Genomic DNA, 41,515 nt, shown 5'->3' on the forward strand with positions numbered 1-41,515 from the left:
CGCAGCCGCATCAAGGACACCGACTTCGCCAAGGAAACCGCTGAACTGACCCGTACCCAGATCCTGCAGCAGGCCGGTACGGCCATGCTGGCCCAGGCCAACCAGGTACCGCAGGGCGTGCTCAGCCTGCTGCGCTGATCCACGGCAAGAAGGTACCGCTGCCGCCGGTCGAACCGGCGGCAGCGGCAACCCGACAGCCACGGCGCACGCAGGCGCGGGCCATGCCCGGCCCGGGACGCTTCCCGAACCGGCTTGGCATCGCCCGCCCCTGCGGACCTCTGTTTCAGCGCTGTACCTTTGACTGTACGCACCGGGCGGCTTCGTCTCCCCCCGATTGTCAGTAGCCTGATCCCTCCCCTGCTTTGGGGGAGGGTTTTTTGCAGACTCCCGGCAGCCTGCGTCGTCCCGACCGCACCCTGCCCCGTCACTCCTGCAACCTGCATGCCAAACCTGCCGTCCGGCACTGGCACGGCGCATGCATCAACGAAGTCCTCAAGACCCAGCGGCGCAGGCCGCTATTTTCGTTGACGACGGGCGGCCGCAGCGCGGCGCCCGGATTACCAGGAGAAACGACGTGGCAGACTTTGGATACGGTGGCATCGGCTCGGGCCTGGACATCTCCAGCATCGTCAGCCAGCTGGTCGCGGCCGACCGCAAGCCCGCCGACAATGCGCTGAACCTGCAGCAGTCCAAGACCAAGATGCAGCTGTCGTCGATCGGCACCGTCACCGCGGCCTTCGACAAGCTGAAGACCGCACTCACTGCACTGAAGGCCACCACGGCCTTCGACACCCGCACGGTCACCGCCAGCAAGGGCGGCAGCGGCGGTACCGACGAGATCCTGACGGCCAGCGTGGCGCTGTATGACGTCGGCACCACCAAGGCGGCAGCGTCCAATGGCACGCACATCATCGACGTCAAGTCGCTGGCGACCGCACACAAGCTGATCGCCGACACCTCCGTGCCCAAGACCGATACGTTCGCCGCCGGAACCTTGACGTTGACCGTCGGCGTCGGCGACAAGGCCAAGACCATGAACGTGGAGGTCGAGGAAGGCGACACGCTGACCACGATCCGCAACAAGATCGACGCCGCCGGCCGCAAGGAAGGCGTGCAGGCCACCCTGATCAGCTCCGGCGACAACCAGTACCTGTCGATCGCACAGGAAAAGACCGGCGCGGCAAACGCGATCAAGCTCGAATACGCCGGCAGCGACCCGAAGTTGGGAGCGCTGGTCGGCAGCCTGAAGCAGAACACCGCGGCCGCCGATGCCAAACTGACCATCGATGGCGTTGAAGTGGTGAGCGCCAGCAACACCGTGGCCGACGCCGTGCCGGGCCTGACCCTGAACCTGAAGAAGGAAGGACAGAGCACGGTCACGATCAGCACCGACACGGCCGCGGCGACCAAGGTGATGCAGGATTTCGTGACCGCGTACAACGCGGCCATCGCCGCCATCAACACCGAAACCAAGTACGACGCCAAGACCAAGGAAGCGGCAGCCCTCACCGGCGACGCACAGATGCGCGGCGCCGCCAGCCAGCTGCGCTCGGTGATGTCGGGCGTGCTCAAGTCGTTGTCCGGCGATGGCCTGGACGCCAAGGCCATCGGCCTGCAGACCCGTGGCTACCCCAATGCCGATGGCAGCCTGGTGCTTGATACCACCAAGTTCGCTGCCGCGCTTGCCAGCCAGCCGGAGAAGATCCGCCAGGCGATCACCGGCGATGCCGGCGGTGCGGGCCAGCTGTACTCGCTAGTCGACGGCTACGTGAGCACGACGGTCGGCAAGGAGGGTGCGTTCGTTGCCCGCACCAAGGGCCTGAACAACACCCTGGACAGCATCGACAAGCGCCGCAAGGACCTGGATACACGCATGGTCGGCGTGGAGGCACGGTACAAGAAGCAGTTCCTCGCACTGGACAGCCTGATGGGCAAGCTGCAGCAGAGCAGTTCGGCGCTGCAGCAGCAGCTGGCGCAGTTGAACGGTTGACGGACGCGCGCGGCACTCAAGTTTGGTGCCGAACGCACCGATAACGGACGCAACAGCAATCATCGCGGTACTGCCGGCAGTGATCGTCACGATCCTGCTGCAGCACCCAGCGCAAGGAGAATCACGAATGTACGGTTCCAGCCGTCAGTACGCCGAGCAGTACCGCCAGGTGGGTGTGACCAGTGCGGTCACCGATGCCGATCCGCACAAGCTGGTGGCCCTGTTGCTGGCGGGCGCGCTGGAGCGCGTGCGGCGCGCGCTGGCCAGCCTCGAGCGCGGCGACCATGCCGGCAAGGGCAAGGCGATCGGCGAGGTCTGCGCCATCGTCGGCCACCTCAACGGCTCGCTGGACCATGAGGCCGGCGGCGAGATTGCCGGCAATCTTTCGTCCCTCTACGACTACGTGCTGCAGCGCCTGACCGAGGCCAACCTGCACAACGACCGCGCCGCCCTGGACGAATCGCTGCAGCTGCTGGGCGAGATCGACAGCGCCTGGAACGCAATTCCGCACGAGCAGCGCCGTACGGCAGCGGTGGCACCATGAGCCTGCAGGCACTGCATGCGCAGCTGGATGCTTTCGAGAAAGCGCTGGGTGAAGATGCCTTCGACACCGCCGACAGCCTGCTCGAAGGCCATGACAGCAAGCTGCACGCGCTGTTGAGCCAACCGCTGGCGGCCGCCGACCATGCGCCCCTGACCGCGCTGTTCGAACGCCAGCAGAGCCTGCTCACCCTGCTGCGCCATCGCCGCGACGCTGTGGCCGTGCAGCTGCACGATGGACGGCGCTCCCTTCGCGCCGCGCACGCCTACCTGCAGGCAGAATCGCTGGCATGACCCTCCTGCCGACCACGTCGCTGCATCACCCGGCCGAAAGCGAGCTGTTCGACGAGACGCTCAGCTGCGAACTGGCGCTGCCGGTCGAGTTCCAGGCCGGCAACGCGGCGGGACGTACCAGCAGCGCCGAAGGCCTGCTGCGCAGCCTGGCGCTGGTCGAAGACAGCCGTGTCGATGAACACGACGAACGCAGCGAGGCCAGCCTTCCGCTGCAGCGGCTGGAAGCCAAGCTGGATCTGGCCATCGTGCTGCTGGGCCGGCTCGTGCGCCAGCAGGGCCCGGCATTGACCCTGCGCCCGGTGCGCTGGTCCCGGCGCGGCATCCGCCTGCAGCTGGGGCCCCGCAGTGGCGCGGCCCCGGGCCAGGCCGGCGTGGTCCGCGTGCAGCCCAGCGACTGGCTGCCCGACCATATCGATCTGCCGGTGGAAGTGGTTGCCGAGGCCGCCGACGGCAGCGGAGGCCACTATCTCTGGCTGCGTTTCCATCGCCTCGGCGACGGACTGGAAATGGCCATGGAGCGGCATCTGTTCCGCCTGCACAGACGTCAGGTGGCCGAAGCAAGGCGGGCGCGCTGAACCCTGGCACGCCCGCCCGCAACGGACGACGCTTGGCTCGCCCGTTCAGCTAAGTTAAGGTGGACTCCCCTCCCGGACCTCCAGCGTGCCTGTGCGAGTTCTCATCGTCGACGATCACACCCTGGTCCGCGCCGGCCTGGCGCGGCTGCTGCAGGGGTTTGCCGACGTGCAGCTCGTGGCCGAGGCCAGCAACGCCGAGCAGGCGCTGCAACTGGCCCTGCAGCACGCGCCGGACGTGGTGCTGATGGATCTGTCTCTGCCCGGACGCACCGGCCTGGAAGCACTCAGCGACATCCGCATGCGCGCACCCGGCACCCGGGTGGTGATGATGACCATGCACGATGATGCCGCCCACGTGCGCGACGCACTGGACCGCGGTGCCGTCGGCTTCGTGGTCAAGGATGCCGCTCCGCAGGAACTGGAACTGGCGCTGCGCGCTGCACACGCGGGCCAGGTGTTTCTGAGCCCGCAGATCTCGGCGAAGATGCTGGCGCCCATGCTGGGCCGCGAGAAGCCCACCGGTATCGCCGCGCTGTCACCCCGCCAGCGCGAGATCCTGCGCCGCATCGGCAAAGGCGAAAGCAACAAGGAAATCGCCGCCGATCTCGGCATCAGCGTCAAGACCGTGGAAACCCACCGCGCGCGCATGATGGAGTCGCTGGGGTGCCGCCGCGCCAACGACCTGCTGCTGCTCGCCGCCCGCCACCAGCACGAGCTGGAGTGACCGCGCCATCCGGATGACGGGTTCCCGTCACCCCCACAGGCACTGACGGAATCCCGTACACGCCGGCACGACGCCCCGACCGCGTGCGCAACAGGAAATCAAGGGCTTGCGACCGGGAAACGTCAACATCCCGCGCCGATGTCGGGAAAACCCCTACACGCTGTCGGGTAATTCACCAACCATCTCAGGAACCCCCTGATTCCGCACCTGCCGGATCAGAAGCAAGATGCGTTCCACAAGGCGTCGGGGAGCGGCGCCGGGGAACCACGATGAAGGCTGCACTCTCGGCCCAGCTGGGCCAACAACTTCACCTCACCCCGCAGTTGCTGCAGTCGATCCGGCTGCTGCAGCTGGACGGGCTGCATCTGGAACAGGAAATACAGCGCCTGCTCGACTCCAACCCGATGCTGGACATCGAGGATGCCGAAGCGCCTGCGCCCGAACCCGTCGACGCCGGCGCCACCACGCTGGAAACCGCGGCGTTCGACGAGCTGCCCGAATCCTCGATGTGGGACGTTGCCGGCGCCAGCTGGCAGGACGGCGACGATGACCGCATGGCACGCATCGCGGCGGGCGAATCGAGCGATCCGCAGCTGCGCGTGCTGCAGCGGCTGGCACTGGACCTGGACGACTGCGAGCTGGCGGTCGCCGCCTTCTGGCTCGAGCATTGCGATGACGCCGGCTATCTGCAGGCACCGCTGGCACAGCTGCAGCTGCTGGCCAGCGCCCAGTTCGACATCGCCGCGGATGGCGTGGAAGCGGTCCGCCAGCGCCTGCTGCATGGCGAGCCCGCCGGCATGGCCGCGCGGGACCTTCGCGAAAGCCTGCAGGCCCAGCTGCGCAGCCTGGACGGCGTGGTTCCCGCGCGGCACCTGGCCACCCGCATCCTTGCCGGCGCGCTCGAGCCGCTGGCCGCGCACGACTACCCCGCCCTCGCCCGCCTGCATGACGCCGAGATCGGTGACGTGCGCGAAGCAGTGCGACTGATCCTCTCGCTGCAGCCCCGCCCGGGTGACAACCTGCTGCCGGAACGCAATGCCGTGGTGGTACCAGACGTGGTCGCCTGGCACGCCGACGGCCAGTGGAAAGTGGCCCTGAATCCGGCGACCAGCCGCCGCGTATCGATCAACACGCAGTACGAACAGGCGCTGGCCGACAGCAACGAGGCTGCACCGGCGCTGCGCGAGATGCTGCAGGAAGCGCGCTGGTTCAGCCGTGGCCTGTCGATGCGCTATGACACCCTGCTGCGTACCGCGCGGGTGATCGTCGAGCGCCAGGCCGCGTTCCTGGTCCGGGGCGAGGAAGCGATGGCGCCGCTGACGCTTAAGGAAGTGGCCGAGGAGATCGGCATGCACGAGTCCACCGTCTCGCGCATCACCACCGGCAAGTACCTGCAGACCCCGCGTGGCACCTTCGAGCTGAAGCACTTCTTCGCGGTGCGCCTGGAAGGCGCCAGCGTCTCCGGCCAGGCGGTGAAGGCCATGGTGCGCCGCCTGATCGATGCCGAGCCGGCCGGTCGGCCGCTGGCCGACGAGGCCATCGCCGCCCTGCTTTCGCGCCAGGGGGTGAACATTGCCCGCCGAACCGTCGCAAAATACCGAGAACAACTGGATATCGCCCCGGCCCGCGAACGGCGCCGGCTCAGCGCCAGGCAACCGCAGCTGGCCCGGGTGGGCTGAAAAGGATGTTGGACATGAACACGCTCACGGTCCTGCTGGTCGACGACCACGAAGGTTTCATCAACGCAGCGATGCGCCATTTCCGCAAGATCGACTGGCTGCAGATCGTCGGCAGTGCCGGCAACGGCCTGGAAGCGATCGAGCGCTCGGAGACCCTGCGCCCGCAGGTGGTGCTGATGGACCTGGCAATGCCGGAAATGGGCGGCCTGCAGGCGACCCGCCTGATCAAGTCGCAGGATGACGCCCCGTACATCGTCATCGCCAGCCACTTCGATGACGCCGAGCACCGCGAGCATGCACTGCGTGCCGGCGCCGACAATTTCGTCAGCAAGCTGTCCTACATCCAGGAAGTGATGCCGATCCTGGAAGGCCTCAGGGAGGATCGATCGTGAGCGAGTCGCGCATCCTGGTGCTGGACAACGACGCCGTGCGTGCCGAACGCACCGTTGCCCTGCTGGAATTCATGGACTTCAATCCGCGCTGGGTTTCCGACGCGGCAGACTTCGACCTGGGCCGGCAGCGCCAGAGCGACTGGATGGCGGTGATCGTCGGCAGCCTCGACGACAGCGCCGCCAGCACCGCCCTCTACGCATGGCTGGGCGGCAGCAGCCTGCCGCCGCCGGTGCTGCTGGCCGATGGCGAGGCCAGTGCCTTCGCCCACCGCCACGGCCTGCATGAAGCCAACATCTGGCCGCTGGAGACGCCGCTGCGCCATGCGCAGATGGAAGCCCTGCTGCGCCGTGCCAGCCTCAAGCGCCTGGATGCCGAGCACCAGGCGGGCGCGGTGCAGGAGCAGGGACCCACCGGCAATGGTGCCGCTGTGAGCGCGCTGCGCACGATGATCGACCAGGTCGCGGCATTCGACACCACCGTACTGGTGCTGGGCGAGTCGGGCACCGGCAAGGAAGTGGTCTCGCGCGCCATCCACCAGCGCTCGCCGCGCCGCGACGGGCCATTCGTGGCGATCAACTGTGGCGCCATTCCAGCCGACCTGCTCGAGAGCGAACTGTTCGGCCACGAGAAGGGTGCCTTTACCGGCGCGCTGACCGCGCGCAAGGGCCGCTTCGAAATGGCGGAGGGCGGCACCCTGCTGCTGGATGAGATCGGCGACATGAGCCTGCCGATGCAGGTCAAGCTGCTGCGCGTGCTGCAGGAGCGCAGCTTCGAGCGTGTCGGCGGCAACCAGACCATCCGCTGCAACGTGCGGGTGATCGCAGCGACCCACCGCGATCTGGAGAGCCGGATCGCCGACGGCAAGTTCCGCGAAGACCTGTTCTACCGCCTCAATGTGTTCCCGATCGACGTGCCGGCCCTGCGCGAACGGCGCGAGGATCTGCCGGCACTGGTGGAAACCATTGCCGCGCAGCTGGCGCGCACCGGCCGCGGCGAAGTCCGTTTCACTGCCGAAGCCCTGCAGGCGCTGGCGGGCTACGAATGGCCAGGCAACGTACGCGAGCTGACCAATCTGGTCGAACGCCTGGCGGTGCTGCATCCGGGTGGTTCGGTCCGCGTGCAGGACCTTCCCGCGCGCTACCGGGGCGACGCCCTGCTGGCCCCCGTCAGCACCCCGGCGGCGGTACCGGCAGCACCCAGCGAAGAGCGATTGGACCTGCGCAGCTTCTCCTTCCACACCCCCGGCAGCGGCGGCCAGCCGTCGCTGGAGCACGGCATCGCGGTCAACCGCGCTGCGGCTGCCACGGCCCTGCCCGACGACGGCCTGGACCTGCGCAACCACATGGCCAGCATCGAGCTGGGCCTGATCAATGAAGCGCTGGAGCGGACGCAGGGGGTGGTCGCCCACGCCGCGCAGCTGCTGGGCCTGCGCCGAACCACCCTGGTGGAAAAACTGCGCAAGTACGGCATCGAACGCGAGCAGGCCGAACTGGCCAGCTGAGCGTGATCGCCAGCATGAAGGGGGCACGGACGCCTGGGCTTGCCCGGGCGTTCGTGTATCCGGCGGCCGCCGGCAAGGCCAAAAAACCGACGCCGGTTCACTGACACCGGCAGATGACGACATCGTATCGGCACGCCAGCTCGCCCGTCCTCCGCCGAACGCAAACTTCCGTCACGTTTCTGAACCACTCAGGCGTTCCGGCACGGCACTTGCAGTGATCCCTGCAGATTCCCCATCCCTGTTCCTGGAACCGTTGCAGATGTCCCACTCCGTCACTTCGATCCTTTCGCAGATCCGCACCTACCAGTCCCAGATGGGACAGCCGGTGCTCAATCCGCTGGCTGAAGCGCCGCGCAGCAATGCCCTTCCTGGTGCGGTGCTGGATGCGCCGCAGGTGCAGCCGGCCAGCTTCACCGAGACCCTGCGCGGTGCGATTGCCGGCGTCAACAATGCGCAGCAGACGTCCGGCGCGCTGGCCAAGGCGTTCGAGATGGGCGAACCCGGCGCCGATCTGGCCAAGGTGATGGTCGCCTCGCAGCAATCCCAGATCGCCTTCCGCGCCACCGTGGAAGTCCGCAACCGTCTCGTCCAGGCCTACCAGGACGTGATGAACATGCCGCTGTAAGGAACTTGACGCATGGCACTGACGCTTTCCAAGGACAGCCTGAACGCCGAGAAGGCGGGGCAATGGTTCGACCGCCTGCAGAGCCTGCAGATCACCCGTCGGCTGGGGCTGATGGCGATGATCGCAGTGGCGGTGGCGGCGGGCCTGTTCGTGTTCTTCTGGTCGCAGAAGCCCGGCATGGTTCCGCTGTACACCGGCCTGGACCAGAAGGCCACCGCTGAAGCGACCGACCTGCTGCGTGCAGCGCAGATCCCGTTCGCCCTGGACCCGGCAACCGGTGGCATCACCGTGCCGGAGAAAAACCTGCATGACGCCCGCCTGAAGCTGGCCGGCTCCGGCCTGACCGACAGCGGCAAGCTGGGTTTCGAGCTGATGGAGCGCGACCCGGGCTTTGGTGTCAGCCAGTTCGTGGAAAGCGCGCGCTACCAGCACGCGCTGGAAACCGAACTGTCGCGCACCATCAATACGCTGCGACCGGTGCGTGACTCACGCGTACACCTGGCCATCCCCAAGCCCAGCGCCTTCACCCGCCAGCGCGACGTCGCCAGTGCTTCGGTGACCCTGGAACTGCGCGGTGGCCAGCAGCTGGAACGCAGCCAGGTGGATGCGATCGTGCACATGGTCGCCGCCAGCATTCCGGACCTGTCGCCGGAACGGGTGACCGTGGTCGACCAGAGCGGGCGCATGCTCAGCATCAGCGACCCGAACAGCGAAGCGGCGGTCAACGCCGCCCAGTTCGAGCAGGTCCGCCGGCAGGAGACCTCCTTCAACCAGCGCATCCGCGAGTTGCTGGAACCGATGACCGGCCCGGGCCGCGTCAATCCGGAAGTCAGCGTGGACATGGACTTCTCGGTCACCGAGGAAGCGCGTGAGCTGTACAACGGCGAGCCGGCCAAGCTGCGCAGCGAACAGATGAGCGAGAACACCACCAGCACGCCCGGACCGCAGGGCGTGCCTGGCGCCACCAGCAACACGCCGCCGGGCCAGGCTGCGCCGCCGCAGACCGCGCAGACGCCGAGCGAAAGCAGCAAGAACGCGACGCGCAACTACGAGCTGGACCGTACGCTGCAGCACACCCGCCAGCCGGCCGGCCGCATCAAGCGCGTGTCGGTGGCGGTGCTGGTGGACAACGTGCCGCGCCCCGGCGCCAATGGCGCACTTACCCCGCAGCCGCTGTCGGCCGCCGAACTGACCCGCGTCGAGGCGCTGGTCAAGCAGGCCGTCGGCTTCAGCGCCGAGCGGGGCGATACGGTCTCGGTGATGAATGCCCCGTTCGTGCGCGAGACCACACCGGTGGAAGGCCCGGCTTGGTGGGAGCTGCCGTGGGTGCACGATGCCGGCCGCATGCTGCTGGGGGCCATTGTGGTGCTGGCGCTGCTGTTCGGCGTACTGCGTCCGGCGCTGCGTGCCATCACCGGCCAGGCGAAGAAGCACGACCCGCTGGCACTGGAACCGCATACCGCTGACGTACAGCTGGTCGATGACGATGGCAGCCCGCTGCCGGCCCTGGGTGCCGAGCGCGCTGGCCTGGGTGGACCGGAGGCGCTGGCCCTGCCGGTGGACTCCTACGAGGAACGACTGCGGATGGCCCGTGAAGCCGTGAAGACCGACTCCAAGCGCGTGGCCCAGGTGGTCAAGGGTTGGGTGGCCAATGACTGAGGTACCGTTGACCGGAGTGCAGCGCGCCGCCGTGCTGCTGCTGTCGCTGGGTGAACTGGACGCGGCCGAAGTGCTGCGCCACATGGAACCCAAGGAAGTCCAGAAGATCGGCATCGCGATGGCCACCATGTCCGACATCACCCGCGAACAGGTGGAACGGGTGATGGACCAGTTCGGCCAGGAGCTGGGCTCCAAGACCTCGCTGGGCGTGGGGTCGGACGACTACATCCGCAACATGCTGGTGCAGGCACTGGGCAGCGAGAAGGCCGGCAACCTGATCGATCGCATCCTGCTGGGCCGCAACACCACCGGCCTGGATGCGCTGAAGTGGATGGATCCGCGTGCGGTCGCCGACCTGGTCCGCAACGAGCACCCGCAGATCATCGCCATCGTCATGGCCCACCTTGAAACCGACCAGGCCGCCGATGCGCTGAAACTGCTGCCCGACCGCACCCGCGTGGACGTGCTGCTGCGCATCGCCACCCTCGATGGCATTCCGCCGAACGCACTCAATGAACTCAACGAGATCATGGAGCGCCAGTTCGCCGGCAACCAGAACCTGAAGTCATCCAACATCGGCGGCGTGCAGTGCGCGGCCAATATCCTCAACTTCATGGACAGCGGCCAGGACCAGGCGATCCTGGGCGAGATCGCACGCATCGACGCGCCCTTGAGTGGCCGCATCCAGGACCTGATGTTCGTGTTCGACGACCTGGTGGATCTGGACGACCGCGAGATGCAGCTGGTGCTGCGCGAAGTCAGCGGCGAGCGGCTGGGACTGGCCCTGCGCGGCGCCGACATCAAGGTCCGCGACAAGATCACCCGCAACATGTCCCAGCGTGCCGCCGAGATCCTGCTGGAGGACATGGAGGCCCGTGGGCCGGTGCGTCTGTCCGACGTGGAAGGCGCGCAGCGCGAGATCCTGGCCATCGTCAAGCGCATGGCCGATGAAGGCACCATCACCATCGGCGGCAGCGCGGAGGCCATGCTGTGAGCACGGTCGTGCGCTGGCTCGCCCCTGACCTGCTGGCCCAGCCGGAACCCGTGCTGGAACAGGAGGACGCGTCCGGGCACGCCGGGCCGGATCCGGAGCACGAGCCGGAACCGCCGCTGCAGTTGCCGACCCTGGAAGAGATACAGGCCATCCAGGACAGTGCCGAGAAGGAAGGCTTCCAGCACGGCCATGCGGAGGGCTATGGCCAGGGCCAGGCCGAGGTGCGCCGGCTTGCCGCGCAGATCGAGGGCATCCTGGACAACTTCAGCCGCCCGCTGGTCCGCCTGGAGAACGAGGTGGTCGGTGCGCTGGGAGAGCTGGCGGTCCGCATCGCCGGTGCCCTGGTCGGTCGCGCCTACGAGGCCGAACCGGCGCTGCTGGCACAGCTGGTCGGCGAAGCCATCGATGCGGTCGGCGGCAGCACGCGCGAAGTGGAAGTGCGCCTGCACCCGGACGACATCGCTGCCCTCGCCCCCTTGCTCACCCTGCCACCGCAGCAGCGGCTGGTGGCCGACACCAGCCTCAGCCGCGGCGACCTGCGCGTGCATGCCGAGGCCGTGCGCATCGACGGCACTCTCGAAGCCCGCCTGCGTGGCGCGCTGGACGCAGTGATCCGCCAGACCGGAGCGAACGCATGACGGCCGAAACGCCACTGCCGCCGCCTGCGGCCGACTGGGCCCTGGCCCGCAATCTACGGTTGGCCCGTCGCCTGGACGGGCTGCGCGTGGACACCGCGCACGGCCGTGGCCTGATCCGCGAAGGCGTGCTGCGCCGCGCGGTCGGGCTGACTCTGGAAGCGGTCGGCTGCGAAGCACCGCTGGGGGCCAGCTGCAAGGTCGAAGTGGTCGACGGTGGCTGGGTGGATGCCGAAGTGGTCGGCTTCGCCGGTGAGCGCACCTACCTGATGCCCAGCGCCGAACTGCATGGCCTGTTGCCCAACGCGCGGGTCGTGCCGTCGGCACGGCGCGGCGGCGTGGAAGTGGGCGAAGGCCTGCTCGGCCGGGTGATCGACAGCGATGGCGTGCCGCTGGACGGCAAGGGCCCGATCCGTGCCGAAGGCCACGTCGGCATGGCCGGTGTGTCGATCAATCCACTCGCGCGCGAGCCGATCACCCAGCCACTGGATGTGGGCGTGCGCGCCATCAACGCACTGCTGCCGATCGGCCGTGGCCAGCGTGTCGGCCTGTTCGCCGGCTCCGGCGTCGGCAAATCGACACTGCTGGGCATGATGACCCGCTACACCGCTGCCGACGTCATCGTGGTCGGGCTGATCGGCGAACGCGGCCGCGAAGTGCGCGATTTCGTCGAAACCACGCTGGGCGAGGAAGGACTGCGCCGCGCGGTGGTGGTCGCCAGCCCGGCCGACCGGCCACCGCTGGCGCGCCTGCATGGCGCCTACCGTGCAACCGCCATTGCCGAATGGTTCCGCGACCAGGGCCTGAACGTCCTGCTGCTGATGGACTCGCTGACCCGCTTCGCGCAGGCACAACGCGAGATCGGCCTGTCGGTGGGCGAACCGCCGACCACGCGCGGCTACCCGCCGTCGGTGTTCGCCAAGCTGCCCGCGCTGGTCGAACGCGCCGGCAACGGCGCCAAGGGGCGCGGCTCCATCACCGCGTTCTACACCGTGCTGACCGAAGGCGACGATCCGCAGGATCCGATCGCAGACGCCGCACGCGCGATCCTCGACGGCCACATCCTGCTGTCGCGCCGGGTCGCGGACAGCGGCCTGTACCCGGCCATCGACGTGGAATCGTCCGTCAGCCGCGTGGTCACGGAAATCGCCGACGAACCGTGGCGCCTGCGCATCCGCAAGCTCAAGCGGCTGGTGTCGGCCTACTCGGCCAACCGCGACCTGATCGCCATCGGCGCCTACCAGCGCGGCAACGACGCAGCCACCGACGAAGCCCTGGAACGCTGGCCGGAAATCATGGAATTCCTGGGACAGGACGTGGCCAAGGCCGCGGATCTCCCGCACAGCCAGGCGGCGCTGCAGCGCCTGGTGGAAAACGAGGTGTAAGCGATGAACCAGTCCAAGCGTATCGACCCTCTGCTGAGGCGGGCACAGGAACATGAAGATGCGGTCGCCCGCGACCTGGCCGAGCGCCAGCGCCTTCTCGACACTCACCTGTCGCGTCTGGACGAACTGCGACGTTATGCCGAGGAGTACGCCAACGCACAGATGGCCGCGACCAGTCCCGCCCAGCTGTTGAACCGGCGTGCGTTCCTTGACCGCCTCGACAGTGCGGTGGAGCAACAGCAGCGCACCGTCGACGGCAACCGCGAGAAGGTCGAAGCCGAACGCGCGCGCCTGATCCTGGCCAGCCGCGACAAGGCGGTGCTGGAGCAGCTGGCCGCCAGCTATCGCGCACAGGAAAAGGTGGTGACAGACCGCCGTGACCAGCGCGAGATGGATGACATCGGCGCGCGCCGCTCCCGCCTGGCGCAGGCCGAGGACCAGGACGGCACAGACACCGGAGGCCGTTCGTGACGCCCGCCGCGCTTTCGGGCAGCAGCACGACGGCCACTCCGCCCGGCGTGGGCAGCAGCCCGTCGCGCACGGCACGCAGCGAAGGCGGCAAGGACTTCGGTCAGCTGCTGCAGGGCGGTGCGCCCGTCCCGCCCGCGGACAGCCCCGCGCCGACCGGCGTTGCGGCCACCGGCGGCGATGACGCCGCCAGCGTGCGGCCCCCCGCCAGCGAGCAGGCTACGGGCGAGGCCGCTGCGCCACCGGCCGGCAAGGCTGCGACCGACCAGGACGCGACGACGGAAACCGACGAAGCGCCCTGGCCTCCATTTGGACTGGCCGGGCTGGTGCTGGCCACCCCACTGCCCGCCGACCCTGCGGCCAGCGTCCCACCGTCCGCAACGGGCACAGCGCCTCCGGCCCTGGCGGCGACCACCGCCCCCCCATCGCCGGTTGCCGCGTCGCCTGCCGCCGTGGTGCAGTCACCCGCCACGGGCGTCGATGGCGAGGACGGCGCACTGTCCCTGCCTGTGCTGCCGACGGGCGACGCCGCGCTGGAGCGCAGCGGTGACACCGACAGCACGTTGCAGGGTGATCGTGCCCCGCCGGCACCCCTGCAGGCGCCCCTGCCCGCCGCACTGCAGGATCTGAAGGCGGCGCTGTCCAGCAACGCGGTCTTCAACGGTGAACCGACGCCGAAGCCGGTGCTTGGCGACGATGGATTCGACCAGGCCATTGGCGCCCGCCTGGGCTGGCTGGCCGACCAGAAGATCGGCCACGCCCACATCCGACTGAGCCCGGACGATCTGGGGCCGGTGGACGTACGCCTGCAGCTCAACGGTGACAAGGTCCACGCCAGTTTCAGCAGCCCGCACGTGGATGTCCGCCAGGCGCTGGAAAGCAGCCTGCCACGCCTGCGTGAACTGCTGGGCGAACAAGGCTTCCAGCTGGCCCACGCCGATGTCGGCCATCAGCCGGGCGGCGGTGGCGCACCTGCCGGCCAGGCCGGGCAGGAGGCAGGTCGGGGTGACGGAGAACCGACGCGGGGTGATGCCAGCCTGCCGGCCACCCCGTTGATCCGCCAGCGTGGCCTGCTGGACGCCTACGCCTGACGTGCGCGACCGACGCAGGCCCTGCCGACGGATTTCCGTCGCACCCTGTTCCCGGTGCATCGGCACACCCCTTGCATATCCCGGTGAAGCAACCCTCAGGAGCTTCACCTCGTGGCCGCAGCCGCTGACAAAACCAAGAAGAACGTCGAAAAGGACAAGGCCCGCACGCCGCGCAGTCCGATCCTGATCACCGCGCTGGTGGCCGTACTGGCTGCCGCTGCCGCCGGTGGCGGCGTGTGGTTCTTCACCCAGTCCACGCAGGAAGAAAAGACCAGCCAGGCGCCGAAGAAGAAGAACGCCACGCCGGCACCGGCGCAGTACTTCGCGCTGGAGCCCGCGTTCGTGGTCAACCTCAATGGTCCCATCGACGGCCCGCGCTACCTGCAGCTGGAAGTGCAGCTGATGACCCGTGATCCGGCCGCGCTGGAGGCGATCAAGACCCACGCCCCGGCCCTGCGTGCACGACTGCTGATGCTGTTCTCGCAGGTCGATCCGGCACAGATCGCCGATATCGCCGGCAAGAAGAAGCTGCAGGCCGATTCGCTGGCCGAGGTGCAGAAGGTGCTCAAGGCCGAGACCGGCAGCAATGGTGCCGACGATCTGCTGTTCACCAGCTTCGTGACCCAGTAAGGGCCCACCGATGAATGATCTGCTGTCCCAGGACGAGATCGATGCCCTGCTCCACGGCGTGGACAGCGGCGCGGTCGAGACCGACCCGGAGCCGCCCTCCGGCGAAGCGCGTTCATACGACTTCGCCAGCCAGGACCGCATCATCCGCGGCCGTATGCCGACGCTGGAAATGGTCCACGAGCGCTTTGCGCGCCTGTGGCGCATCGGCCTGTTCAACCTGATCCGGCGCTCGGCCGAACTGTCGGTGCGCGGCATCGAGCTGATCAAGTTCAACGACTACATGCATTCGCTGTATGTGCCGACCAACCTGAACCTGATCCGTTTCAAGCCACTGCGCGGCACCGGCCTGATCGTGTTCGAGCCGACCCTGGTGTTCGCCATCGTCGACAACTTCTTCGGCGGCGACGGGCGCTACCCCACCCGGATCGAAGGCCGCGAGTTCACCGCCACCGAGATGCGCGTGATCCATCTGCTGCTGAAGCAGACCTTCGCCGACCTGCGCGAAGCGTGGGCACCGGTGATGGACGTGGAATTCGAGTACATCAACTCGGAGATCAACCCGCACTTCGCCAACATCGTGACCCCGCGCGAATACGTGGTGGTGTGCCGCCTGCATGTCGAGCTCGACGGCGGTGGCGGCGACATCCACGTCACCCTGCCGTACTCGATGCTCGAACCGATCCGGGAGCTGCTCGATGCCGGCATCCAGAGCGATCGCAACGACCGCGACGAAAGCTGGGGCCAGACCCTGCGCGAGCAGCTCAACATCGCCGAAGTGACCCTGTCCAGCGTGCTGGCCAGCAAGCGCATGACCCTGCGTGACCTGACCCGGTTGAAGGTCGGCGACATCCTGCCGATCGAGCTGAGCCCGCAGGTGCCGCTGTGTGTGGAGAACATCCCGGTGTTCACCGGCGAATTCGGCATCGCCAACGGCATGAATGCCGTGAAGATCACTGCTACCCATCCGCCGGGCACCCGCCCGCGCGTACCCGTCATCCAGGAAGACCCGCAATGAACGATACCGACGCCCTCGAACCGACTCCGGCCCAGTTCGGCACCCTGCACGCCGACGAGGCCTCCGGGGTCGATCTGAATCTGGACGTGATCCTCGACGTGCCGGTGACCCTGTCGCTGGAGGTCGGCCGCGCCCGCCTGCCGATCCGCAACCTGCTGCAGCTCAACCAGGGCTCGGTGGTGGAGCTGGAGCGTGGCGCCGGTGAATCGCTCGACGTATTCGTCAACGGCACCCTGATCGCGCATGGCGAGGTCGTGGTGATCAATGACCGCTTCGGCGTGCGCCTGACCGATGTGGTCAGCCCGAGCGAACGCATCCGGAGACTGCGTTGAGCCTGCTGGCGTCCACCCTGCTGGGCGTCGGCAAGGCCGCCGCCCCGGTCGGCCAGCACGCGGCCTCGGCACCGGGCCTGTTCGGCGCGGTGCTGGCGCTGCTGGCCGTGCTGGCCCTGGTGGTCGGCCTGGGCTGGCTGCTCAAGCGCCTGCCCGGCAGCGGCTTCCGCCCGGCCGACGGCATGAAGCTGGTGGCCAGCCTCAGCGTCGGCGCCAAGGAACGCGTCGTGGTGGTGGAGGTCAACGGCCAACAACTGCTGCTGGGCGTCACCGCCGGCAGCATCAACGCCCTGCACACCCTTTCCGAACCGCTGCCGCCGCCCGCGCCGGTGCGCGTGCCGGACCTGAAGAACCTGCCGAATTTCGCCCAGCTGCTGCAGCAGCGGCTGCGCAAGGACCCCTGACATGCGTGTCATCCGTACCCGCCCAGCTACCCTGATCGCGTGGCTGCTGCTGATTGCCCTGTGCCTGCTGCCCGCGCTCGCCTTTGCCGCGCCGGGCGCTGCTCCGACCACGCCACTGCCGGATGTCAACGTGGGCAGGATCGGTGGCCAGCCGGTCAGCCTGCCGCTGCAGACACTGCTACTGATGACGGCGATCACCCTGATCCCGTCGATGCTGCTGGTGCTGACCTCGTTCACCCGCATCATCATCGTGCTGGGCCTGCTGCGGCAGGCGCTGGGCACCGGCCAGACCCCGTCCAACCAGGTGCTGCTGGGCCTGGCCCTGTTCCTCACCGCGATGGTGATGATGCCCACCTGGGACAAGGCGTGGAGCAGCGGAATGGCGCCCTACCTCAACGGCCAGATCGACTTCCAGACCGCGTGGACGCTGACCACCCAGCCGCTGCGCGGCTTCATGCTGGCGCAGATCCGCGAGACCGACCTGATGACCTTCGCCGGCATCGCCGGGCACGGCACCTACGCCAGCCCGGATGCGATCCCGTTCCCGGTCCTGGTCGCCTCGTTCGTGACCAGCGAACTGAAGACCGCCTTCGAGATCGGTTTCCTGATCTTCATCCCGTTCGTGATCATCGATCTGGTCGTGGCCAGCGTGCTGATGTCGATGGGCATGATGATGCTGTCGCCGATGCTGGTCTCGGCACCCTTCAAGATCCTGCTGTTCGTGCTCGTCGACGGCTGGGTGCTGACGGTGGGAACGCTGGCGGCCAGCTTCAATCCGGCGTGACCCGGACCGGCGTGATTGCAGGGGCCGCCAGCCATTGCCGGCGGCCGCATTGACCACCGCCGGGCAGGACCCGGCGCTACCGATGGAAAGACGATGTCTCCCGAACTTGCCCTGACCGAACTGCGTGGCGGCCTGATTGCCGTACTGTGGGTGGCTGGCCCGCTGCTGCTGACCGTACTGGTGGTAGGTGTGGTGGTCGGTGTCGTGCAGGCCGCGACCCAGCTCAATGAGCCCACCATCGCCTTCGTCGCCAAAGCGGCAGCGTTGACCGCCGTGCTGTTCGCCTTGGGCAGCCTGCTGATCGGCCATCTGGTCGAATACACCACGCTGCTGTTCCAGCGCATTCCGCACCTGATCGGCTAGGACGCGCACCGCGATGGATGCCGCCACCCAGATGGCTGCCGACGGCCTGCAGGCCTTCGGCATGATCGGCACCGTGCTGTGGACGATGCTGCGCATCGGCGCGGTAGCCATGGCCATGCCCATGGTCGGCACCCGTGCGGTGCCGGCGCGGATCCGCGTGGTACTGGCCGGTACCCTCGCCATCGCGCTCGCCCCGCTGCTGCCGCCTGTGCCGGAGTGGACCGGCTTCGATGCGGCCACCGTGCTGACCATCGCCCGTGAGCTGGCCATCGGCGTGGCCATCGGCTTCCTGCTGCGGCTGGTGTTCGAAGCTGGCGCGATGGCCGGCGAACTGGTGGCACAGGGCACCGGCCTGGCGTTCGCGCAGATGAGCGACCCCCTGCGCGGCGGCACCTCCGGCGTGATCGGGCAGTGGTTCTACCTGTTGTTCGGCCTGCTGTTCTTCACCGCGAACGGCCACCTCGCGCTGATCTCGCTGGTCGTGGATAGCTACCGGGCACTGCCGATCGGTGCGCCGCTGCCCGATCCGCACGCGTTCTTCAGCATCGCCCCGACGTTCCTGCTGACCGTGCTGCGCGGTGCGTTGACACTGGCCATTCCGTTGACGGTGGCGATGCTGGCGGTGAACCTGGCGTTCGGCGTGCTCGCCCGTGCGGCACCTGCGCTCAATCCGATCCAGCTCGGCCTGCCGGTGTCGCTGCTGCTGGGCCTGTTCCTGCTGGTCCTGCTGGCCGGCGAAATGGGGCCCCCGGTGCAACGACTGTTCGATGCGGCGTTCCAGGCTGCGGACGCGGTCACACACTGACGCTTCCATCACGCTTTGCTGCTTGCCGTCCCCCCGGGGACGCGCGTTAGAGTGAATACGCGGCAACCGGGGGGATGCCGCACCTGGCGGCCGCTTCTGGCTGCCTGCCACATGCATGCCCCACCGTAGTTTCCGTCGACAGGCAGGTCCGGGAGACTGACGAATGCTGGTAGGCACGTACAACGCATGGCTGGTGGCAGTCTCGCTGTTGGTGGCCGTGATGGCTTCCTACACGGCATTGGCGATGGCCGGACGCACGGTCACGGCACCCGGCAGGGGCGCGACCTGGTGGTGGCGGCTCGGTGGCGGCTTCGCGATGGGCCTGGGCATCTGGTCGATGCACTTCATCGGCATGCTGGCCTTCGACCTGCCCATTCCGCTGGGCTACGACCTGCCGATCACCCTGCTGTCGCTCGCCCTGGCCATCGCCTCGTCGGTGTTCGCGCTCTGGCTGGTCTCGCTGCCCACCCTGCCACATCCCCGCCTGGCAGGGGGCGCCTTGCTGATGGGCACCGGCATCGCCGGCATGCATTACGTCGGCATGGCCGCGATGCGCATGCAACCCGGCATCGACTACCACACGGGCTGGCTGCTGCTGTCGCTGCTGGTTGCGGTCGCTGCATCCTGGACCGCCCTCTACGTGGCCTTCCGCCTGCGCGCGCAGCGCACCCGGGTCGGTGACCGGCTGGCCGCCGCCGGCCTGCTCGGTCTGGCCATCGTGGGCATGCACTACACCGGCATGGCCGCCGCACGCTTTCCACAGGGCAGCATCTGCGGCGCTGCGGTGGGCGATGGCCTGCAGAGCACCTGGCTGGCGATGCTGGTGGTGGTGCTGACCGTCGCGATCCTGGCGGTGGTGCTGGTGGTGTCCTGGCTGGACCAGCGGGTGGAAGCGCAGCTGCTGCGCCTTCGCAACGCGATGCTGAGCACCTCGCTGACGGATGCGCAGGAGGAATTGACCCAGGCCGCGCTGCACGACCCCTTGACCCGCCTTCCGAACAGGCTGCTGCTGCAACGGCGCATCGTGCAGTCACTGGCCGAAGCCGAACAGGGCGGCAGCCGCTTCGCGGTGATGTTCATGGACCTGGATGGCTTCAAGCAGGTCAACGATGCCTATGGCCACCAGGCCGGCGATGCCCTGCTGGTGGCCGTCGCCGAGCGCACCCGCCAGCTGCTGCGGCCGAACGACCTGCTGGCGCGGCTCGGCGGCGACGAGTTCGTGCTGGTGGTGCGCATCGACCATGACGAGGACCTGCCGACCCTGGCCCGGCGCATCCTGCAGGCGGTGGGAGGCGGCCCGCTGCTGCCCGACAACGAACTGCAGGTGACTGCCAGCATCGGCATCGCCATCTGCCCCGACCACGCCGCCAGCGAACGCCAGCTGATGGCCTTCGCCGACGCTGCGATGTACCAGGCCAAGGAATCCGGCCGAAACTCCTTTGTCCTGTTTGCGGATTGGATGAACGACAGCGCCGAACAGCAGTTCCGCCTGCTGGCCGACCTGCGCAGGGCGATCGGCAGCGAACAGCTGTTCCTGCACTACCAGCCGAAGATCCGCGTGGCCACCCAGAAGGTCGCCGGCGCCGAGGCGCTGATCCGCTGGCGTCATCCGGAACAGGGCCTGATTCCACCGGATCGCTTCATCCGCCTGGCCGAGCGCAGCGGCGCGATCAACGAGATCGGCCGCTGGGCGCTGGACCAGGCGTGCCTGCAACTGCGGCACTGGCACGACGCCGGCCACGAGGGCTGGTCGATATCGGTCAACCTGTCGCCGGTCCAGTTCAGCTCGCCGCACCTGCTGCGCGATGTGCGCGACGTGATCGAGCGGCATCGCATCACGCCGCGCAACCTGGTGCTGGAGATCACCGAAAGCACCGTGATGCGCGACACCGACACCAGTTTGCGGCTGCTGCAGGCGTTGTCGGTGCTGGGGGTCGGCATCTCCATCGACGATTTCGGCACCGGCTATTCCAGTCTGCTGTACCTCAAGCGCCTGCCGGCCACCGAGATCAAGATCGACCACGCCTTCGTGCGCGATCTCGAACACAGCGCGGAGGACGTGGTGATCGTATCGGCGATCGTGGCGCTGGGCCATGCACTGGACATGGACATTGTTGCCGAGGGCGTGGAAACGGCTGCCCAGCGTGCCTACCTTGAGCGGCTGGGGTGCGATTACCTGCAGGGCTACCTGCTCGGCCGCCCGGTCGATGCGGGCCGTTTCATGCAACTGCACGACCTGCCGCGGCCACGGGTGGAGCTGGCGCAGACCCCGCCCCCACCGGCCCCGCCAGGGTAAGGTCGGACTCTCCGCGGCGGGCGGCCACCCACCGTATGATGGCCACGCGCCCGCCATTGCAAGGAACACCCCGTGACCTTACGCGCTCTTCTTGCTGGCCTGCTGCTGGCGCTCACCTGCACCGGCGTGGCCGCCAGCGATCTGCGGTGGTCGCTGCCCCGCGATGCGCCGCCAGCACAGGTGGATACGGCACTGCAGGCGCTGGGTACGAAGCTGTTGCAGTCGGCAACGCTGACCGATGCACAGCGCTGCCATGCGCTGCTGGCCACGGGTCGCTACGCCGAGGCACGCGCCATGATCGAGAAGCTGCGCGCGACGCTGGCCGCTGCCGGCAATGGCGCGGCGGCCCAGCGCTGGATGCCGATGCTGCTGGCAAGCACTGGCGCGCGGGATGCGGAAGCGTATTCGCGCGCCTTCCATTCGGCCTTTGCTGGCCTGGATGATGTTGCCGCCGTGCAGGCCGATGCAGCGCTTGCCTTGCCTCCCGCTGCGGTACAGGCGCAGCTGACGCAGGCGCTTGCGGCACAGGCCGATGCCGCCACCGTGCCGCAGTCAGCCGCGCTGGAGCTGGTGCGCCTGCAGGCTGTGTTGCGCGCGCAGACCCTGGCTGCGGCACTCGCCCCTGCACTGCTTGACGCAGAACAGCAACGCCGCTTCGTGATCGACAGCGGATTGCGTATCCCCGTGGCCGAAGGGGTGGTGCTGTCCGCGCAGCTGGCACGGCCCCGCAGCGCGTCCGCGCCGCTGCCGACGGCCATGCTGTTCACCATCTACACCGACCCGCCCAAGAACCGTCTGAAGATGCTGCTGGCCGCAGCCCACGGCTACGCCGGCATCGTGATCGACGCACGCGGAAAAGGTCAGGGTACCGGCACCATCGCCCCCTACGAACACGACGGGGTGGACGCCAATGCCGCGATCGACTGGGTCAGCCGCCAGCCCTGGAGCGACGGTCGGGTCGCCATGTATGGCGGCAGCTATGAAGGATTCACCGCATGGGCGGCAGCGCGCCATCACCATCCGGCACTGAAGACCATCGTGCCCTACGTGGCTGCCATTCCGGGCCAGGGCCTGCCGATGGAGAACAACGTATTCCTCAGCGCCAACTACGGCTGGGCCTTCTACGTGGCCAATGGCCCGATGCTGGATACCGACACCTATGGGCAGCAGGACCGGTGGTCACAGCTGCCCGGCCGCTGGTATGCCTCCGGCCGGCCGTACCGGCAGATCGACCAGATCGATGGCACCCCCAATCCCTGGCTGCAGCGCTGGCTCGCCCACCCGGCCTATGAGGGTTACTGGCAGGCCATGGTGCCGTACGCCGAAGACTTCAGGGACATCCGCATTCCGGTGCTGACCATTACCGGCTACTACGACGACGGCCAGATTTCCGCGTTGCAGTACTTCACCGATCACATGCGCTACCGGCCGGACGCCGATCATGTCCTGCTGATCGGGCCGTATGACCACGGCGGTGCCCAGGCCGCCAGCAAGCCGATGCAGCTGCGCGGCTACACGGTGGACCCGGTCGCGCAGTTCGATACGCCTGCGCTGACCTTCCAGTGGCTGGACCACGTACTTCGCGGTGCCCCGCGCCCGGCGCTTCTGGCCGACCAGGTCAACTTCCAGCTGATGGGCAACAACACCTGGGGGCATGCAGCCACCCTTGAGGCCGCTGCGGGCGGCCATCGCACGTACTACCTGTCGGCAGCCGCTGAGGGCGACCATCACCCGTTGCAGGAACAGCGGCCAACGCCGGGAACACTGCGGCAGACGGTGGACCTCGCCGATCGCACGGAGGTCCGGCATGGCTACTATCCGTTCCCGATCGTGGCCGCCGGGGACGAGCCGGACACGGCACTGACCTTCCTCTCCGAGCCCTTCCCAGCACCGATGGACCTGATCGGACGCTTCTCGGGCGATCTGAAGGTCCGCATCAACAAGCGCGACATGGACTTCACGGTCACCCTGTACGAGCTGCTGCCCGATGGGCGCAGGATGCAGCTGTCCTACTACGTCGGCCGGGCCAGCCACGTACGCGACCCGACCACGCGGCAGCTGCTGGTGCCGGGGCGATGGACAGACCTGCCCTTCGATCGCACCCGCATGGTCGCCCGCCGTGTTGGCGCGGGCAGCCGGCTGCTGGTGAAGGTGGACGTGCTCAAGGACGCCATGCACCAGGTGAACCACGGCACCGGACGCGATGTCAGCGACGAGTCAGCCGCCGATGCCGGTGAGCCCCTGCAGGTGGACTGGCACAGCGACAGCACGCTGAGCATCCCGCTGCGGCCGGCCCTGCCCGGCTAGCGTCGGGCGTTGCCCCGGCGGTGAACCACGCGCCGCGGAACAGTTCTTGCAGGCAGCCCGGCATCCCCTGCCGCAGTGCCCGTGATGTCCGAGAACGAATCCGCCGGCGAAAAGACCGAACAACCCACCGAAAAACGCCTGCGCGAGGCCCGGGAACAGGGCAACCTGCCGCGTTCCCGCGAACTGGGGACCGCCGCGGTGTTCGGTGGCGGCGTGCTGGCGGTGATGGCCATGGGCGGCTCGATCGGCCGTGGTGCCACGCAATGGATGAAACAGGCGTTGAGTCCCGAGCAGGGGCTGCGGCAGAACCCGAAGGAACTGTTCGGCCACTTTGGCGACCTGCTGCTGCAGTTCATGCTGGTGATCACCCCGCTGGTGCTGGTCTGCCTGCTGGCCAGCTTCGTCGCCCCGCTGGTGATGGGCGGATTGCGCTGGTCGGCCAAAGCGATGATGCCCGACATCAATCGGCTGAACCCGCTGACCGGCCTCAAACGTCTGTACGGGCCGGAAGCCATCGCTGAATTCACCAAGTCACTGCTGCGCGTGGCGTTCGTGGGCGTTGCCGCCGGACTGGTGGTGTGGAGCGGCTTCGACACCCTGCGCGGCTTGATCCACCACCCACTGGAAACCGCCATCACCGATGGCCTGGGCTTCACCCTGCGACTGCTGCTGGCCACCGCCGGGGCAATGCTGGTGCTGGCGGCGATCGACGCGCCGTACCAGCGCTGGAACTGGATGCGCAAGCTGAAGATGACCCGCGAGGAACTGCGGCGGGAAATGAAGGAAAGCGAAGGCAGCCCGGAGGTGAAGGGCCGCATCCGCCAGCTCCAGCAGCAGATGGCCAACCGCCGGATGATGGAAGCGGTGCCCACCGCGGACGTGGTGGTGGTCAACCCGACCCACTACGCCGTGGCCCTGAAGTACGAGGGCGGCGCCATGAACGCGCCCACCGTGGTGGCGCTGGGCGTGGACGAGACCGCCCTGCGCATCCGTGAAGTCGCCGATGGCAACAAGGTCGCCATCGTCTCCGCCCCGCCTTTGGCACGCGCCTTGTATCGGGAAGGCCAACTCGGAAAGGAAATCCCCGTGAGACTGTATTCGGCCGTGGCCCAGGTCCTGTCCTACGTCTACCAGCTGCGCGCCTGGCGCACCGGCCCGATGCCGGGCGCCCCGCACATCGAGGTGGATGAATTCGGCAAGGGAGGCCGGGCATGAGCGCGCAGGCCTCGTCCGGATTCAACACCCGCCGGCTGCTGGAGATGATCCGCCAAGGCCTCGGCGCACCGCTGATCGTGCTGGCGCTGCTGGCGATGGTGGTGGTGCCGCTGGCGGCGCCCGTGCTCGATGCGCTGTTCACCTTCAACATCGCCATCTCGCTGATGGTGCTGCTGGCGGTGGTGTACGTGAAGCGCCCGCTGGATTTCACCATCTTCCCGATCGTGCTGCTGGTCACCACCATGCTGCGGCTGGCACTGAACGTGGCCTCCACCCGCGTCATCCTGCTCAACGGCCAGAACGGCCACGACGCGGCCGGCAAGGTCATCGCCGCGTTCGGTGAATTCGTGATCGGCGGCAACTACGCGGTCGGCATCGTGGTGTTCGCCATCCTGACCATCATCAACTTCGTGGTCATCACCAAGGGCGCCGGCCGCGTCTCGGAAGTGACCGCACGCTTCATCCTCGACGCCATGCCCGGCAAGCAGATGGCCATCGATGCCGATCTCAACGCCGGCCTGCTGACGCGCGAAGAAGCCAAGCTGCGCCGCGAGGAGGTCCGCGAGGAAGCCGACTTCTATGGCGCGATGGACGGCGCCAGCAAGTTCATCCGGGGTGATGCGATTGCCGGCATCCTGATCCTGTTCATCAACATGCTCGGTGGCCTCGCCGTGGGCGTGCTGCAGCATGGCATGCCGTTCGGCGATGCCGCTGCGACCTACACCCTGCTGTCCATCGGTGACGGTCTGGTGGCGCAGCTGCCGGCCCTGCTGGTTTCCAGCGCAGTGGCGATGCTGGTCACCCGTGCCTCGCGCTCGCAGGACATGGCACAGGCGATGACCGGCCAGGTGTTCGGCCAGTACCGTGCCCTGGCCATCACGGCCGGCATCATTGGCCTGGTCGGCCTGGTGCCCGGCATGCCCAACGTCGCTTTCCTGACGCTTGCCTCCATTCTCGGCTTCATCGCCTGGAAGCTGTACCGGAAGGGACAGGCCCCGGCCCCGAGCGACGCTGCCGGCAGCGACCCCGGCGCGGTCAGTGCGCTGGGCCGACCGGCGGCGCCGGCCCCCACCGCGGAACTGAGCTGGGACGAACTGCGCCCGGTCGACCCGCTGGGGCTGGAGGTCGGTTACCGGCTGATTCCGCTGGTGGACAGCAATCAGGGCGGCGAACTCATGGCACGCATCAAGGGTGTGCGGCGCAAGCTGACCCAGGACGTGGGATTCCTGATTCCATCCGTGCACATCCGCGACAACCTGGAACTGCCGGCCAACGGCTACCGCGTGCTGGTGCATGGCGTGCCGGTGGCAACCGCCGAGATCCATCCCGACCGCGAACTGGCGCTGGACCCCGGCAGTGCGCTCGGCCCGCTGGACGGCATCGCCGGCAAGGATCCCGCCTTCGGCCTGGACGCTACCTGGATCCAGCCGCACCAGCGCGCCCAGGCCGAAACCATGGGCTACACCGTGGTCGACCCGGCCACCGTGGTCGCCACCCATCTTTCCCACCTCATCCGCGAGCATGCGCCGGAGCTGCTGGGCCACGAAGAGGTGCAGCACCTGCTGGCCAACCTCGCCAAGAGCGCGCCCAAGCTCGTCGAAGATCTGACGCCCAAGGCGCTGCCGTTGTCGGCCGTGGTGCGGGTGCTGCAGAACCTGCTGGTGGAACGCATTCCGATCCGCCAGCTGCGCAAGATCGCCGAAGCACTGGTGGAGCACGCGCCGTCCAGCCAGGACCCGGCCACGCTCACCGCCGCAGTGCGCACCGCGCTCGGCCGCTTCATCGTGCAGGAGATCGCCGGAATGTCGGCGGAGCTGCCGGTGTTCACCCTCAACCCGCAATTGGAACGCGTCTTGCAGGAGTCCACGCAGGGCAACGGCGCCGCGCTGGAACCCGGGCTTGCCGAGCGACTGCATCAGAGTCTGGCCGAATGTGTCAGCAAGCAGGAAGCCCGCAACGAGCCCGCGGTCGTGCTGGTTCCCGGCCCGGTACGTGCCGCGTTGGCACGCCTGGTCCGTCACAGCGTTCCGTCGCTGTCGGTACTGGCGTACAGCGAAGTGCCGGAGGACAAGCGCCTGAAGCTGGTCGGAACGATCAGCTGACGCCGCCCACCGATGCGTCAGAAAACAGACACCACCTTCGAACCACCGCAACAGACAGATGCCAAGGGGAACCCGTTCCGTGCAGACCACCGACCACCCGCGTTCTCCCACCACCACCCCGCCGTCCCCGTCCCGTGACCACAGCATGAAAATCAAACGATTCGTCGCCGCCGACATGCGCTCGGCCATGAACTTGGTGCGCAAGGAACATGGTCCCGATGCTGTGATCCTGTCCAACCGCCGGATCGAGGAAGGCGTCGAGATCGTCGCCGCAGCCAACTATGACGAGAGCGCGGTGCAACGCGCGCTGGAAGCCTCGCGGCGCGACGTGGCTCCGCCGCCGCCGAAACCGCGCACCGCCGCGGATGCAGTGATCGCCGCGGTCACCCGCCGCCGCTCCACGACACCGGCCCAGCAGCCGGTGACCGCCACCACATCGGCCGTGGCCGCCCTCGCCCGCGCGGCCGTCGGTGCCACCGGCCGCACCCTGGACAGTGCGGACGAGATCGTGCCCACCCGCGGCAGTTCCGGCTTCGCTGCCACCCTGGCGCGTGCCACCGTCAACGATCCGGCACTGCCGGAGCAGATCTTCGCGCCGTTCGCGAGCGCCGTCGTGGCTCCCGCACCGGCGCCCGCCAACCGCGCCCGTTTCCTGATCGACCCGCCGCAGGACGAGCATCACGAATCCCCCGCGCCGGCAGTGCTGCCGCCGCCGCTGCCGATCACCGCTGCGGCCACGGCGCAGGCCGAGTCCGTGCACCCCGAGCCGCCGTACGCGCAGGACGTTGCCGAGACCACGCCAGCCCCTGCCGCTGCCGCTGAAGCGGAGACCGCGCCGGCCCCGGCGCCGCTCCTTGCCCCGGCGCCGGTACTGACGGTGGTTGCACAGGACGATGCCGAGATCCGCCAGCTGCGCCACGAAGTGGCCGGCATGCGCCAGGTCATCGAGCGCGAGATGAACCGCTTCACCGACGAGCGCCTGCGCGGCTGCCCGGTGCGGGCGACCGCCCTGGACCTGATGGACGAGTACGGATTCGATGCCGGGCTGGCCCGCGATGTGGTCATGCAGATACCGCTGGAAACCGAAGCCCACCGGGGCCGCGGGCTGATGCTGGGCCTGATCTCGCGCAGGCTGCCGATCGCGCCGGTCGATCCGCTGGAAGAAGGCGGCGTGATCGCTCTGGTCGGTCCAACCGGGGCCGGCAAGACCACCACCATCGCCAAGCTCGCCTCGCGCTTCGCCGAGAAGCACGCGCCGCGCGATGTGGCCCTGGTCACCACCGACACACTGCGCATCGGTGCCCGCGAGCAGCTGTACGGCTATGGCCGCCAGCTCGGCATCGCGGTGCATGAAGCCAACAGCGGTACCGACCTGGACCAGCTGCTGGAGCGGCTGAAGGACTACAAGCTGGTGCTGATCGATACCGCCGGCCTGGGCCCGCGTGACCGCGCCCTGGCCGCGCAGCTGCAGTGGCTGCGTGCCGCCCGCCAGGTCCGCACTCTGCTGGTGCTGCCGGCCAATACCAGCTTTGGCGACATGGACGAGGTGGTGCGCCGCTTCGGCGCGGCCAACCTGCAGGGCCTGGTGCTGAGCAAGCTGGATGAGACCGGCCGCTTCGGCAACGCCCTGTCAGTGGCGGTAGACCACGCGCTGCCGATCACCTGGGTGACCGATGGCCAGGACGTTCCGGACGACCTGCACCGGGCCAGCGCGGCCAATCTTGTACTTCGCCTTGAAGATTTGCGCCGAGCGGCCGATATGCCCTGCAACCCGGAGTTGAACCATGCCGTCGCGTGAGTACGCCAAGCTGACCAAGACCTTCCCGCTGTCGGCCACCCGCAGCGAGCCGCTCGGCCCTGTGCGCACCATCGCCGTGACCGGCGGCAAGGGCGGCGTCGGCAAGACCAACGTCTCGGCCAACCTGGCCGTGGCGCTGGCCGGCATGGGCAAGCGCACGCTGCTGCTCGACGCCGACCTGGGTCTGGCCAACATCGACGTGATCCTGGGGCTGAATCCCACCCACACCCTGGCGGATCTGGTCGCCGGCCGCTGCTCGCTGGAAGACGTGATCGTCGAAGGTCCGAACGGCGTGCTGGTGGTGCCGGCCGCGTCCGGTCGGCGGCACATGGCCGAGCTGGCCCCGGCCGAGCACATCGGCCTGGTGAACGTGTTCTCCGAACTGGAACGCGAGCTGGACATCATGGTGGTGGACACCGCCGCCGGCATCACCGACGGCGTGCTGACCTTCTGCCAGGCCGCACAGGACACGGTTGTCGTGGTCTGCGACGAACCGGCCTCGATCACAGACGCCTACGCACTGATCAAGGTGCTGTCGCGCGAGCGCGGCGTGGACCGCATCCAGGTGGTGGCCAACATGGTGCGCGACCCCAACGAGGGCCGCGTGCTGTATGAAAAGCTGACCCGGGTCTGCGAGAAGTTCCTTGCCGATGTCTCGCTGAACTACCTGGGCTGCGTGCCGCAGGATGACTGGCTGCGCCTGTCGGTGCAGCGCCAGCAGCCGGTGGTGAAGGCCTATCCATCCAGCCCGGCGGCGCTGGCGATCACCGAGATCGCCCGTCGCACCGCCCGCTGGCAGGCCCCCACCGAGCCACGCGGTGGCGTTGAATTCTTCCTCGAGCGCATCCTCAAGCAACGCGGGGTGGCAGCATGAAAGGCGCGGCCCAGTACAGGGAAGTCCAGCGCTCGGCGGCGACCGAGGTCATCGCCCAGCACTCGGACCTGGTGCGGCGCATCGCCCATCACCTGGCCGCACGCCTGCCGGCCAGCGTCGAAGTGGACGACCTGATCCAGGCCGGCATGATGGGCCTGATCGAAGCCTCGCGCAGCTACGACGCCGACCAGGGTGCCTCGTTCGAGACCTATGCCTCGATCCGCATCCGCGGCTCGATGATCGACGAGATCCGCCGCGGCGACTGGGTACCGCGCTCGGTGCATCGGCGCGCCCGCGATGCGGCCGCCACCATCCGCCGCCTGGAGCAGACCACGGGCCGTGCAGCCAGTGCCACCGAGGTGGCGGCGGCCATGGACATGCCACTGCCCGAATACCTGCGGCTGATGGAGGACGCCTCGCGCGGCCAGGTGCTGAGCCTGGAATCGCGCATCGAAGACCAGGGCGAACTGGACACCGTCGCCCAGGGCGGACCGACACCGCAGCAGGTCCTGGAACGTGGCGAGTTCGGCCGCGAACTGGGCAAGGCCATCGGCCATCTGCCCGAACGCGAACAGCTGGTGCTCTCGCTGTACTACGAGCAGGAGCTGAACCTGAAGGAGATCGGCGCGGTGCTCGGCGTGAGCGAATCGCGCGTCTGCCAGATCCACGGCCAGGCCGTGCTGCGCCTGCGCGGCCGGCTGAAGATCTTCGAGGCCGCGGATGCCGGGCTTGAAGAATGAACATGCCTGCGGCGGCCACGGCCACCGCGGGCGACTGAACAACAAAGGAACTCCGATTTGAACAAGAACATGCGCATCCTGATCGTCGACGACTTCTCGACCATGCGTCGCATCGTCAAGAATCTGCTGGGCGATCTGGGCTTCACCAACACCGCCGAAGCCGAGGACGGGCATGCTGCGCTGTCGATGCTGCAGAGCCAACCGTTCGACTTCGTGGTCACCGACTGGAACATGCCGGTGATGACCGGCATCGAACTGCTCAAGGCGATCCGCGCCGATGCCAAGCTCAAGACCCTGCCGGTGCTGATGGTCACCGCCGAGGCCAAGCGCGAGCAGATCATCGAAGCGGCGCAGAGCGGCGTGAACGGCTACATCATCAAGCCGTTCACCGCGCAGACGCTGGAAGAGAAACTGGGCAAGATCTTCGAACGCCTGGCGGCCAGCGCCTGATGGACGCCACGGTCGACAAGAACGCTCTCGCCCTGCGCCTGCAGGAAGCCCTCGACGCGCTCGAATCCGGCGACGAGAGCGCCTGGCGCCAGCGCATCGACGCCCTGGTGGCCGCACGCACGCAGCCGATGATGAGCGGCCTGTCACGGCTGGCCCGCGAACTGGGCCAGGCCCTGGGCGAACTGCCGACCGTCCCCAGCGAGGCGGGCGAGCTGGACGACGCCTGCGCGCGCCTGGACCATGTGGTGGCGATGACCGAACAGGCCACGCACCGCACCCTGGACCTGGCCGAAGAGTGCCGCAGCCTCACCGAACAGCTGCGCGCCGAAGGCCTCCAGCCGGGGCAGGATGCGCAGCTGGAACGCATCCGCCACAACCTGACCGAGATTGCCCTGACCCAGAGCTATCAGGACCTGACCGGACAGATCATCCGTCGCGTGGTCGGCATCGTCCGCCGCGTGCACGAAGGCTTTGGCGCGCTGGGCCTGCCACCGGAGCAGCATCGCACCGATCCGGCGCTGGCCGGACCGGCACTGAAGGGACTGGACCGCCACGCGGTCTCTCAGAACGACGCCGACGACCTGTTGTCGGACCTGGGACTGTAAGCATGAGCGCGGTATCCGACGACATCACCGCCGATTTCATCATCGAGGCACAGGAAATCCTGGATCGCCTCGGCGAACAGCTGGTGTCGCTGGAACAGGCGCCGCAGGACGCCGACCAGCTCAACGCCGTGTTCCGTGGCTATCACACGCTCAAGGGCGGCGCCGGCTTCCTCGGCATCACCGCCATGGTCGAGCTGTGCCATGCCGCCGAAGAGGCACTGGGCGCCGCCCGCGCTGGCCAAGCGGTGCTGCAGCCGCATCACTTCGATGCCGCACAGCAATCACTGGACTACCTGCAATCGATGCTGGATGCCGTGTCTTCCGGCAACGAACCCGGCTATGCCCCGCCGGACCTGATCGCCCAGTTCGACGTGCACGGCACTGCTGCGCCGGCTGCTGTCGCCCCCACAGCAGCCGCGCCCGCTGCCGGTGACCTGATCACCGACGACGAGTTCGAGGCCCTGCTCGATCAGCTGCACGGCAGCAACGCCCCCACCGCGGTGGCGACGCCGGCCAAGGCCGACGATGGCCTGATCAGCGAGGATGAGTTCGAAGCCCTGCTTGACCAGCTGCACGGCGGCGCCGCCCCGGGCGCGAAACCCGTGACTGCCCCGCCGGCGCCTGCACTGCCCGCACCGCGCCCCGCGGCCGCCGCGGTCAAGCCCGCGGCCAACAAGCCGGTGGCCGAGGCCGAGCACACCGTGCGCGTGGATACCAAGCGGCTGGATGCGATCGTCAACCTGATCGGCGAGCTGGTGCTGTCGCGCAACCGGCTCAAGACCCTGCGTGCGCGCCTGCGCGACGAGGAACTGGACCGCGCCGTGTCGACCCTTGACATCGCCACCGCGCGCCTGCAGTCGGCAGTGATGCGCACGCGCATGCAACCGGTCGGCAAGGTGTTCTCGCGCTTCCCCAAGGTCGCCCGCGATGTTGCCCGCTCGCTGAAGAAGGAAGTGGACCTGGAGCTGGTCGGCGCCGAAACCGAGCTTGACCGCAACCTGGTCGAGGCCCTGGCCGACCCGCTGGTGCACCTGGTCCGCAACGCCATCGACCATGGTGTGGAGATGCCCGATCTGCGCGAAGCACAGGGCAAACCACGCATGGGCCACGTGCGTCTGTCGGCCCAGCAGGAAGGCGACTACGTCAGCATCGAGGTGCAGGACGATGGCGCCGGCATCGATCCGGAAAAACTGCGCGCGAAAGCACGCGAAAAGGGCTTGATCGACCCGGAGGCGGCGGCCCGGCTGAGCAGCGAGGAATGCCTGCACCTGGTGTTCCTGCCCGGCTTCTCCACCAAGCAGCAGGTGACCGACATCTCCGGCCGCGGCGTCGGCATGGATGTGGTGCAGTCGCGCATCCGCGAGCTCAGTGGGCAGATCCAGATCCAGTCGGAACTGGGTCGGGGCAGCCGCTTCCTGATCCGCGTGCCGCTGACCCTGGCGATCCTGCCAACCCTGCTGGTGCAGGCCGGCGAGGACGTCTATGCGCTGCCGCTGGCGCGCGTGATGGAAGTGCTGCATGCACCGCGCACCTCGCTGGGCTGGTTCGATGGCCGGGCGGTGCTGGATCGTCGCTCGCACACCCTGCCGCTGGTCGATCTGCGCCAGTGGCTGGATGTGACGCCGGCCGCCTCGGCGCTGCTCACCATCGTGGTGCTGCAGGCCGGCGAGGCGCGCTTCGGCCTGGTCGTGGACCAGGTCCGTGGGCGCGAGGAAGTGGTCATCAAGCCATTGCCGAAGGCCCTGCGCGGCCTGCGCGGCTACGCCGGTGCGACGCTGATCGGTGATGGCCGGATGGCCCTCATCCTCGACGTGGATGGCCTGCGATGACGCTCGCCGGGCCATGCCTGGCGAACCAGAAACTGTGACTACCGTCTGTACGCGATCGACCGGTGTCTCAAGTCCCATTCACACACGCCGATACCGGACCCATGGATAGACTCAGCCTCATCGGACTCTTTCTCGCCCTGGCCTCGCTGGTCGGCGGCAGCATCCTCAAGGGCGCCGGACTGGCGTCCCTGTGGTCGCCTGCGGCGTTCGTGATCGTCATCGTCGGCACCATCGCCGCGATCCTGCTGCACACCGCACCCGCCGTATTCAGGCATGCCTTCCGGATCGTGCGCTGGGTCGTGCGCCCGCCGCACAGCGATCGTCGCGAGCTGATCCAGCAGATCGTCGAGTGGAGCAACATCGCCCGCCGCCAGGGCCTGCTGGGCCTGGAAGCGCAGGTGGAAGCGCAGCAGGATCCGTTCCTGCGCAAAGGCCTGCAGCTGCTGGTCGACGGCGTCGAGCCCGAATCGATCCGGCACATGCTGGAGATCGAGCTGGGCAGCCAGGAACACCGTGACCAGGCCGCTGCCAAGGTCTTCGAGGGCATGGGCATCTATGCGCCGACGCTGGGCATCATCGGTGCGGTGCTGGGCCTGATCGCCGTCATGAAGAACCTGGCCGACCCCAGCAAGCTGGGGCATGGCATCGCCGCCGCCTTCACCGCCACCATCTACGGCATCGCGTCGGCCAACCTGCTGTTCCTGCCGATCGCCGCCAAGCTGAAGGGAGTGATCGCCCACAACAGCCGCGACCGCGAGATGGTCATCGAAGGCCTGATCTCGATCGCGCAGGGTGAGAACCCGCGGAACATCGAAACCAACCTGTCCGGCTTCCTGCACTGACATGGCCCGCCGCAGACACCACGAAGAGCACGCCAACCATGAAGCATGGGCGATCCCCTATGCCGATCTGATGACGCTGCTGCTGGCCTTCTTCGTGGTGATGTATGCGATCTCCTCGATCAACGAAGGCAAGTACCGGATCATGGCCGATGCGCTCACCGATGCCTTTGGTGGCGCGCCGCGCACCATCAATCCGGTGCAGGTCGGCAACAAGCAGGTGCAGGGGGGCGGCTGGGACAGTCCTTCGGTGATCAAGTCCGGCACCAAGATCGGCCCGTCCGCACCGGCACCCTCGCACGACCCTACCCTGCTGCCGGCCATGGCCTCGCAGATGCGCATGCCGGTCTCGGTGCACGACCAGCAGCAGATCGCCCGTGCCGAGCGCCAGCTCAGCAGCATCGCCGACCGGTTGACCGCCGCGCTGTCGCCGCTGATCGAGCGCGGCATGATCAGCGTGCGCCGCACCGAGCTGTGGATCGAAGTGGAGATCAACAGCGACATCCTGTTCCCGACCGGCTCGGCGGCGCTGGACGTGCACGCGCGCGGGACGCTGTCCAGCCTGGCCGGTGTGCTGCGCGACGTACCCAACAGCGTGCGGGTGGAAGGCCACACCGACAACGTGCCGATCGCCACCGCCACCTTCCCCTCCAACTGGGAACTGTCGGCCGCGCGGGCCGCCAGCGTGGTCCACCTGTTCGCCGACCAGGGCCTGCAGCCTTCGCGTCTGGCCATGGTCGGCTACGGCCAGTTCCGCCCGCGCGAGGACAACGACAGTGCGCAGGGTCGCAACCGCAACCGGAGGGTGATGGTCATCATCCTGGCCGACACCTCGCACTCGGTCGACCCGCTGGGCCAGCGCCTGAACGCCGCCAACGGCGCGGCCGACCCGTCCGCCGGGCCTGCGGCAACACCCGCCACAGTGCCCTCCCCGTCCCCCATCGCACCGGTGCAGTTGCCACCGGTGCCGGCTGGCAGCCGTGTCGGCGCCGCCGCTCCCCCGGCAATGAAGGAGTAAACCCATGCGCATCTGGGCAGTCGCCAACCAGAAGGGCGGAGTCGGCAAGACGACGACCACCCTGGCCCTCGGCCGCAACCTGGCCACGCAGGGCCATCGCGTGCTGCTGATCGATCTTGATCCCCACGCCTCGCTCAGCCGCGCCTTCGGCGTGCCGGTGGACCCGCCACCGACCGGCGTACTTGAGCTGTTCGGCGCACCTCCAGCCGAGCTGTCCAGCCTTTGCCACACCAGCAGCGTCAGCGGCCTGGACTACGTCTGTGCACAGCCGGCACTGGCCACGCTGGAGCGCCGCAGCGCCAACCAGCCGGGCCTTGGCCTGGCGCTGCAGAACGCGCTGGCACGGCACCAGGGCCAGCACGACTACATCCTGCTCGACTGCGCGCCCACACTCGGCCTGCTGATGATCAATGCGCTCGCGGCAGCGGACCGCCTGATCATTCCGACGCAGGCCGAGCCGCTGGCACTGCACGGGCTGGACGGCATGGTGCGCACCGGTGAAATGGTCGAGCGCTCGCGCCGGCGCCCGCTGCCGATCTCGATCCTGCCCACCCTGTTCGACCGCCGCACCCGCACCGGCAACGAATCACTGCGCAGCATGCAGGACCGCCACGGCTCACGCGTCTGGGAGGATGCGATTCCGATCGACACGCGGGTCAGCAACGCGGCCGGCCTGACCCTGCCGAGCGTCGGCGAGGACTATCCCGGCCGCGGGCTCGCGGCCTACCGTCGCGCGCTGAACTGGATCCTTGGCGAGGATGCGCGCGCGCTGGAGCAAGCCGCATGAACACCACCGGCGTGCTGGACGACTATCTGGACGAGCTGCTGGGCGAAGCGATCGCCCCGGTGGCGGCCAGCCCCGATGCAGGCAACACGGCGCTTCCGGCGGCGATCGCCGAACGCGAGCCGACCTGGGACGACCTGCCGGCAGAGGTCATCTACGAAACCGGCAGCAGCGACGTGGTGCCCGTGGATGACGCCGCTCTGGCGGCCGCCTTCGAGGCCGCCAGCCAGTCCGCTGCACCGGCCGCTGCCGAACGCCAGCCGACCTGGGACGATCTGCCCGATGAGGTGATCTACGAGACCGACGGCGCGGAAAGCCCGTTGCTGGCCCACACCGACAGCCCCGCGCTGCAGGCTGCCTTCGAGGCCGCCGCCAGCGGCGAAGGGGTGGATCCGGTGGCGCCCGCGCGGATCGTGCCCCCGGCACCCGCCGCTGCGCCGCCGGTAGCGGCTGCACCGCCGCGTGTCGCCCTCGAAGCACCCGCCGCCAGCCGCCCTGCCAGCTGGCAGGAACTGCAGGCGCAGGCCCATCGACCCGCCAACAGCCCGCATCCGCAGCACCGCCGCGCGAACGAGCGCACCTCGCGCTGGCTGCGGATGCGCTGTGGCAGCCAGGCCTATGCACTGGAACTGCTGAAAGTGCAGGAGGTGGTACTGCCGGTACCCCTGCTGCCGCTGCGCGGCACTGCGCCGGCGATGCTGGGGATCATGAACCTGCGCGGCCAGGTGGTGCCCGTGATGGACCTTGGGCTGCACCTGGGCGCAGCGGCGGCCGAGGACGACGCACAGACCCGCATCGTGGTGCTGGAGGAAGACGGCGAGACCATCGGCCTGCGCGTCTCGGCCGTGGAAGACGTCGCCAATCTCACTGATTCGCAGATCGAGCCACCGGATACCGCCCGCATCTGCCAGATCTCCAACGACCTCTTCCGTGGTGTGGCCCGCGTCAGCCAACGGCCGATGATCCTGCTCGACGCCACCCGCCTGCTCAACTGAGGCGGGGGCCACGCGTTGCCCGGGCCCGTCGGAACGGGCACGCAGGGCCTCACCGCCCCCTAAAGAACCCCTGGCGGGTGCCGATATGGATGACGGAACCGTTTGTCCGGAGCAACGATGAGCACTGTCGAACTGGGTGAGGATCTCGGCATCGAGACCAGCACCGAGCTCAAGAACCGCCTCGCCCCGCTGGTAGCGCAGGTTGGCGAGCTGACCCTGGATGCAAGCCAGGTCGGCCGCGTCCACACCGCCGCCGTGCAGGTGCTGTGTGCATTCGTGCAGGCACGCCGCGAGGCGGGCCTGGACACCGGCTTCCACGGTTGCACTGCAACCTTCCGTGACGCCGCGCGCCTGCTGGGCGTCACCCAGGCTCTGGGCCTGGACGTACCCCATGACAACCTGAAATCTGTGGAGAACGCTGCATGAGCGCACGTATCTTGGTGGTGGACGATTCGGCGTCGATGCGCCAGATGGTGTCCTTCGCCCTCACCTCGGCCGGTTTTGCCGTCGAAGAAGCTGAAGACGGCGCGGTCGCGCTCGGCCGCGCGAAGGGACAGCGCTTCAACGCGGTGGTCACCGACGTCAACATGCCGAACATGGACGGCATTGCGCTGATCCGCGAGCTGCGCCAGCTGCCGGACTACAAGTTCACGCCGCTGCTGATGCTGACCACCGAGTCCGCCGCCGACAAGAAGTCCGAAGGCAAGGCCGCCGGCGCCACCGGCTGGCTGGTCAAGCCGTTCAACCCGGAACAGCTGGTCGCCACCGTGCAGAAAGTGCTGGGCTGATCGCCCCGCACCGTTCCCCTTCTTCGCTTCCGGATCACCACTGCATGAGCATGGACCTGCAACGCTTCCACGCCACCTTCTTCGAAGAGAGCCGCGAAGGCCTCGACGCGATGGAGGCCGGCCTGCTGGCCCTGGAGTCGGGGCAGCAGGACGCGGAGATCATCAACTCGGTGTTCCGCGCCGCCCACTCCATCAAGGGCGGTGCCGGTACGTTCGGCTTCGATGCCATCGCCGCGCTCACCCACGTACTGGAAACGCTGCTGGACGAGCTGCGCGCCGGCAAGCGCGCGCTGGAAGGCCACGCGGTCGATGCGATGCTGTCGTCCGTGGATGTGCTGCGCGCCCTGCTGCGCGAGGCCGAGCACGGCCAGGCGGCCGATCCGGCGGCCGTCGCCGCGGTGAAGGCGCGGCTGGAGGCAGTGCTGTCCGGCCAGCCGGCAGCCAGCGCCCCGGCCGCGGCTGCCGCCGCAGCACCGGTGGACGATACGCCCGAAGCCTGGCAGATCGGCTTCACCCCCGCGCCCTCACTGTTCATGAGTGGCAATGATCCGCTGCGCATCATCCGCGAACTGGAACATCTCGGCTCGCTGCAGGTCGCTGCGCGGCTCGAACGCCTGCCCGGCTTCGCCCAGCTTGACCCTCTCGAAGCCCATCTTGCGTGGGACCTCGGCCTGGTCGGCAAGGTGCCGCGCAGCAAGATCGAAGACACCTTTGCGTGGGTGCTGGACGACTGCGAACTGGACATCCGTCCGGCCGCGCCGCCGAGCCTGGCCACCCGCGCCCCCGATACAACAGCCAACGCCCCTTCCACGCCCGTTGCTGCAGTACCCCCCGTTGCCGCCGCCCCTGCCGCCAGTGGCACCCCTGGCACCAGCCAGGACGCGGAAACCTCGATCCGCGTCAGTGTCGACAAGGTGGACGCACTGATCAATCTGGTCGGTGAACTGGTCATCACCCAGGCCATGCTCAAGCAGGTCTCGCATGCGCTGGATCCGGTGCTTGCCGAGAGCCTGTTCGCCGGCCTGGATCAGCTCGAACGCAACACCCGCGACCTGCAGGAAGCCGTCATCGGCGTGCGCATGCTGCCGGTCGACGCCGTGTTCCGCCGCTTCCCGCGCCTGGTCCGCGACCTCTCCACCCGCCTCGGCAAGCAGGTCCGCCTGCGCACCATCGGTGAAGGCACCGAACTGGACAAGGGCCTGATCGAGAAGATCGCCGATCCGCTCGTCCACCTGGTCCGCAACTCCATCGACCACGGGCTGGAAATGCCGGACGTGCGCAAGGGCGCAGGCAAGGACGAGACCGGCACCATCACCCTGGCGGCGTCGCACCAGGGAGGCCACATCGTCATCGAAGTCAGCGACGACGGACGCGGCCTGGATCGCGCCAGGATCCTCGCCAAGGCGGCCGAACGCGGCCTTAGCGTGCCCGACAATCCCACCGACTCGCAGGTCTGGGACCTGATCTTCCAGCCGGGCTTCTCCACCGCCGACGCCGTCACCGATCTCTCCGGGCGCGGCGTGGGCATGGACGTCGTCCGTCGCAACATCCAGGCGCTGGGCGGTGAAGTACAGATCGAAAGCAGCCTGGGCACTGGAACGCGTACCCTGATCCGGCTGCCGCTGACCCTGGCCATCCTCGACGGCATGACCGTGGCGGTGGCGGGCGAGACGTTGATCCTGCCGCTGGCCTATGTGCTGGAAGCCCTGCAGCCGCAGCCGGAGGACATCCGCAGCATGGCCGGCGAAGGGCGCGTGCTGCGCGTGCGTGGCGAGTACCTGCCGATCCTGTCCCTCAGCGAGTACTACGGGTACGGCGCCCGCATGCCCGGCAGCGAATCGCTGGTGGTGGTGGTGGAAGGCGACGGGCAGAAGATCGCACTGGAAGTGGACGAACTGGTCGGCCAGCAGCAGGTCGTGGTCAAGAACATCGAGAACAACTACCGGCGTATCGGCGGCGTGTCCGGCGCCACCATCCTCGGCGATGGCCGCGTTGCACTGATCGTCGACATCGGTGGGCTGGTGCGCTCGCTGCGCGTGCCGCAGGCCGCCTGAGTCCGAGCGCAGGTGATCCAGGGCCGCCGCCCCACACGGGCGGCGGCTTTCGTTTGTGTGCAGCCCGGTAGCAAGGCGAGTGTGCGCCTCCCGCTCCATTTCGTGAACTCCGTCGGCCCACGGCGCCGCAGGAACCCCCCCGCGTGCAGGCCGGAACACGGCCCCTGCAACGCGTCCGCGCCGCCGTCCCTACGCATCCGGATGTGACGCCCATCCATAAAGTCCGCCGACCGTGCGCCGCTATCTCGCAGTGACAGTCGTGACCGGACTCGCATCGGCTCCGATTCACGCTGCACTCCCCGGCCGGCACGCACGCCCGCCACTCTGCCCACCTGGAGCACCTGCATGAAGTGGTTCCACGATCTGCCCATCGCCCGCAAGCTGGCCGTGGGGTTCACCCTCACCACCCTGATGACCCTGCTGCTGGGTGCGTTCGCACTGTTGCGCCTGAGCCAGGCCAACGACCAGTTGGGGGCGATGGCCAGCAACGATATTCCGTCGGTGCAGCATCTGGGCGAAGCCCGCTCGCAGCTTGGTGAATTCCGTACCTACGAGCTGGCCCAGCTGACCATGCTGGACCAGCCGGACAAGGTGGCCGACTACAACAAGCGCATGGACACCACCGCCAAAGCCGTACGCGATGAACTGGCGGCCTATGCCGCCTTGCCGGCCCAGGACAAGGAACGCGAACTGTATCGCGCCGCCTCGGCGCAGGTGGATCGCTACTTCGCCGCCAACAAGGCCATGCGTGACGCAGTGGCCGCCGGCGACGGCATCATGGCGCAGCAGATTTCCGACGAGCAGTCGCGCCCGGCACGGCGTGAACTGTTCGACGCCCTGAAGGCACTGGGTGCCCACATCGCCGGCCTGATGGACGCGCGGATCGCCGATGCCAACGCCACCCATCGCGCCAGCATGATCGCCATCATCGGCTGCATCGTACTGCTGTCGTTGCTGGCCGCCGCGCTGGCCACGGTCATCTCGCGGGCCGTGACCGGTCCGCTCGGCAAGGCCGTGCAGGCCATCCAGGCAGTCGCCCGCGGTGACCTGAGCGTCAGCACCCGCGCCACCAGCAACGACGAGGCCGGCCAGATGCTGTCCGCCACCGCGGAAATGACCGCAATGCTGCGCCGATTCTCCGAGCAGACGCAGCTGATGGCGCAGATGCATGCCGGACCGGATATCAGCCATCGCATCCCGGAAGACTTCCCGGGTGTCTACGGCCAGCTCGCCAGCGGCATCAATACGGTCATTTTCGAGCACCTGGACGCGATCCGCGATGCGATCGACGTACTCAACCAGTATGCCGTCGGCAATCTCGCACCGGACGCGCGCCGCCTGCCCGGCAGCCGCGCCATCCTGCATGAGTCGATGGATGCGGCCAAGTCCAGCCTGCTGGCGATCAATACGCAGATCCAGCAGCTCGCGGCCGCAGCCGCCGCGGGCGACTTCAGCCAGCGCGGCGACGCACAGCGCTTCCAGCATGATTTCAAGGTGATGATCGATCACCTGAACACCATGATGGAGGTCGCCGACAGCAATCTCGGCCAGCTCTCGCAGCTGCTGCAGTCGATCGCTGCCGGGGACCTCACCGCGCGCATGGACGGGCAGTTCAACGGCGTGTTCGCACGGATGCGTGACGATGCCAATGCCACCGTCACCCAGCTGACCCGCATCGTTGGCCAGATCCAGGCCAGCGCCTCCAGCATCACCCTGGCCGCCGGCGAAATTGCCTCGGGCAACAACGACCTGTCGCGCCGCACCGAACAGCAGGCCGCCAACCTGGAAGAAACCGCCGCCTCGATGGAGGAGCTGACCTCCACCGTGCGCCAGAACGCCGAGCACGCCCGCCAGGCCAACCAGCTCGCCATCGGTGCCCATGGCGTCGCCTCCCAGGGCGGCGAAGTGGTCGGCCAGGTGGTCACCACCATGTCC

General features: G+C 68.1%; 41 protein-coding genes. All 41 read left to right on the forward strand.

The features are described 5' to 3' along the window. Window positions 1–138: flagellin (locus tag AC5P5M_RS18085; RefSeq protein WP_279923195.1), on the forward strand; the 138-nt coding region annotated here is incomplete at its 5' end. Between the two features lie 436 nt (window positions 139–574). After that, a complete protein-coding gene (gene fliD / locus AC5P5M_RS18090) occupies window positions 575–1,990 on the forward strand; it encodes a flagellar filament capping protein FliD (RefSeq protein ID WP_053519585.1) in 1,416 nt (471 codons plus the stop codon). A gap of 127 nt (window positions 1,991–2,117) precedes the next feature. After that, window positions 2,118–2,534, forward strand: coding sequence for a flagellar export chaperone FliS (gene fliS, locus AC5P5M_RS18095; RefSeq protein WP_053519586.1), 417 nt, complete (start codon window positions 2,118–2,120; stop codon window positions 2,532–2,534). Beyond that, window positions 2,531–2,824, forward strand: coding sequence for a hypothetical protein (locus AC5P5M_RS18100; RefSeq protein WP_053519587.1), 294 nt, complete (start codon window positions 2,531–2,533; stop codon window positions 2,822–2,824). Before fliS ends, AC5P5M_RS18100 begins: the two co-directional genes overlap by 4 nt. Beyond that, window positions 2,821–3,399, forward strand: coding sequence for a PilZ domain-containing protein (locus AC5P5M_RS18105; protein ID WP_476341605.1), 579 nt, complete (start codon window positions 2,821–2,823; stop codon window positions 3,397–3,399). Before AC5P5M_RS18100 ends, AC5P5M_RS18105 begins: the two co-directional genes overlap by 4 nt. Window positions 3,400–3,490: 91 nt before the next feature. Further along, window positions 3,491–4,123: a response regulator gene (locus AC5P5M_RS18110; RefSeq protein WP_053519589.1), complete on the forward strand. Its 633-nt coding sequence runs from the start codon at window positions 3,491–3,493 to the stop codon at window positions 4,121–4,123. Window positions 4,124–4,392: 269 nt separating this feature from the next. After that, window positions 4,393–5,802 carry an RNA polymerase factor sigma-54 gene (gene rpoN, locus AC5P5M_RS18115; protein WP_283219834.1) on the forward strand — a complete coding sequence of 470 codons (1,410 nt, stop codon included), beginning with the start codon at window positions 4,393–4,395 and terminating at the stop codon, window positions 5,800–5,802. 14 nt (window positions 5,803–5,816) lie between these two features. Further along, on the forward strand, window positions 5,817–6,194 hold the full coding sequence (locus AC5P5M_RS18120; RefSeq protein WP_053519591.1) for a response regulator: 378 nt from the start codon (window positions 5,817–5,819) through the stop codon (window positions 6,192–6,194). Continuing rightward, a complete protein-coding gene (locus AC5P5M_RS18125) occupies window positions 6,191–7,696 on the forward strand; it encodes a sigma-54 dependent transcriptional regulator (protein WP_053519592.1) in 1,506 nt (501 codons plus the stop codon). Before AC5P5M_RS18120 ends, AC5P5M_RS18125 begins: the two co-directional genes overlap by 4 nt. 259 nt (window positions 7,697–7,955) lie before the next feature. After that, window positions 7,956–8,321, forward strand: a complete 366-nt coding sequence (gene fliE, locus AC5P5M_RS18130; RefSeq protein WP_053519593.1) for a flagellar hook-basal body complex protein FliE — start codon at window positions 7,956–7,958, stop codon at window positions 8,319–8,321. Between the two features lie 12 nt (window positions 8,322–8,333). Further along, complete coding sequence (gene fliF / locus AC5P5M_RS18135; protein WP_065176166.1) at window positions 8,334–9,980, forward strand: flagellar basal-body MS-ring/collar protein FliF; 1,647 nt, start codon at window positions 8,334–8,336, stop codon at window positions 9,978–9,980. 7 nt (window positions 9,981–9,987) lie between these two features. Then, entirely contained in the window at window positions 9,988–10,974 is a 987-nt protein-coding gene (gene fliG, locus AC5P5M_RS18140; protein ID WP_053519595.1) for a flagellar motor switch protein FliG, read from the forward strand. Further along, entirely contained in the window at window positions 10,971–11,612 is a 642-nt protein-coding gene (locus tag AC5P5M_RS18145) for a FliH/SctL family protein (protein WP_053519596.1), read from the forward strand. The genes fliG and AC5P5M_RS18145 overlap by 4 nt, the downstream gene beginning before the upstream one ends. Beyond that, on the forward strand, window positions 11,609–12,994 hold the full coding sequence (locus AC5P5M_RS18150) for a FliI/YscN family ATPase (RefSeq protein ID WP_053519597.1): 1,386 nt from the start codon (window positions 11,609–11,611) through the stop codon (window positions 12,992–12,994). The genes AC5P5M_RS18145 and AC5P5M_RS18150 overlap by 4 nt, the downstream gene beginning before the upstream one ends. 3 nt (window positions 12,995–12,997) lie before the next feature. Further along, window positions 12,998–13,465 carry a flagellar export protein FliJ gene (gene fliJ / locus AC5P5M_RS18155; RefSeq protein ID WP_053519598.1) on the forward strand — a complete coding sequence of 156 codons (468 nt, stop codon included), beginning with the start codon at window positions 12,998–13,000 and terminating at the stop codon, window positions 13,463–13,465. Further along, window positions 13,462–14,553 carry a flagellar hook-length control protein FliK gene (locus tag AC5P5M_RS18160; RefSeq protein WP_476341611.1) on the forward strand — a complete coding sequence of 364 codons (1,092 nt, stop codon included), beginning with the start codon at window positions 13,462–13,464 and terminating at the stop codon, window positions 14,551–14,553. The genes fliJ and AC5P5M_RS18160 overlap by 4 nt, the downstream gene beginning before the upstream one ends. A gap of 111 nt (window positions 14,554–14,664) precedes the next feature. Then, window positions 14,665–15,183 carry a flagellar basal body-associated FliL family protein gene (locus AC5P5M_RS18165; RefSeq protein WP_476341613.1) on the forward strand — a complete coding sequence of 173 codons (519 nt, stop codon included), beginning with the start codon at window positions 14,665–14,667 and terminating at the stop codon, window positions 15,181–15,183. 10 nt (window positions 15,184–15,193) lie between these two features. After that, entirely contained in the window at window positions 15,194–16,198 is a 1,005-nt protein-coding gene (fliM, locus tag AC5P5M_RS18170) for a flagellar motor switch protein FliM (protein WP_065176161.1), read from the forward strand. Continuing rightward, window positions 16,195–16,530, forward strand: a complete 336-nt coding sequence (fliN, locus tag AC5P5M_RS18175) for a flagellar motor switch protein FliN (RefSeq protein ID WP_053519602.1) — start codon at window positions 16,195–16,197, stop codon at window positions 16,528–16,530. Before fliM ends, fliN begins: the two co-directional genes overlap by 4 nt. Beyond that, on the forward strand, window positions 16,527–16,934 hold the full coding sequence (fliO, locus tag AC5P5M_RS18180) for a flagellar biosynthetic protein FliO (protein ID WP_053519603.1): 408 nt from the start codon (window positions 16,527–16,529) through the stop codon (window positions 16,932–16,934). The genes fliN and fliO overlap by 4 nt, the downstream gene beginning before the upstream one ends. 1 nt (window position 16,935) lies before the next feature. Continuing rightward, window positions 16,936–17,718, forward strand: a complete 783-nt coding sequence (fliP, locus tag AC5P5M_RS18185) for a flagellar type III secretion system pore protein FliP (protein ID WP_053519604.1) — start codon at window positions 16,936–16,938, stop codon at window positions 17,716–17,718. A 93-nt stretch (window positions 17,719–17,811) separates the two neighbouring features. Then, a complete protein-coding gene (locus AC5P5M_RS18190; protein ID WP_053519605.1) occupies window positions 17,812–18,081 on the forward strand; it encodes a flagellar biosynthetic protein FliQ in 270 nt (89 codons plus the stop codon). A gap of 13 nt (window positions 18,082–18,094) precedes the next feature. Beyond that, on the forward strand, window positions 18,095–18,886 hold the full coding sequence (gene fliR / locus AC5P5M_RS18195; protein ID WP_053519606.1) for a flagellar biosynthetic protein FliR: 792 nt from the start codon (window positions 18,095–18,097) through the stop codon (window positions 18,884–18,886). Between the two features lie 163 nt (window positions 18,887–19,049). Continuing rightward, a complete protein-coding gene (locus AC5P5M_RS18200; protein WP_111186092.1) occupies window positions 19,050–21,182 on the forward strand; it encodes a putative bifunctional diguanylate cyclase/phosphodiesterase in 2,133 nt (710 codons plus the stop codon). A 72-nt stretch (window positions 21,183–21,254) separates the two neighbouring features. Continuing rightward, window positions 21,255–23,489: a CocE/NonD family hydrolase gene (locus AC5P5M_RS18205; protein WP_495206231.1), complete on the forward strand. Its 2,235-nt coding sequence runs from the start codon at window positions 21,255–21,257 to the stop codon at window positions 23,487–23,489. Between the two features lie 84 nt (window positions 23,490–23,573). Further along, complete coding sequence (gene flhB, locus AC5P5M_RS18210; RefSeq protein WP_053520068.1) at window positions 23,574–24,704, forward strand: flagellar biosynthesis protein FlhB; 1,131 nt, start codon at window positions 23,574–23,576, stop codon at window positions 24,702–24,704. Next, complete coding sequence (flhA, locus tag AC5P5M_RS18215; protein ID WP_065176156.1) at window positions 24,701–26,806, forward strand: flagellar biosynthesis protein FlhA; 2,106 nt, start codon at window positions 24,701–24,703, stop codon at window positions 26,804–26,806. Before flhB ends, flhA begins: the two co-directional genes overlap by 4 nt. Window positions 26,807–26,951: 145 nt before the next feature. Beyond that, a complete protein-coding gene (flhF, locus tag AC5P5M_RS18220) occupies window positions 26,952–28,604 on the forward strand; it encodes a flagellar biosynthesis GTPase FlhF (protein ID WP_495206232.1) in 1,653 nt (550 codons plus the stop codon). Further along, window positions 28,591–29,478 carry a MinD/ParA family ATP-binding protein gene (locus AC5P5M_RS18225; RefSeq protein ID WP_053520065.1) on the forward strand — a complete coding sequence of 296 codons (888 nt, stop codon included), beginning with the start codon at window positions 28,591–28,593 and terminating at the stop codon, window positions 29,476–29,478. The genes flhF and AC5P5M_RS18225 overlap by 14 nt, the downstream gene beginning before the upstream one ends. After that, on the forward strand, window positions 29,475–30,218 hold the full coding sequence (locus tag AC5P5M_RS18230) for an RNA polymerase sigma factor FliA (RefSeq protein ID WP_053520064.1): 744 nt from the start codon (window positions 29,475–29,477) through the stop codon (window positions 30,216–30,218). The genes AC5P5M_RS18225 and AC5P5M_RS18230 overlap by 4 nt, the downstream gene beginning before the upstream one ends. A gap of 57 nt (window positions 30,219–30,275) precedes the next feature. Then, window positions 30,276–30,668: a chemotaxis response regulator CheY gene (cheY, locus tag AC5P5M_RS18235; RefSeq protein WP_053520063.1), complete on the forward strand. Its 393-nt coding sequence runs from the start codon at window positions 30,276–30,278 to the stop codon at window positions 30,666–30,668. Continuing rightward, complete coding sequence (locus AC5P5M_RS18240; protein WP_053520062.1) at window positions 30,668–31,273, forward strand: protein phosphatase CheZ; 606 nt, start codon at window positions 30,668–30,670, stop codon at window positions 31,271–31,273. Before cheY ends, AC5P5M_RS18240 begins: the two co-directional genes overlap by 1 nt. A gap of 2 nt (window positions 31,274–31,275) precedes the next feature. After that, a complete protein-coding gene (locus AC5P5M_RS18245) occupies window positions 31,276–33,102 on the forward strand; it encodes a chemotaxis protein CheA (RefSeq protein WP_461287887.1) in 1,827 nt (608 codons plus the stop codon). A gap of 101 nt (window positions 33,103–33,203) precedes the next feature. Then, window positions 33,204–33,944, forward strand: coding sequence for a flagellar motor protein (locus tag AC5P5M_RS18250; RefSeq protein ID WP_053520060.1), 741 nt, complete (start codon window positions 33,204–33,206; stop codon window positions 33,942–33,944). Between the two features lies 1 nt (window position 33,945). Continuing rightward, window positions 33,946–34,959, forward strand: coding sequence for a flagellar motor protein MotD (gene motD, locus AC5P5M_RS18255; protein WP_053520059.1), 1,014 nt, complete (start codon window positions 33,946–33,948; stop codon window positions 34,957–34,959). A gap of 4 nt (window positions 34,960–34,963) precedes the next feature. Then, window positions 34,964–35,746 carry a ParA family protein gene (locus tag AC5P5M_RS18260; protein WP_459061981.1) on the forward strand — a complete coding sequence of 261 codons (783 nt, stop codon included), beginning with the start codon at window positions 34,964–34,966 and terminating at the stop codon, window positions 35,744–35,746. Further along, complete coding sequence (locus AC5P5M_RS18265) at window positions 35,743–36,738, forward strand: chemotaxis protein CheW (RefSeq protein ID WP_495206233.1); 996 nt, start codon at window positions 35,743–35,745, stop codon at window positions 36,736–36,738. The genes AC5P5M_RS18260 and AC5P5M_RS18265 overlap by 4 nt, the downstream gene beginning before the upstream one ends. A gap of 117 nt (window positions 36,739–36,855) precedes the next feature. Beyond that, complete coding sequence (locus AC5P5M_RS18270; RefSeq protein ID WP_053520056.1) at window positions 36,856–37,164, forward strand: STAS domain-containing protein; 309 nt, start codon at window positions 36,856–36,858, stop codon at window positions 37,162–37,164. After that, window positions 37,161–37,526 carry a response regulator gene (locus AC5P5M_RS18275; RefSeq protein ID WP_005409521.1) on the forward strand — a complete coding sequence of 122 codons (366 nt, stop codon included), beginning with the start codon at window positions 37,161–37,163 and terminating at the stop codon, window positions 37,524–37,526. Before AC5P5M_RS18270 ends, AC5P5M_RS18275 begins: the two co-directional genes overlap by 4 nt. 44 nt (window positions 37,527–37,570) lie before the next feature. Beyond that, complete coding sequence (locus tag AC5P5M_RS18280) at window positions 37,571–39,580, forward strand: chemotaxis protein CheA (RefSeq protein WP_053520424.1); 2,010 nt, start codon at window positions 37,571–37,573, stop codon at window positions 39,578–39,580. A 345-nt stretch (window positions 39,581–39,925) separates the two neighbouring features. Further along, on the forward strand, window positions 39,926–41,515 hold a 1,590-nt coding region (locus tag AC5P5M_RS18285; protein ID WP_495206234.1), incomplete at its 3' end, for a HAMP domain-containing methyl-accepting chemotaxis protein.

Source organism: Stenotrophomonas sp. YJH_SMC_106-19 (assembly GCF_059368375.1).

Excerpts from the sequence above, each read along its gene's own strand:
- AC5P5M_RS18245 (WP_461287887.1), top strand. The coding sequence starts at position 31,276 with ATGAGCGCGGTATCCGACGACATCACCGCCGATTTCATCATCGAGGCA.
- flhF (WP_495206232.1), top strand. The coding sequence starts at position 26,952 with ATGAAAATCAAACGATTCGTCGCCGCCGACATGCGCTCGGCCATGAAC.
- fliM (WP_065176161.1), top strand. The coding sequence starts at position 15,194 with ATGAATGATCTGCTGTCCCAGGACGAGATCGATGCCCTGCTCCACGGC.
- AC5P5M_RS18230 (WP_053520064.1), top strand. The coding sequence starts at position 29,475 with ATGAAAGGCGCGGCCCAGTACAGGGAAGTCCAGCGCTCGGCGGCGACC.
- fliP (WP_053519604.1), top strand. The coding sequence starts at position 16,936 with ATGCGTGTCATCCGTACCCGCCCAGCTACCCTGATCGCGTGGCTGCTG.
- fliJ (WP_053519598.1), top strand. The coding sequence starts at position 12,998 with ATGAACCAGTCCAAGCGTATCGACCCTCTGCTGAGGCGGGCACAGGAA.
- AC5P5M_RS18250 (WP_053520060.1), top strand. The coding sequence starts at position 33,204 with ATGGATAGACTCAGCCTCATCGGACTCTTTCTCGCCCTGGCCTCGCTG.
- AC5P5M_RS18270 (WP_053520056.1), top strand. The coding sequence starts at position 36,856 with ATGAGCACTGTCGAACTGGGTGAGGATCTCGGCATCGAGACCAGCACC.
- AC5P5M_RS18105 (WP_476341605.1), top strand. The coding sequence starts at position 2,821 with ATGACCCTCCTGCCGACCACGTCGCTGCATCACCCGGCCGAAAGCGAG.
- AC5P5M_RS18280 (WP_053520424.1), top strand. The coding sequence starts at position 37,571 with ATGAGCATGGACCTGCAACGCTTCCACGCCACCTTCTTCGAAGAGAGC.
- AC5P5M_RS18225 (WP_053520065.1), top strand. The coding sequence starts at position 28,591 with ATGCCGTCGCGTGAGTACGCCAAGCTGACCAAGACCTTCCCGCTGTCG.
- fliE (WP_053519593.1), top strand. The coding sequence starts at position 7,956 with ATGTCCCACTCCGTCACTTCGATCCTTTCGCAGATCCGCACCTACCAG.
- AC5P5M_RS18260 (WP_459061981.1), top strand. The coding sequence starts at position 34,964 with ATGCGCATCTGGGCAGTCGCCAACCAGAAGGGCGGAGTCGGCAAGACG.
- AC5P5M_RS18200 (WP_111186092.1), top strand. The coding sequence starts at position 19,050 with ATGCTGGTAGGCACGTACAACGCATGGCTGGTGGCAGTCTCGCTGTTG.
- AC5P5M_RS18100 (WP_053519587.1), top strand. The coding sequence starts at position 2,531 with ATGAGCCTGCAGGCACTGCATGCGCAGCTGGATGCTTTCGAGAAAGCG.
- fliF (WP_065176166.1), top strand. The coding sequence starts at position 8,334 with ATGGCACTGACGCTTTCCAAGGACAGCCTGAACGCCGAGAAGGCGGGG.
- fliR (WP_053519606.1), top strand. The coding sequence starts at position 18,095 with ATGGATGCCGCCACCCAGATGGCTGCCGACGGCCTGCAGGCCTTCGGC.
- AC5P5M_RS18120 (WP_053519591.1), top strand. The coding sequence starts at position 5,817 with ATGAACACGCTCACGGTCCTGCTGGTCGACGACCACGAAGGTTTCATC.
- flhB (WP_053520068.1), top strand. The coding sequence starts at position 23,574 with ATGTCCGAGAACGAATCCGCCGGCGAAAAGACCGAACAACCCACCGAA.
- flhA (WP_065176156.1), top strand. The coding sequence starts at position 24,701 with ATGAGCGCGCAGGCCTCGTCCGGATTCAACACCCGCCGGCTGCTGGAG.
- AC5P5M_RS18275 (WP_005409521.1), top strand. The coding sequence starts at position 37,161 with ATGAGCGCACGTATCTTGGTGGTGGACGATTCGGCGTCGATGCGCCAG.
- fliN (WP_053519602.1), top strand. The coding sequence starts at position 16,195 with ATGAACGATACCGACGCCCTCGAACCGACTCCGGCCCAGTTCGGCACC.
- AC5P5M_RS18190 (WP_053519605.1), top strand. The coding sequence starts at position 17,812 with ATGTCTCCCGAACTTGCCCTGACCGAACTGCGTGGCGGCCTGATTGCC.
- AC5P5M_RS18150 (WP_053519597.1), top strand. The coding sequence starts at position 11,609 with ATGACGGCCGAAACGCCACTGCCGCCGCCTGCGGCCGACTGGGCCCTG.
- fliS (WP_053519586.1), top strand. The coding sequence starts at position 2,118 with ATGTACGGTTCCAGCCGTCAGTACGCCGAGCAGTACCGCCAGGTGGGT.
- AC5P5M_RS18265 (WP_495206233.1), top strand. The coding sequence starts at position 35,743 with ATGAACACCACCGGCGTGCTGGACGACTATCTGGACGAGCTGCTGGGC.
- AC5P5M_RS18240 (WP_053520062.1), top strand. The coding sequence starts at position 30,668 with ATGGACGCCACGGTCGACAAGAACGCTCTCGCCCTGCGCCTGCAGGAA.
- motD (WP_053520059.1), top strand. The coding sequence starts at position 33,946 with ATGGCCCGCCGCAGACACCACGAAGAGCACGCCAACCATGAAGCATGG.
- rpoN (WP_283219834.1), top strand. The coding sequence starts at position 4,393 with ATGAAGGCTGCACTCTCGGCCCAGCTGGGCCAACAACTTCACCTCACC.